The sequence below is a fragment of the Sinorhizobium kostiense genome, from assembly GCF_017874595.1.
Taxonomy (GTDB): domain Bacteria; phylum Pseudomonadota; class Alphaproteobacteria; order Rhizobiales; family Rhizobiaceae; genus Sinorhizobium; species Sinorhizobium kostiense.
In genome coordinates this window covers 339,457-397,127 of sequence record NZ_JAGILA010000005.1, presented here as the reverse complement: position 1 = coordinate 397,127, position 57,671 = coordinate 339,457, and the positions used below count along the sequence as shown (strand labels likewise).

General features: G+C 61.8%; 48 protein-coding genes and 1 pseudogene (2 of these 49 only partly in view). 27 read left to right on the top strand and 22 right to left on the bottom strand.

Features of this window, described 5'->3' with window-relative positions; genetic code table 11:
* A protein-coding gene (otsA, locus tag J2Z31_RS19685; RefSeq protein ID WP_209603667.1) for an alpha,alpha-trehalose-phosphate synthase (UDP-forming) crosses the window boundary here: on the top strand, positions 1-588 show its 3' portion. 804 nt of this gene lie to the left of the window's left edge; the window shows 588 of its 1,392 coding nt (coding positions 805-1,392); its start codon lies off the left edge, out of view; it ends in the stop codon at positions 586-588.
* On the opposite strand, the gene J2Z31_RS19680 is transcribed toward otsA, so the two are convergent.
* Together J2Z31_RS19680 and J2Z31_RS19675 are read right to left on the bottom strand one after the other, a co-directional pair.
* Complete coding sequence (locus J2Z31_RS19680) at positions 570-731, bottom strand: Thivi_2564 family membrane protein (RefSeq protein WP_209603665.1); 162 nt, start codon at positions 729-731, stop codon at positions 570-572. The genes otsA and J2Z31_RS19680 overlap by 19 nt on opposite strands.
* Positions 732-901: 170 nt before the next feature.
* Complete coding sequence (locus tag J2Z31_RS19675) at positions 902-3,463, bottom strand: GcvT family protein (protein WP_209603663.1); 2,562 nt, start codon at positions 3,461-3,463, stop codon at positions 902-904.
* Positions 3,464-3,912: 449 nt separating this feature from the next.
* Between J2Z31_RS19675 and J2Z31_RS19670 the strand changes: the two genes are divergently transcribed.
* Positions 3,913-4,686 (top strand): response regulator transcription factor, encoded by a 774-nt coding sequence (locus J2Z31_RS19670; RefSeq protein ID WP_209603661.1) that lies wholly within the window; start codon positions 3,913-3,915, stop codon positions 4,684-4,686.
* Here the strand turns inward: J2Z31_RS19670 and J2Z31_RS19665 are convergent.
* The 6 genes from J2Z31_RS19665 to J2Z31_RS19640 all read right to left on the bottom strand — a co-directional run bounded on the left by J2Z31_RS19665 (position 4,655) and on the right by J2Z31_RS19640 (position 11,355).
* Positions 4,655-4,924 (bottom strand): transposase, encoded by a 270-nt coding sequence (locus tag J2Z31_RS19665; protein ID WP_209603659.1) that lies wholly within the window; start codon positions 4,922-4,924, stop codon positions 4,655-4,657. The genes J2Z31_RS19670 and J2Z31_RS19665 overlap by 32 nt on opposite strands.
* Before the next feature lie 101 nt (positions 4,925-5,025).
* Positions 5,026-6,450, bottom strand: a complete 1,425-nt coding sequence (locus tag J2Z31_RS19660; protein ID WP_209603657.1) for an HlyD family type I secretion periplasmic adaptor subunit — start codon at positions 6,448-6,450, stop codon at positions 5,026-5,028.
* A 115-nt stretch (positions 6,451-6,565) separates the two neighbouring features.
* The gene (locus J2Z31_RS19655; protein WP_209603655.1) at positions 6,566-8,278 is read right to left on the bottom strand and encodes a type I secretion system permease/ATPase; all 1,713 of its coding nucleotides are present in this window, start codon (positions 8,276-8,278) and stop codon (positions 6,566-6,568) included.
* A 182-nt stretch (positions 8,279-8,460) separates the two neighbouring features.
* On the bottom strand, positions 8,461-9,057 hold the full coding sequence (locus tag J2Z31_RS19650) for a PE-PGRS family protein (RefSeq protein WP_209603653.1): 597 nt from the start codon (positions 9,055-9,057) through the stop codon (positions 8,461-8,463).
* 412 nt (positions 9,058-9,469) lie between these two features.
* Complete coding sequence (locus J2Z31_RS19645; protein WP_209603651.1) at positions 9,470-10,543, bottom strand: hypothetical protein; 1,074 nt, start codon at positions 10,541-10,543, stop codon at positions 9,470-9,472.
* A gap of 254 nt (positions 10,544-10,797) precedes the next feature.
* On the bottom strand, positions 10,798-11,355 hold the full coding sequence (locus J2Z31_RS19640; protein ID WP_209603648.1) for an A24 family peptidase: 558 nt from the start codon (positions 11,353-11,355) through the stop codon (positions 10,798-10,800).
* A 321-nt stretch (positions 11,356-11,676) separates the two neighbouring features.
* Between J2Z31_RS19640 and J2Z31_RS29385 the strand changes: the two genes are divergently transcribed.
* The 14 genes from J2Z31_RS29385 to J2Z31_RS19575 all read left to right on the top strand — a co-directional run bounded on the left by J2Z31_RS29385 (position 11,677) and on the right by J2Z31_RS19575 (position 25,246).
* The gene (locus J2Z31_RS29385; RefSeq protein ID WP_234939527.1) at positions 11,677-11,889 is read left to right on the top strand and encodes a Flp family type IVb pilin; all 213 of its coding nucleotides are present in this window, start codon (positions 11,677-11,679) and stop codon (positions 11,887-11,889) included.
* A 93-nt stretch (positions 11,890-11,982) separates the two neighbouring features.
* Positions 11,983-12,909 carry a Flp pilus assembly protein CpaB gene (gene cpaB / locus J2Z31_RS19635; RefSeq protein ID WP_209603646.1) on the top strand — a complete coding sequence of 309 codons (927 nt, stop codon included), beginning with the start codon at positions 11,983-11,985 and terminating at the stop codon, positions 12,907-12,909.
* Positions 12,910-12,964: 55 nt separating this feature from the next.
* A complete protein-coding gene (locus J2Z31_RS19630) occupies positions 12,965-14,458 on the top strand; it encodes a type II and III secretion system protein family protein (RefSeq protein WP_209603644.1) in 1,494 nt (497 codons plus the stop codon).
* Positions 14,424-14,756, top strand: coding sequence for a pilus assembly protein (locus tag J2Z31_RS19625; RefSeq protein ID WP_408022047.1), 333 nt, complete (start codon positions 14,424-14,426; stop codon positions 14,754-14,756). Before J2Z31_RS19630 ends, J2Z31_RS19625 begins: the two co-directional genes overlap by 35 nt.
* Positions 14,757-15,009: 253 nt before the next feature.
* Positions 15,010-16,602, top strand: coding sequence for a TadE/TadG family type IV pilus assembly protein (locus J2Z31_RS19620; protein WP_209603640.1), 1,593 nt, complete (start codon positions 15,010-15,012; stop codon positions 16,600-16,602).
* Positions 16,599-17,081: a TadE/TadG family type IV pilus assembly protein gene (locus tag J2Z31_RS19615; RefSeq protein ID WP_209603639.1), complete on the top strand. Its 483-nt coding sequence runs from the start codon at positions 16,599-16,601 to the stop codon at positions 17,079-17,081. The genes J2Z31_RS19620 and J2Z31_RS19615 overlap by 4 nt, the downstream gene beginning before the upstream one ends.
* 314 nt (positions 17,082-17,395) lie before the next feature.
* Positions 17,396-17,986: a TadE/TadG family type IV pilus assembly protein gene (locus J2Z31_RS19610; RefSeq protein WP_328243619.1), complete on the top strand. Its 591-nt coding sequence runs from the start codon at positions 17,396-17,398 to the stop codon at positions 17,984-17,986.
* Between the two features lie 27 nt (positions 17,987-18,013).
* Positions 18,014-19,156: a P-loop NTPase family protein gene (locus tag J2Z31_RS19605; protein WP_209603637.1), complete on the top strand. Its 1,143-nt coding sequence runs from the start codon at positions 18,014-18,016 to the stop codon at positions 19,154-19,156.
* Between the two features lie 8 nt (positions 19,157-19,164).
* Positions 19,165-19,740 (top strand): L,D-transpeptidase, encoded by a 576-nt coding sequence (locus J2Z31_RS19600; RefSeq protein ID WP_209603635.1) that lies wholly within the window; start codon positions 19,165-19,167, stop codon positions 19,738-19,740.
* Between the two features lie 68 nt (positions 19,741-19,808).
* Positions 19,809-21,257, top strand: coding sequence for a CpaF family protein (locus J2Z31_RS19595; protein WP_209603633.1), 1,449 nt, complete (start codon positions 19,809-19,811; stop codon positions 21,255-21,257).
* Positions 21,254-22,207, top strand: coding sequence for a type II secretion system F family protein (locus J2Z31_RS19590; RefSeq protein ID WP_209603631.1), 954 nt, complete (start codon positions 21,254-21,256; stop codon positions 22,205-22,207). Before J2Z31_RS19595 ends, J2Z31_RS19590 begins: the two co-directional genes overlap by 4 nt.
* A gap of 9 nt (positions 22,208-22,216) precedes the next feature.
* Complete coding sequence (locus tag J2Z31_RS19585; RefSeq protein ID WP_209603630.1) at positions 22,217-23,164, top strand: type II secretion system F family protein; 948 nt, start codon at positions 22,217-22,219, stop codon at positions 23,162-23,164.
* A 34-nt stretch (positions 23,165-23,198) separates the two neighbouring features.
* Positions 23,199-24,494, top strand: coding sequence for an ATP-binding protein (locus tag J2Z31_RS19580; RefSeq protein WP_209603628.1), 1,296 nt, complete (start codon positions 23,199-23,201; stop codon positions 24,492-24,494).
* Positions 24,495-24,688: 194 nt separating this feature from the next.
* Positions 24,689-25,246, top strand: a complete 558-nt coding sequence (locus J2Z31_RS19575) for a hypothetical protein (RefSeq protein WP_209603626.1) — start codon at positions 24,689-24,691, stop codon at positions 25,244-25,246.
* An 18-nt stretch (positions 25,247-25,264) separates the two neighbouring features.
* On the opposite strand, the gene J2Z31_RS19570 is transcribed toward J2Z31_RS19575, so the two are convergent.
* Positions 25,265-27,250, bottom strand: coding sequence for a putative bifunctional diguanylate cyclase/phosphodiesterase (locus J2Z31_RS19570; protein ID WP_209603624.1), 1,986 nt, complete (start codon positions 27,248-27,250; stop codon positions 25,265-25,267).
* A gap of 289 nt (positions 27,251-27,539) precedes the next feature.
* Between J2Z31_RS19570 and J2Z31_RS19565 the strand changes: the two genes are divergently transcribed.
* Positions 27,540-28,583, top strand: coding sequence for a class I SAM-dependent methyltransferase (locus tag J2Z31_RS19565; protein WP_209603622.1), 1,044 nt, complete (start codon positions 27,540-27,542; stop codon positions 28,581-28,583).
* 327 nt (positions 28,584-28,910) lie between these two features.
* Here the strand turns inward: J2Z31_RS19565 and J2Z31_RS19560 are convergent, their stop codons facing one another.
* A complete protein-coding gene (locus J2Z31_RS19560) occupies positions 28,911-29,435 on the bottom strand; it encodes a tetratricopeptide repeat protein (protein WP_209603620.1) in 525 nt (174 codons plus the stop codon).
* Between the two features lie 457 nt (positions 29,436-29,892).
* Between J2Z31_RS19560 and J2Z31_RS19555 the strand changes: the two genes are divergently transcribed.
* Entirely contained in the window at positions 29,893-30,393 is a 501-nt protein-coding gene (locus J2Z31_RS19555) for a hypothetical protein (protein ID WP_209603618.1), read from the top strand.
* Between the two features lie 104 nt (positions 30,394-30,497).
* Here J2Z31_RS19555 and J2Z31_RS19550 read toward each other — a convergent pair whose 3' ends face one another.
* The 5 genes from J2Z31_RS19550 to J2Z31_RS19530 form a co-directional block, all read right to left on the bottom strand.
* Entirely contained in the window at positions 30,498-31,742 is a 1,245-nt protein-coding gene (locus J2Z31_RS19550; RefSeq protein WP_209603616.1) for a tetratricopeptide repeat protein, read from the bottom strand.
* A gap of 236 nt (positions 31,743-31,978) precedes the next feature.
* Positions 31,979-33,316 carry an HlyD family type I secretion periplasmic adaptor subunit gene (locus J2Z31_RS19545; RefSeq protein WP_209603613.1) on the bottom strand — a complete coding sequence of 446 codons (1,338 nt, stop codon included), beginning with the start codon at positions 33,314-33,316 and terminating at the stop codon, positions 31,979-31,981.
* Positions 33,317-33,323: 7 nt separating this feature from the next.
* A complete protein-coding gene (locus J2Z31_RS19540) occupies positions 33,324-35,621 on the bottom strand; it encodes a type I secretion system permease/ATPase (RefSeq protein WP_209603611.1) in 2,298 nt (765 codons plus the stop codon).
* Positions 35,622-35,641: 20 nt separating this feature from the next.
* Positions 35,642-37,657, bottom strand: coding sequence for a type I secretion protein (locus J2Z31_RS19535; RefSeq protein ID WP_209603609.1), 2,016 nt, complete (start codon positions 37,655-37,657; stop codon positions 35,642-35,644).
* A 112-nt stretch (positions 37,658-37,769) separates the two neighbouring features.
* Positions 37,770-39,452 carry a hypothetical protein gene (locus tag J2Z31_RS19530; RefSeq protein ID WP_209603608.1) on the bottom strand — a complete coding sequence of 561 codons (1,683 nt, stop codon included), beginning with the start codon at positions 39,450-39,452 and terminating at the stop codon, positions 37,770-37,772.
* A gap of 548 nt (positions 39,453-40,000) precedes the next feature.
* On the opposite strand from J2Z31_RS19530, the gene J2Z31_RS19525 reads away from it, so the two are divergent.
* Together J2Z31_RS19525 and J2Z31_RS19520 are read left to right on the top strand one after the other, a co-directional pair.
* Positions 40,001-40,483, top strand: coding sequence for a hypothetical protein (locus J2Z31_RS19525; RefSeq protein WP_209603606.1), 483 nt, complete (start codon positions 40,001-40,003; stop codon positions 40,481-40,483).
* A 1,032-nt stretch (positions 40,484-41,515) separates the two neighbouring features.
* Positions 41,516-42,277 carry a helix-turn-helix transcriptional regulator gene (locus J2Z31_RS19520; protein WP_209603604.1) on the top strand — a complete coding sequence of 254 codons (762 nt, stop codon included), beginning with the start codon at positions 41,516-41,518 and terminating at the stop codon, positions 42,275-42,277.
* Between the two features lie 184 nt (positions 42,278-42,461).
* Here the strand turns inward: J2Z31_RS19520 and hppD are convergent, their stop codons facing one another.
* Positions 42,462-43,577 carry a 4-hydroxyphenylpyruvate dioxygenase gene (gene hppD / locus J2Z31_RS19515; protein ID WP_209603602.1) on the bottom strand — a complete coding sequence of 372 codons (1,116 nt, stop codon included), beginning with the start codon at positions 43,575-43,577 and terminating at the stop codon, positions 42,462-42,464.
* A gap of 131 nt (positions 43,578-43,708) precedes the next feature.
* Between hppD and J2Z31_RS19510 the strand changes: the two genes are divergently transcribed.
* The gene (locus J2Z31_RS19510; RefSeq protein WP_209603600.1) at positions 43,709-44,188 is read left to right on the top strand and encodes an Lrp/AsnC family transcriptional regulator; all 480 of its coding nucleotides are present in this window, start codon (positions 43,709-43,711) and stop codon (positions 44,186-44,188) included.
* 110 nt (positions 44,189-44,298) lie between these two features.
* Here the strand turns inward: J2Z31_RS19510 and J2Z31_RS19505 are convergent, their stop codons facing one another.
* The gene (locus J2Z31_RS19505) at positions 44,299-44,748 is read right to left on the bottom strand and encodes a MarR family winged helix-turn-helix transcriptional regulator (protein ID WP_209603599.1); all 450 of its coding nucleotides are present in this window, start codon (positions 44,746-44,748) and stop codon (positions 44,299-44,301) included.
* 78 nt (positions 44,749-44,826) lie between these two features.
* Between J2Z31_RS19505 and hmgA the strand changes: the two genes are divergently transcribed.
* From hmgA to J2Z31_RS19480, 5 genes are all read left to right on the top strand, one after another.
* Positions 44,827-46,185 (top strand): homogentisate 1,2-dioxygenase, encoded by a 1,359-nt coding sequence (gene hmgA / locus J2Z31_RS19500; protein ID WP_209603597.1) that lies wholly within the window; start codon positions 44,827-44,829, stop codon positions 46,183-46,185.
* Between the two features lie 83 nt (positions 46,186-46,268).
* A complete protein-coding gene (locus J2Z31_RS19495) occupies positions 46,269-47,282 on the top strand; it encodes a fumarylacetoacetate hydrolase family protein (RefSeq protein WP_209603595.1) in 1,014 nt (337 codons plus the stop codon).
* Between the two features lie 24 nt (positions 47,283-47,306).
* Positions 47,307-47,951: a maleylacetoacetate isomerase gene (gene maiA / locus J2Z31_RS19490; RefSeq protein ID WP_209603594.1), complete on the top strand. Its 645-nt coding sequence runs from the start codon at positions 47,307-47,309 to the stop codon at positions 47,949-47,951.
* Positions 47,952-48,097: 146 nt separating this feature from the next.
* The gene (gene purU, locus J2Z31_RS19485; RefSeq protein ID WP_209603592.1) at positions 48,098-48,982 is read left to right on the top strand and encodes a formyltetrahydrofolate deformylase; all 885 of its coding nucleotides are present in this window, start codon (positions 48,098-48,100) and stop codon (positions 48,980-48,982) included.
* A gap of 272 nt (positions 48,983-49,254) precedes the next feature.
* Complete coding sequence (locus tag J2Z31_RS19480) at positions 49,255-50,436, top strand: acetyl-CoA C-acyltransferase (protein WP_209603590.1); 1,182 nt, start codon at positions 49,255-49,257, stop codon at positions 50,434-50,436.
* Positions 50,437-50,668: 232 nt separating this feature from the next.
* On the opposite strand, the gene lpdA is transcribed toward J2Z31_RS19480, so the two are convergent.
* From lpdA to J2Z31_RS19455, 5 genes and pseudogenes are all read right to left on the bottom strand, one after another.
* A complete protein-coding gene (gene lpdA / locus J2Z31_RS19475; protein WP_209603588.1) occupies positions 50,669-52,063 on the bottom strand; it encodes a dihydrolipoyl dehydrogenase in 1,395 nt (464 codons plus the stop codon).
* 6 nt (positions 52,064-52,069) lie between these two features.
* Complete coding sequence (locus J2Z31_RS19470; RefSeq protein ID WP_209603586.1) at positions 52,070-53,353, bottom strand: dihydrolipoamide acetyltransferase family protein; 1,284 nt, start codon at positions 53,351-53,353, stop codon at positions 52,070-52,072.
* A 3-nt stretch (positions 53,354-53,356) separates the two neighbouring features.
* The gene (locus J2Z31_RS19465; protein ID WP_209603584.1) at positions 53,357-54,370 is read right to left on the bottom strand and encodes an alpha-ketoacid dehydrogenase subunit beta; all 1,014 of its coding nucleotides are present in this window, start codon (positions 54,368-54,370) and stop codon (positions 53,357-53,359) included.
* A 1-nt stretch (position 54,371) separates the two neighbouring features.
* Positions 54,372-55,604, bottom strand: coding sequence for a 3-methyl-2-oxobutanoate dehydrogenase (2-methylpropanoyl-transferring) subunit alpha (locus J2Z31_RS19460; RefSeq protein WP_209603583.1), 1,233 nt, complete (start codon positions 55,602-55,604; stop codon positions 54,372-54,374).
* A gap of 347 nt (positions 55,605-55,951) precedes the next feature.
* A pseudogene (locus J2Z31_RS19455) lies at positions 55,952-57,258 on the bottom strand (NAD(P)/FAD-dependent oxidoreductase).
* 220 nt (positions 57,259-57,478) lie between these two features.
* On the opposite strand from J2Z31_RS19455, the gene J2Z31_RS19450 reads away from it, so the two are divergent.
* Positions 57,479-57,671 carry the 5' portion of an SDR family oxidoreductase gene (locus J2Z31_RS19450; protein ID WP_209603581.1) on the top strand. Its footprint extends 545 nt past the window's final position, so the window shows 193 of its 738 coding nt (coding positions 1-193); the start codon lies at positions 57,479-57,481; its stop codon lies off the right edge, out of view.

Sequence of the window (57,671 nt, the reverse complement as noted above, 5' to 3'; positions counted from 1 at the left end):
GATTATTCCAAGGGCATCGACCAGCGCATCGTCGCCTTCCGCCGTTTCCTTCAGGCCAACGATCATCGCATCGGCAAGACGCTCTTGCTGCAGATCACCCCGAAGTCCCGCTCGGAAGTCCCGGAATATCTGGCGATGCAGAAGGACGTCGCGGAACTCGCGGGGCGCGTCAACGGGGATCTCGGAACCATCGACTGGGTGCCCGTGCACTACATCAACCAGTCCCTCGGCCGCCCGGAACTGGCCGGTCTCTATCGCATGGCGCGCGTCGGCCTGGTGACGCCGCTTCGCGACGGAATGAACCTGGTCGCGAAGGAATATGTCGCCGCGCAGAACCCGCATGATCCCGGCGTTCTCGTGCTCTCACGCTTTGCTGGCGCCGCCAGGGAACTTGAGGGAGCGGTCCTCGTCAATCCCTATGACCCGGAGTCGATGGCGCACGCGATCGAAAGGGCGCTCGTCATGCCCCAGGATGCGCGGATCGAGCGGTGGCGGGCGATGATGGCGAGGCTTCGCGAGCACGACGTCTATCGCTGGTGCGACGACTTTCTCTCATGCCTGCATCAGGCTCAAAACACCGCCAGATAGCGCAGCAGCGACAGGACGCCGATGATGATCACGATCGCCTGGACGATCTGCTTCGTGCGCCCATCCAACGGCAGGCGGTTCACAAGATAAAGCACGAGGATGACGACAAGAAAGGTGATCAGGATGCTGATCAGAATGGACATGCGATCTCCCCCGAATGAAAACCTTCGATAATTACCTATGGGAGGTTTTGCAGAAGAAAAGGCCTGCTACCGGTGATGGCGGCGATGGAACTGTCCCGGACGCGACCCGGATACAAAAAGGCGAGCCCGCCGGTTGAGCGGACTCGCCTGTGATCTGAACTTGGAAACCGTCAGGTCCGCGGCTTCAGGTTTTCCGGGTCGTAGAGCGGCTTATAGCCGATGCCGACCACCTCGACCGGATAGGTCTCGGCGAAATACTCGACATTGAGCCTGCGACCTTCCTGGCAATAGGCCCACGGCAGGTAGGCAAGCGCGATGTTCTTGCCGATCGTCGGGCCATAGGCGATGGAGGTGGTGTAGGAGCGACGGCCGAGCTCGTCGACCAGCACCTCGCCGGTCTCCGGATCCATGACCGGCAGGTTGCCGACCGGGTAGCGCTTCACGCCGTTCCTGTCGGTGTTCTCCGTCATGACGAGCGTGCAGAGCATGGCGGGCTGGTGCTCGCGCGCCTTGTACTCCAGATGCTTCGCCTTGCCGCGGAAGTCTGCTTCCTTGACCTTCGGACGGGCAAGGTCGGCCTCGATGAGGTTGTACTGGGTAAGAAGATCCGCGTTCTGCAGGCGCAGGCTCTTTTCCATGCGGCGCGAGTTGGCATAGGTCTCGACGCCGAAGGCCATGACGCCCGTGGCGCGCAGCGCATCCCAGACGGCCAGGCCGTCCTCGTACTTCATGTGCAGTTCCCAGCCCTGCTCGCCGACATAGGAGATACGGAAGGCGGAGACCGGCTTGCCGGCGATCTCGATCTGCTTGATCGCGGCAAAGGGGAAGTTCTCAGGATCGAGGCCGGCCGGATCGGCAACGACCTTCTTCAGCGTTTCACGGGCATTGGGCCCCCAGATGCCGATGGTGGTGAACTTTTCCGAGACGTCGGTGATGGTGACGTCGAGGCCGCGGTCTTCCGCGACACGGCGCATGTAATGGAAGTCGCGCGGGCCGGCATCGGCGCCGTTCACGAGGCGGCAGCGGTCGGCCATGCGGAAGACGGTGAAGTCGGCCCGAACCATGCCCTCGTCATCGAGGAAGTGGGTGTAGATGCCCTTGCCGATATTGCCGTCTCCGCCGATCTTGGCGGCGCAAAGCCACTCGAGAAGCTCGACGTGGTCCGGGCCCTCGATGTCGACCATGTGGAAGTGCGACAGGTTGACGATGCCGCAATCCTCGCTCATCGCCAGATGTTCGGCGTTGGAAACGCGCCAGAAGTGGCGGTTGTCCCACTCGTTCTCGCGCACCGGAACGCGGTTGCCGTATTTTTCGAGGAGATGCTCGTTGGCGGCATAGCCGTGCGCGCGCTCCCAGCCGCCGAGTTCCATGAAATAGCCGCCGAGCTCCACCTCGCGCTCGTAGAAGGGCGAGCGCTTGACGTTACGGCCGCCGGCATAAGGCTCGCGCGGATGCACGGCCGGGAAGTAGATCTTCTGCGCCGCCTCGAAGCAGCGCGCCTCGATGAACTTCTCTTCAAGCTGGTGGGGGTAGAAGCGGGCGTAGTCGATCGAGGCATGGTCGATTTCGGTGCGCCCGTCCGTCATCCAGTCGGCGATCAGCTTGCCGTAGCCGGGACCGTCCTTCACCCAGATGGCGACGCAGTACCAAAGGCCGCGCACCTTCTGGCTCTCGCCGCAGGAGGGGCCGCCGGCGGCCGAGACCTGCAAGAGGCCGTTGAAGGAGTGGCCTTCGTTATAGCCGAGCTCGCCGAGGATCGGTGTCAGTTCCATGGCGCGCTCGAGCGGCTCGATGATCTGCTCCATCTCGAGGTCGCGCTGCGAGGGCGACAGGCGTGCCTCGTGCTTTTCGAGAATGTCGCGGGGATGGCAGAGGCGCGGATTGGTGGCCTCGTAATAGCCCCACTCGATCTGGCCGCCCTCGGTGGTCTTCGGGTCGCCGGTGTCGCGCATATAGGCCGAGTTGCCCTGGTCGCGCAGCAGCGGGAAACCGATTTCCTTCCCTGTGCCTTCGAATTCGTTGTACGGGCCGAAGAAGGTGAGCGGATGGTCGACTGGCATGACCGGCAGGTCTTCGCCGACCATTTCGGCGATCAGGCGGCCCCAGATGCCGGCGCAGACGACGACATGATCGGCCATGATCGTGCCGCGATGCGTGACCACGCCTTTGATGCGACCGTTCTCGACGAGGAGCGAAGTCGCCGGCGTATTGCCGAAGACCTTGAGCTTGCCGGACTTTTCCGCCGCATCGACCAGCTTGCCGGCTACCGTCTGCGAGCGCGGGATGACGAGGCCGGCATCCGGGTCGAACATGCCGCCCATGACCTGATCTTCCTCGATCAGCGGGAACATCTTCTTGATTTCGGCCGGCGAGACATAGTGCGCGCGGGTGCCGAAGGCTTTGGCGGAGGAAAGCTTGCGCTTGATCTCCTCCATCCAGGTGTGATCACCGGTGCGGGCGACTTCCAGGCCGCCGATGCGGGCGTAGTGGCCCATCTTCTCGAAGAAGTCGATCGAGTATTGCGTCGTCCAGACCGAAAGGTAGTCATGGCTGGTCGTGTAGCAGAAGTCCGAGGCATGCGCCGTCGAGCCGATGTCGGTCGGAATGCCCGACTTGTCGATACCGACGATATCGTCCCATCCGCGCTCGATCAGGTGATGGGCGATCGACGCGCCGACGATGCCACCCAGACCTACGATTACGACTTTCGCCCTTTGTGGAAACTCTGCCATGGATTGCGACCCTAGTTGGTGTTTGGCCGGATATTAGAGCGTGCAGCGACGCGATTTGAGCCTGTCTACGACATTATCATCATGCTGCACGACCAGCGGCACGGGAGCCCGCGCGGGACGTTTCCGCGGGGCGGCGCGAGCGATGCAAGGTCGCTTGGCGAGACCCGCCGTTCTGGGGGCGGTTATCTCAAGCTCCCAGCCGACAAGGCTATGCGCCCCGACCCTGGATCGCGGCTTGCCAGATGCCGTGGGAGGGCTGACATATCTCCGCTCAATATATGTTACAAGAGCTGTTGCAGGATGATGTCGGGATGGTTTTTTCCGTTTGTTCGCAACGCTTTATCTATACTTACCCCGACGGGATTAATCCTGTTTATCTCATGACATGATACAAGAACGGGCATACTTTAGGCGACACTAATTGGTTGCACAATCCTGGGGGTTGACTCGTGTCCATCTATTCAGGAACGCCGCGCCACAACGGCGGCAGTGCGCCGACCGGGATCGTCATTCAGCATCACACGCTCGCACGTACGGTCATAGTGACCCTTCTCGAGCGCGAACTCGTCGGCTGGAACATCCTCGACATGGTTTCGACCGAGGGCCTCGACCGGGCCGTCGGGATGGACGTACGCCTGATCACGCTCGACCTGGCGGGAAGATGCGTGGGCAGCCGCAGCTTGCCTGCCGAGCTTGCGGAAATCCGGGAGCGATTTTCTGATGCGCCGGTGGCCGTGCTGGCGGACACGGACGACATGGCGACAGCCGCTGAAGTGCTCAAGATGGGGGTTCGCGGTTTTTTCACGCCATCGATCCGGATCGAGCTTGCGCTCGCCGGCTTGAGACTGGTTCTCGCCGGCGGCATCTTCTGTCCGGATCCGCTGCGAGCGATCAAGGATGGCGCTTGCGCCAATGACGACGATGGCCAAGAACCGCAATCGGTCGCGCGCGGAAGCGAATTCGCATTCGCCAACTTCACGCCGCGCGAGGTTGACGTGCTTGCCGAGCTCAGATGCGGTTCTTCGAACAAGGTCATCGCCGACAAGCTTCATCTCTCCGACCACACCGTGAAGATGCATCTGCAGCACATCATGCGCAAGCTCCAGGTGCAGAACCGGACGGAGGTTGTCGCGCTCCTGGGGGGACGTTCGGGCGGCGGTGGGAATGGCGGGAGCGCAGCCGGAAATGTGGTCAGTGCGGCGTCTTTTCGAGCATTTCGCTGAGCGTTGCCGCGGTCAGCATGGCCTCGGCGAGCAACGTCTTCAGCCTTTGATTCTCCTGCTCCAGCGCCTTGATACGCTTGGCGTAGATGTCCGAACCCTTAAGCTGCGACGACTGCCAGCGGTAGAAGGTCGGCGCGCTGATGCCGTGCCGATGGCAGACATCCAATACAGTCGCGCCGTCTCGATGCTCTTTGAGTATACCCATCACTTCTTCGTCGTTGAATTTTCGCTTGCCCATCTTCGTTTCCTTCGAGGCGCGACGTGACTCCCAACGCACACAAAGGCGGATCCTTCGCGGTCCACCCGCACCGCCAAAGCTCCGACCGACGCCCCAACTGCTCAGTTCTCCCGAAACGCCCTGTTGAAACTGTCGAGGAGTGGCTGCAATGCATAGATCGCCACGCTGCTCGTTCCGGTCATGATCATCGTCTGGACGGGCATTCCGGGGATCATCTTCACATCGGCCATTCTTTCCAGCCGCTCGTCCGTCACGCGGATGGTCGCCGCGTAATAGGAATGCCCGCTTTGCCGATCGACCAGATGATCCGCAGAGACATACTCGACCGTTCCCGTGAGGAGGGGGACCCGTCTCTGATCATAAGGGATGAGATGGACCTGGGCCTCGAGTCCCGGATGGACCTGATTGATGTCCTCCGGCTTTATCCGCGCCGCAACGACGAGCCGGGCGGCGCCCGGCACGAGGTCGGCCAAGGGCTCTCCGGCGCCGATGACGCCGCCCGCCGTATGGACGCGCAGGTCCATGATGATCCCGTCTTCGGGTGCCCGGACCTTGGTCCTCTCCAACTGGTGGTCGATCGCGAGCAGGCGTTCGCCCAACTGCAGCAGCTGGCTCTGCGTGTCGCGCAAGGTGAGAGCGACTTCGTTCGAACGATCGCTACGCAGCTTGACGAGATGGGCCTGAGCCTCGCTTATCACCTGATGGGCGCGCGAGATGCGGGCTCCAACTTCGCCGATCTGGCCGCCGATATCGGCTCTTTCTCGCTCCAGCATGAGGACCCGGCTTATTCTTTCCAGGCCCTTCGCCTTAAGCCCCGAGGCGGTCCTGAGCTCCCGGCGGGAGATATCGATTCTTTCCATCAAGGCGACCTTCTGGGCGCTGAGGCCCGCGATCTCCTCCAGGACCTGCTTGATCTTCTGCTGCGTGATCGCGGTTTCCGAACGCATGACCTGCCGCCGCGCGTCGAATATCTTCTGTTGCCCGGCCAGAATGTCCTCGACCGCCCGATACTTGGCCGCGAGTTCCACAAGGTCCGGCGGATAGGCGATGTGATCGGAGCCTTTCTGCTCGGCGGTCAGCCGTGCACGTCTTGCTTTCGCATCCCACAATTGCCAGCGCAGACCGTCGCGCTCGGTTCGCGGTTTGGTGTCGTCGAGCTCGATCAGAACCTCGCCGGCGGCGACGGCGTCGCCGTTCTTGACGAGAATCCGCCTGACGATGCCGCCCTCGAGATGCTGGATGATCTTGCGGTTGGTTTCCGCCTCGACGATGCCCGAAGCAATGGCCGCGCTGCTGAGCGGCGCATAGGTCGACCACGCGCCCAAGCCGATGACGAAAACACCGACCAGCAGATTTCCCGTCCAGACGACCCGGCGCAATCTCGACATCGGGGATGCGTCTGCAAGCGTCAATGGGGCGTTGGCAAAGGGGGAGGAGGCCGGTATGGCGGCCGCCTCGCAAAGCCGTCCGTCGATCTCCTGTCCACGGGGCCGGTCGAAGGAAGGTTCGATCCTCATGAGTTGCATGGGTCTGGCGCCTCCTTCGCGAGATTTTTTAAGCGAGCTGCAGCCGCCTGACGTCGCGCCAATCTGGCAAGAACAAGCATCTGGGGGCCCGAACGCATGTGAGCGCATCCCACTCTTAGGTGCCCGACCGGGCTGGAGATTGAAGATAAGTATCGAAGATCCAGTCGCTGTCGCCGAACGCCTCCATCGCGCCGTCGCGCATGATGGCGATCTTGTTCGTGACCGGGAGGATCCCCATGCGATGGGTGATGACGACGACCATCATCCGCATCGCTCGCATGCGGCTGATGGCGGCGAACAGCCTGCGCTCGCCTTCGTAGTCCAGGCTCGAATTCGGATCGTCGAGAACGACAAGCGCGGGATTGCCATAGACCGCCCTTGCCAGCCCAAGCTGCTGGCGTTGAGCACGCAACAGCGATGAGCCGCCTTCGCCGATATCGGTGTCGTATCCCTGCGGCAGCCGCATGATCGTGTCGTGCAACCCAACGAGCTTGGCCGCCTCGACGACCTTGCCGGCATCGGTGCCGTCCAGCCGGCCGATGACGTCCTTGACCGCGCCGCCGAACAGTTCGATGTCCTGCGGCAGGTAGCCGACAAGGCGCATGCCGCCGTAGAGCGGCAGGGCCGAGATATCGACGCCGCCGAGGAGCGCGCAGCCGAAAGTCGCCGGCTGCACGCCGGCGATGATCCTGCCGAGCGTCGATTTGCCGGACCCGGACGGTCCGATCAGCGCCAGGCAATCGCCGGGCACGAGCCGCATGCTGACGCCGTTCAATATCTGGCGATTGGCCGGAGCAAGCACATAGCCGACGCGGTCGAGCACGAGGCCGCTCCCCTCCGGCATCGGCACCGTCCTGACCCTGTTCTCGGCTACGACCGCGACCAGCATGCGGTTGACGCGATTGAAGGCGGCATAGGCAAAGGCGACGGCGCGCCACGCGCCGATGGCGCCCTCGATCGGCGCGAGCCCCCGGCCGAGCAACAGGCTCGAGACGAAGATAATGCCCGGGTTCCCGTTCTCCTCGAGGACGAGCCAGGTCGCAGCGCCCATCATCAGGATCTGCGCGAGCATGCGAACGGACTTGGATAGCCCGAGGATGATCTCGGCCCGCTGCATCGCGCCGTCCTGGGCATGTCTCGCCGTCTCCGCGTCGCGATAAACGAGCTGGGTGGCACCGTTCAGCATGTTCATGGCGCGGATGACCTGGATATACCGCAAGGCGTTTGCGAAACGCAGCTGGCTGCGCGCGAGTGCGGCGCTTGCCTGCGCCAGCGGCTGCCGCGTCGCCAATTCGGTGAGGACCGCCATGAGAAGCAGGGCAACCGCGGTCATCAGGCCGATGGCTCCGAGCACCGGGTGAACCAGAAACAGGAGAAGCAGGAACACCGGCGCCCATGGAATATCGAAGAGCAATGCGCTGGCCGGCGCATCGAGGAACTGGCGCAAGTTCGACAGGTCCTTGTAGCACTCGTTGGCGAGGCCCGCATCGGCGCGCGCTCCGCATTCGAAGCAGGCGGTGAGCACGACCGGCCGCAACCGGTGATCGAGCCAGCTGCCGATCCGCGTAAGGGCGGCCCGCCTGACGATGTCCAGGATAGATCCGACCACCACGGCCGCCGCGATGATCAGCGTCAGCATGATGAGCGTGTCGGCGCTGCGGCTCGAAAGGACGCGATCGTAGATCTGCAGGAGGTATATGGAGGGGGCGAGCAGGAAGAGGTTATAGCCGCAGCTATAGAGGAAAACGAGGCAGAAGGCCCCGGAGCAGGCCCTGAGGGCCGTGACCAGATGGGTGGGAGACTGCGATCCTTTAGAATTCGTCGTCATTGTCAGATCTCGGCATGTCGATCCTGACACGGTCGTCTTTTCTGCTGCGTGATTCCTTCTGTCGGAATCGGCCTTAAGTCACTGGGTGGTTCGAAAGTGTAAAGGGCCGAGCCTTGACCGCCTCACCGGGGGCGCGGCGAAGAAGAGGACCGCCGGCAATGGCCGGCGGTCCTCGTCAAGTATCAGATGCCGATGTCGGCGATGTTTCCGAATGTGTTGTTGATATCGTCGAGAATATTGGTGACCGCCGTGGTATTCGTCGTGGTCGTGGTTTCCGCGATCGGGTTCGAGTGAACGAGGGCAGCGGAAATATCGCCGCCAACGGCCGCATTGCCGGAGCCGCCCGCGCCGCCCACGCCCGCAAGGATCGTCGCATTTTGACCGGCGACGAGCGTGGTGTTCTGCGTTGCGGTCGTATCCGCGTCCACGGCCGCGACGTTGCCGCCGCTGTTGTTGGTCTGGCTGCCGTTCGAGTTGGCACCGCCGGCGGCGCCGCCGATGCCGGTATTGGTGAGAGTTGCCAGGACGGCGACCGGTATCTGGACGACGTCGCCACCATCGGCGGTGCCCGCGGTCCATCCGGCGGTCTGGCCGACGAGATCGCCGTTGAAGACCGTGGGGGCGGAGCCAATGACAGTCTGCGTATTGGCGACAAAGGCAGTCGGCGTGTAGTTGACATCACCATTATTGGTGCCGTCGCCGCCGTTGCCGGCATTCGCGTCGCCCGCGGTGGGATTGGTCAGGTTGATCGTGTCTGTCGAAAACTGCGCAATAGGCATGGCGTCGCTCCTTTGCTGTTTGCCCCGTTGATTTGAGCGGTTCGATGCCAGGGGACACCGCCCGCGGGCGGGGACACGACGAGGCTATGGTGCGCGTCATCTCGAAGAGCGGCCAGCCGGATATTCGGGGACGTTCCTTTGGCTAGGGTCTATTTCGGACGGATGTGGCGCCGCGGCCGAGCCGGCGCGCAAGGCGAAGCACCGCCCTCTGCCCTGCCGGGCATCTCCCCCACAAGGGGGGAGATCGGACAGAGGCGCAGCGCACCCAACATCAAGGGCGCAGGTGCCGAAGCACTTGATCGAGGCAATAGCTGAATTGGTAGAGCGCTGACGTCGCCGCTTGCCGATCTCCCCCCTTGTGGGGGAGATGCCCGGCAGGGCAGAGGGGGGTGTCTAGCTGATTGCTCCGCAATCAGGCGTTCACGTAATCCAGAACATCGCCGACGAGCGCCGAATTGGCATCCGCGACATTGCCTTCGCCGCCTGCGCCGCCGATGCCGCCGATCTGGGCCGTGTGCTGGTCGACGAGCACCTGGTTGAGCTGGTCTGCCTCGGCGGTGCCGCCCGCCGGGACGGCGATGCTGATCGGGTGGAAGTAACCGATATCGACGTCGACCATGCTGCCGTTCGAATAGCCGTTGCCGCCGCCGCCGCCATTGCCACTCGCGCCGCCGGTGAAGATCGTGTCGGAGGCGATGTTGAAACCGCCGCCGGCGCCGCCGATCCCGGCAACCTGCATGCCGCCCTGATCGAAGATCACGTTGTTGGTCTGGGTCGCCTGGGCGTCGCCGCCGGCCGCTCCGACGGCAATGTTGATCGGCGAGAAGACGGCAACATTGACGTCGACCATGCTGCCGATGAACGTGCCGTCGCCGCCATGGCCGGCATAGTTGTCGCCATTGAAGGTGAAGGTCGTGCCCTGGGACGGTGTGCCGCCTGCAACGTTGTGACTGCCGCCCGCGCCACCGACGCCGCCGACCTGGGTCGCGCCCTGGAGGATCGCCGCATTGTTCGTCTGGTCGGCCGTCGCCGACGCCCCCGGTCCGGCCGCAACCGCCGTGTTCACCGGAGCGAACACGGCGACATCGGTGCTCAGGAGGCTGCCGAGAAAGGTCCCGTTGCCGCCGTTGCCGGCGAGATTTGCGTTGCCTGTGTTGCCGATCGCGACATTGCCGCTTCCGCCGTCGCCGCCAAGCCCGGCCATTTCGGTAGCATGCTGGTTGATGAGCGCGTTGTTGCCTTGGTCGGCGCTGACATTCGTCTGCGGGCCTGCGATCGCCAAATTGGAGGGGGTGAACAAGGCGAACGTGTTGCTGCTGATCGTTCCGAGGCTCGTGCCGTCGCCGCCGTTTCCAGCAGCGTTTTGGCCGGAATTGTCCGCAACATCGAGCGGAAGCCATGTCGGAACCAGTGCGAGATGCCCGGCGGCGACGGTGCTTTGATCGGCACTTGCATCACCTGACAAGGGAGGACGAGATTCTGCCATCGTCGTATCTCCAACCGACCGCAACGGCGCGCAGCGGCCATTAGCGCTGACCCGCTATCTTGCCGCCACGCCTGGGAAAATGAGAGCCTGCAATTCGTCTACGCCCATTCGGGGAGCTTGACGGGGGGTGGGGGGTGAGGGGCGTCGGCATGAATCCTCGGGTCAAGTCTGGCTTGACCCGAGGATCCATGCACAACCCAGCAACCGAAGGGAAGTCGCCGGCCTTCCCGCTAGCTGGAATGTGCCGCAGGCGTTTATGCTCCAGCCGGCCGCAACGCCATCACTGCCAGCGCCGCTCCGACCATGATGACGCCGTAGGGGATCTTGCGGGTGGTGCGGATCTCCTCAAGGCGTATCACAACCGCATAGTGAGCGAATTGCAGCGGCAACGGCAGCTTCAAGGCCAGCATCGTGAGCACGCCGCCTATCAGGAGGAACATCGCGAAGGGCAGCATGGCGTACCAGCCGATGAAGAGGCCGATCGGCAGGAAGAGCTTGGCGTCGCCGGCGCCGAAGAGGCGGAAGCACCAGAGGGCGAAGCCCAGCGCAAAGAGCAGGAGGCCGGCGGCGAGGTCGCCGCCGATGCCGTTTAGGGAGAAGAGCGTGGCGCCGAGATCTTCCTCAGTCAGCAGTCCCAGGGCGCCGCCGGCCTGTTTCGCCGTCATGAGCCGCAGCGTGGCGTCGAGCGCGTAGACGACGATCAGCGCCAGCACGGTGCCATTCGGGATCTTCCAGAGTCTGAAATCGCTCCAGGCGGCATAAAGAAAAAGGAAGACCGAGGTGATGGTGATAATGTCGATGCTTGCAATCATGTTATTCGAGGCCCCTCGGGTACGGTCGAAATTGCTTATTTTCAAATCTTTTTTTGGTGGCTTCTAATCCGTTCGGGTTAGAAAGGCGTAAAGCCGCTAATCATGACGTAATAATTGTACGACTAATTCTAATCCGACGCGTATTATCTTAATGTTCTATTTTAACCATAAGATTGAGACGCCGTAAATGGCTACATCTTAGTGGTTGACGAAGTAGTAGTTAACGGTTTATTAATTCTACCCATCGACGAGGTGGTCTCGACGATGGCGCGGACCGGGGGAAATTGCGGTCACGCGAAGTATTTTTGAAAGGATTTCTCGATGAAAGCTGTAATGTCTACAGTACGCGCTTTCGCGCGGGAAGAAGATGGCGTCGCGCTGTCGGAATATCTGGTGCTCCTCGGTCTGCTTGTCGGTGGCGTTATCGCTGCTGTCACTACTGTGAGCGGCAACCTGGCATCTGCGTGGACCTCGTGGGGAACTTTCTTCACCAACGAGCTGAGCTGCACTCCCACTGCTACGACAACTTGCTAAACCGTTGCGTCAAAGGCGATGGAGGTAGCCTCCATCGCCTCAGTTTTTGTTTATTGTATTCTACTATTTCTTTAAAGTAGCGAGTATTGGCTCATGCGTCCCTCGACCCTCACTAGTCTTGCTGTTGCCATTTCACTTGCCGGCGTGGCGGTCTTCGCGACGCGCACCTATCTTGCCGATCAGCAGGCGCGGCTTGCGGCCTTAAATGTTCCCAAAGCTGAGGAGAGGACGCTTGTCGTCGCCGCCCAGCCCATGCGCTTTGGCGACCGAGTGCTGCCAGAAAATCTGAAGACTATTCCCTGGCCCTCTGCTCAGCGGCCTGACGGCTCGTTCCAGACTGTCGAGGCGGTCGTTGGCGACGAAACGAAGCCACGCTATGCCATGGAGGCGATCGACCCAGGCGAGCCGGTGTTGACCTCGAAAATTACCGGCGCCGGCGAGCGGGCAACGCTTTCGGCTGCGCTCGATCCGGGCATGAAGGCTATTTCCATCCGCGTCAACGACGTCCTCGGCGTTGCGGGTTTCGTGAGGCCGTCAGATCGTGTCGACGTGCTGCTCACGCGGGTGGTTCGGAACCAGGAGAAAAACAGCGACGAAACCTTTGTCGACGTGCTGCTCCAGGGCGTGAAGGTGTTGGCAGTGGACCAGACTGCGGACGAGCGGAAGGATGAGCCTTCTGTCGTCAAGACCGTCACCTTCGCGGTGAGCACAGCGGAGGCGCAACGGCTAACGCTCGGCGCCAGCATCGGCACGCTGTCACTGGCGTTGCGCAACATCGCTTCTGCCTCCGTCGAAGAGACGCGGCGCTTGACCATGGCCGATCTTGGCGGAGGCCCTGCCGCGAACGAGCTCGGCGGCCAGGTCATCGAGGACAAAATGAAACAACCTGTTAAAGAAAAGCAGTTACAAATTGTGGAACGTAAAGTAGAACCGGACTTGCCGATTCAGCCAAAATGGGCGACGGTCGGCGTCTGGAACACGACGCAGCGCGAGGAGCACCGAGTCGGTTTGATCCAGTGAGAGGATGATGCGGTTTGCCGCCATCTTGAGCGGCCGAACGAGGAGCGGAGCGGGGATGTTGAGCGGAATGAACTGGGGGGCGGCGCGAACCAAGGCCCTTGCGGCGACAGCTGCGGCAGCGATTGCCCTCGGTTGCTGGGGAAGCGGCTTCGTCGGCTCCGCCGATGCCCAGGAACAATATATCAACCTCACGGGGTCGGTTGAGCAGGTGACCTTGCCGCCGAACGACACCGTTACCATCAGAACGAGCAAGGCCTTTGGCGACCTGGTGATCGGCAGCGCGGAAATGATCGACGTAGTACCGCTTTCCGACGAGTCGCTCTTCATTCGCGGCAAGAATCTCGGCGCCACCAATATCTCGATTTATGACGACAACAAGCAGCTGATCGGCGTCATCGACGTCCGTGTGGCCAGCGATTTCAGCGAAGTGGCGGCCGCGGTCCGGGCCGCCGCACCCTCGGCCAAGATCCGTGTCTTCAATTCCAACAATCGCATCCGGCTCGCTGGCACGGTTCGCGACGCGGTCGAGTTGCAACGGGTCGTGGAAATAGCACAGGCCTATTCCGAAGTGCCGGTCATGAACCAGCTCCGTGTAGCCGAATCGCAGCAGGTGATGCTGGAGGTGCGAATCCTCGAGGCTTCGCGCCAGACCGGGCGGGACCTCGGCATCGGCTGGGCTGGCAGCAATCCGAACGGCAGCAAGGGTGCGATTTCCTCCCGCGTGGGATTGACTACGGACCGCGACGGTCAACTAGCCTTCAGCTTGGCTGACGGTGCGGGCGCCGCAACCGGCATGTTGCCTTTCGGGCAGGCTATCGCAAAGGTGCTGGAGATTTCCGGGACGCGAATCGATATCGTCATCAACGCGCTGGAGCAGAAGGGTCTTGCGCGCCGGCTGGCGCAGCCGAACCTGATCGCCATGAGCGGCGAGACCGCGAGCTTCCATGCGGGCGGAGAAGTGCCGATCCAGAGGACGGTGGCGAACGGCGCGACGGTTGCGACCGAGACGGACTACCGGCCCTTCGGCGTGCGGCTCAGCTTCACGCCGGTGGTGCTCGATGACGGCCTCATCAGCCTGAAGGTCCAGCCGGAAGTCTCCGAGATCAATCCCGCGATCACCGTCAACGGCAATCCAGGTTTCACCTCGCGCGCGGCGAGCACGACGGTGGCGCTACGCGACGGCCAGAGCTTCGCGATGGCCGGTCTCCTGCAGTCGGTCAATGCCAAGGACGTCGAACAATTGCCCTGGCTGGGACAGGTTCCGGTGATCGGGGCGCTGTTCCGCTCGACAAGCTTCCTGAAGCGCGAAACGGACCTCGTTATCGTCGTCACGCCTCATGTCGTACGGCCGGCGAGGCCGGGCGAGGATCTTTACAGCCCGCTCGAACAGACGCGGTCTTCGAACGACGCGGAGCTTTTCGCGCTCGGCATCCTGGAAGTGGACAAGGACATGTTGCGGCGCTTTCGCAATGGCGAAGGCGTGAAGGGGCCCTATGGCCACCGTCTCGATCTTGATGTGGGAGGCGAACTTGCCGTTGCAAAGAAGTAAGCGCGCATTCCTGGTTGTGGCGGCAATGGGCCTGCTTTCCGGCTGCGCCGATTATCTCAACCATCGCGACACGATCACCTTCGGACTCGGCAATGCGGTGGAAGCCAACAAGGGCATCCACATCAAGGAGCCTTTCCCGCGGGTGGCGCAGAACACGCACATTCCGAGCGACGGCAAGGTGATCAATAGGGTGATGCGCACCTATCAGGGTGGTGGACAGACGAGTGCGCCGCCTCCGTCGGCAGTGATACTGCCGGTGGCGACGCCGCCGAACGGAACAAACTCCGTCGCCCAATAAAGGACTGGGCGAGGAACTGAGCAGCGGCAATTAGAGCCGGGAGTGAATATTAGGCTCATCATGGTCTCGGGCTGAAACCGGGACCAGGTGATCCGGCAAGAGATTTTAAGAATTTGGACGCGGGCTGCGGGCGGATAACCGCTGATATTTTGAAGATTCCGCCCTTGTTTTAAGCATGTGGTCGTCCGGAGCGCTTCGCACCGGCGACAGACAAGCCGTGGCGGATGATCCGTCGCGTTCCGAGGGGCATGCCATGTTGAATAAGGCAATCAAACGCTTCCTGGATGATAACCGTGGCTACGTCATCGCCTTGACGCTGATTTCCATGCCGCTTCTGCTCGGCTTTTCGCTGATGGTCATCGATGTCGGTCGTACGGGCAATCTCCACACCGACCTGCAGAACGCCGCCGATGCCATGGCGCTTACCGGCGCCCGCGAGCTTGACGGCCGCGATGATGCGATCGACCGGGCCAATGCGGCGATCGAGGCACTTGCCAACAGCGCCGCCTTTGGTGGCGGCGGCACGGGCATGTCGCTCGGCTCGCATATTACCGTGACTTATGATGCCGGAAACGACGCCGGCAGCACGGTGACGGTCACCTATCTCAAGGAAATTCCGGCGAGCGATGATGATCCGATTCCTGCGTCGATGGAGACGACCGATCCCAACGAGGCGTCCTATGCCCGCGTCGTCGCCAAACCGCAGGCGATGACGACCATCTTCCCGGTACCGGTCGGCTTCAATCGAAATACGATCAACGTCGCCGCCGAGGCCGTGGCTGTCTATCGCGCCAGCGCTTGCGACGTGACGCCGATCTATATCTGCAATCCGTATGAAAACGCGTCAGGCACCAACAACGAAGAGGCGGCCGACCTGCTGCACACCAATTTTGCCGCGGGCAATCTCTATGGCGTGCAGATCGAGCTGCACAGCACGGCCTCCAGCTCGCCCGGCCCCGGCAATTTCGGATTTCTCTCGACCTACGGAAATGGCGCGAATGTCCTCGCCGAAGCGTTGGCGACCGGGTCGCCGGGCGTGTGCTACAAGCAGGACTCCCTGGAGACGAAAACGGGTGCCAATGCCGGTCCCGTGGAAGCCGGTCTGAACACCCGCTTCGGCTTCTACGGCGGCTCGTTCAAAAGCGCAAGCAATGATGGCCGCTACCGGCCGGCTCGCAACGTGCGCTCTGCGCAGACCCAGACGGGCGGCGCCAACAAGATCTGCGGCGACTATAATCCGGTCATGGCCGGAAGCACGGTCGGAGACGTGACCCAGGCCGTACCTCTCGGTTATGGTGCCACGATGAGCGCGCTCGCCGGCGGCAAGATCAGCACCGGCAACAATTGGAACTACGGGAGCTACTGGAACGTCGCGCACGGGACGGGTGCCCCTTCGACGACTACGATCCTCAGCAATCACTCCAGCTTTCCGTCGCCGACCGGCCCGCCGTCGCAGCCCTCGGCCTACGACGTCTATCGCTACGAACTCGACAATGCCACGTTGCTTGATAATGCCTCCGCCAATGGCGAGAAGGGAGCGCCCCTGACGGGTGGGCAGTGCTATGGCGGGCCGGACCTTTCGAACTACAGCGACGGCGAGTACGGCGACCGCCGGGAGATTTTTGCGGCCGTCGTCAATTGCAAGCACGAGTATAATTCGGGGCGCCTGACTGGGCACAGCACCGATACGAAAGCGATCGCCTTCGCCCGCATGTTCTTGACCAAGCCGGCAATCAAGGAGAGTAGCGAACGCTATCTTTCGCTCGAAATGATCGACATCACCGGCAAGGGCGGGCGCGGCACGCTCGACGAATTCCTGCGTGAGGAAGCGGAGCTCGTTCGATGACTGCGTTCAAGAAATTCCTTCATTTGCGGACGAAGCGCACCTTCTGGTGGAAGGAAGAGGGTGCTGTTCTTGCCGAAGCCTTGGTGGCGGTGCCCTTCGTGACGCTCTTTGCAGCCGGAATCCTCGAATTCGGCAACGTCATGTGGGAGCGGATGCAGATCGATGCGGGCCTGCGCGACGCCGGCCGCTATCTCTCCCGATGCCGGCCGACTTCGCCGACCTATACCGCGACCTGCTCGGAGGCGACCGCGAAAACCATTGCTTATTACGGGACGCAAACCCCGGCTGCAGGTGCGGCGCTGCGCGTTCTCGGCTGGGGCCCTGATCTCGCCGACATTACAGTGAATCCGGCCGGTGCTGACGGCACATTCACCATTTCCACGGCGCACCAGTATGTGGCCTCTCCGCTATTCGGCTGGCTCGGCATCGACGCCATAACCATCAGCGTCTCGCATGAAGAGAGGTACATGGGATGGTAACCGAACGGGCACAACAAAGACCGTTGCGTGATTGGATGGGGCGGGGCGCTGCGTTCGGCAATCACACACCCACCCCATTCCTGTGCTCGTCACAGGATTCCAGCAGCGCCGCGTCGGCGGCGCAGAAGGATCACTATTGGGGGCGAGCGAGCGTTCATTTCGGCACGTGGAAGGGAGTCCTTCACGGTGCGGACGCACCGTGGCTGGATCCCTGTGACGAGCACAGGGATGAGGGAGGTGCGGCCTGTGCCACGACACTCGGTGCATCGGCCCGCCCCACACGGAGGACCGGATTTCGCCAGGACGAAAGCGGCATAGCGCTTTCCGAGGCGCTGATCACCTTCCCGATCGTGCTCCTGGTCTTCGCCGCCCTCGTCGAGTTCGGCTATGCCATGTCGCAGTGGAATCAGACGGTGAAGGCACTCCAATATGGGGCTAGGCTCGCAGCGGTCTCAGATCCGTTGACCAGCAACTTCGCGACGGTCTTCCCAACCAGTGCCGCGAACCCGGTGAACAACGGTACAGCCACGCCCAACGATGCAACGGTCTCCTCTACCTGCGGCCCCAACTTGGCGAACTGCAATGTCGCCGCGCTGAACCGTATTGTCTATGGCTCTAGCGCAGCTACTGAGTGCCAATCCCTTGGGACTGCCGGCATCCGCCCTGCGATCTGCCATGCCAACCCGGAGATCGAGAGGGATAACATCGCGATCACCTACCAGCGCTCGGGGCTCGGGTACTGGGGACGGCCGGAGGGACCGGTGGTCACCATGCGGTTCGAGGTTCGCAACGTCACCTTCGACCTGCCGCTCCTGGGCGGGTTGCTGGGGCTCGATACTATCACGATACCGGCCCATCCGGTGACGATCACGACGGAAGACCTGAGAACATGCTCGACCTGCTAACCCTCTGATATTGTGTGGGGAAGAGAAATGACAGCGCATATGAACTTCGTAGCGACCACAAAGATCCTGCTCCTTTCCGATGACGCGGCTGCGGCGAGCTTCATGCTCGACACCTTCGGGTCGCTCTCGCGCTACGACGTCAGTCATATGTCGCTGAAAGCGCTCGGCGAAAAGGGGCGGCTCGATCCGAAGCAGTTCCACATGATCGTGCTCGACGTCGACAATGGCGACGTGCTGGCACAGGCGGAACTCTTCTCATTTCGCGCCAGTCATCGCAGCATCCCGCTCGTCGTCGTCTCCGAGGAGCTGCCGGCCGACCGGATGCGACTCATCTTCCGCCTCGCCGGCAATGACTGGCTGAAAAAGCCGCTGGAGCGGCGGGCGCTGATCGACATGATCTCGACGCATGCGCCGGCGGCGGGCGCGACCGGCAGCCGCGTCCATGCCGTTGTCTCCGCCGTCGGCGGGGCAGGTGCGAGCGTGATCGCCTCCTCGCTCGCCCATGTACTGGCGCGGCCGACGAAAAGCGGCACCGCGCGGGTCGATCTCTTCGATATGGATTTCTCGTCCGGGTCGCTCGGCTATTACCTCAACCTCGTCAATGATTATGACCTGCTGCCGGTCGTCGCCAATCCTTCTCGCGTCGACCTCGAATTCATCGATCTCGTGCGCAAGCGCCACGGGAGCGGCTTTTCGCTGCTGTCGTTCAAGCAGCCTTCTGTGCTCTGGTCGCCGAAGGGAGCGGAGCTGGTGCTGAGGATGCTTGATGTCGCGGCCTTCGAGAGCGACGAGACGGTGCTCGACATGCCCTATTACAGCACGCCCTGGAAAGATGACGTTTTGAGATCGGTCAACAGCGTCACGATCGTCACCGAGATGACGATACCGGCGCTTCACCAGGCGCGGGATCTTTTTCTGCATCTGGTTAGTCTTCGCGGCAGCCCGGCCTCCATCTTCGTCGTCGTCAACAAATACCGCACGCGGCTCTTCAGCCTGGGGGTCAGCCGCAAGCAGATCGACAAGATCTTCAAGGACACCCACGCCCATATCGTCGCCTATGATTGGGAGACGCTGCGCGAGGCGCTCGACCGCGGCGTGTTGCCGGTCGAGGTCAATGAGCGCTCGCGATTCTGCAGCGCCGTCGGCAAGCTCGGAGCGATGGTAAAATGAAGGCAGGCATGCACAGGAATGCAACACACGCGCGCGGATGGGGCCGGCTGGTCGGAGCGGCGCTGCTGGTGCTCCCGCTTGCCTTTCCTTCGGTCGCGGGAGCCGCGAGCGCGCGGGTGCCGCGGCATCTGGGGGTGACGACGGCTTCGGTGGTCGATGCTGCGCACAACTATCCCGCCGGCACGGTCGTCATTTCGAGCGGCAAGCGCACGCTCGACCTCGTGCTCTCCGGCAATCGCGCCCTGCGCTACCGGATCGGCGTCGGCCGCGACGGTTTCCGCTGGATGGGCGTCGTCAAGGTCGGCCGCAAGGCGGAATGGCCGGACTGGCGCCCGCCGGTCGAGATGAAGGCGCGCTCGCCGGAACTGCCGGACCTCGTGCCGGCCGGCCCGTTCAATCCGATGGGCGCGCGCGGGATCTATCTCTATCGGGGAGGCGCGGACACGCTCTACCGCATCCACGGAACCAACGAACAATCCACCGTCGGCGAATTCGCCTCTTCGGGCTGTTTCCGCATGAGCAACGCCGACGTCATCGATCTCTACAACCGGGTGAAGCTGGGGGCGACGGTGGTGGTGAAGTAAGTGTTTGGGGGTTGCTGCCTGGGAGGTGAACCGGGCGCGAAAAGGCTAGTGTGTAAGGAGTAAAGCTGATGGCGAATGGGTTCATAGGACGCTTTTACAAGCAGCCGCCACAGGAGAGGGCAGGGAGCAGTCCGGTCGTCGAATTTCCGTCAGGCGGGGCCGCTGCTGCGGCCGCGCCGGCGCTGGCAGTCGCCGAAGCGCCAGGCGAGGAGCAGGCGCCGCTCGGCCTGGATATGGTCTCCGAGAGGGTGAACCTTCATCGCCACCTGCTCGACCACATCAATCTCGGCATTCTCGACTCGCTCGACACCGAGGAGATCGCCGCGGAGATCCGGCCGCTGGTCAAGGATTATATTCGCCGCAACAATTCGCCGCTCAATGCCAAGGAGATCAACGATCTCGTCCGCGACATCACCGATGAGATGCTTGGCCTCGGCCCGATCGAGCCTCTGCTCTCGGACGAGAGCGTCGCCGACATCCTGATCAACGGCTACAAGAACGTCTATGTGGAGCGGAGAGGCATGCTCGAAAGCACGGCGGTACGCTTCAAGGACGAGGACCACCTGCTCCGGGTGATCAACAAGATCGTCTCGGCCGTCGGCCGCCGCGTCGACGAGTCGACGCCCATGGTCGACGCCCGCCTCAAGGACGGATCGCGCGTCAACGTCGCGATCCGGCCGATCTCGATCGACGGGCCGCTCGTCTCGATCCGCAAATTCACCCGCAAGCCGCTGACGATGGAGCGGCTCGTAGAATACGGCGCCATGGCGGAGGAGATGCGCATCCTGCTCAGCGCCGCGGTCAAAGGCCGGGTGTCGATGGTCATCTCCGGCGGTACCGGCTCGGGCAAGACGACGCTGCTCAATGCACTCTCCTCACAGATCTCGCCGAAGGAGCGGCTGATCACCATCGAGGATGCGGCGGAACTGCAATTGCAGCAGCCGCATGTCGGACGCATGGAGACCCGGCCGCCGACGCTCGACGGCCGCAACGAGATACGCCAGCGCGAGCTCCTGAAGAACGCGCTGCGCATGCGGCCGGACCGCATCATCGTCGGCGAGGTGCGCGGCGAGGAGGCCTTCGACATGCTGCAGGCGATGAACACCGGCCATGAAGGCTCGATGACGACGATCCATGCCAATACGCCGCGGGATGCGGTGAGCCGTCTCGAGCAGATGGTCGGCATGGCCGGCATGCCGATGTCGCAGCAGAGCGTGCGCTCGCAGATTGCCTCGGCCATCACCCTCATCGTCCAGGTGCAGCGCCTGAGCGACGGCAGCCGCAAGCTCGTCTCGGTCTCCGAGATTACCGGCATGGAAGGCGAGGTCGTGCAGATGCAGGAGATCATGCGCTTCAAGAAGACCGGCACCGACGAGAACGGCCGCATCATCGGCGAGTTCCGCGCCACTGGCTTGAGGCCGCGCTTCGTCGAGGAATTCGCCGAAGTCGGCGTCATCGTGCCGCAGTCCATCTTCGAGCCCGGAAGGCCATTGCAGACGGGGGCCAGAAAATCATGACGCTCCTGCTTCTCTACGGCGCCGTCTTCGTCGCAGCGCTGGTTTCCGCCGAAGCGCTGCTGCGCGGCTACTTCCGGACTTCCGAGCGCACCAGGGCGGTGAACCATCGCCTGAGTCTGCTCGCAGGCAACGAGAACCGCCGCGAGGTGTATCGCGAGATGCTGAAGGAGCGCGGCGTCGATGGGGAATGGCGATCGCTGCCGTTGATGCAGCGGCTCAGGCAATATTACGTGCAGTCCGGTATCAATTTCGACGGCAAGCGCATTGCTCTCTACGGGGTCGCCGGCGCGCTTGCCATCTGGCTGGTCGTGCAATACTTCGCGCCGACCAATCTCATTCGAATTCCGATCTTCCTCGCCGCCTGTCTGGCCATTCCGGTGCTCGTCGTCTGGCGGGTCCGGGCAAAGCGCGTGCAGAAATTCGCCGAGAAGCTGCCGGAGGCGCTCGACGTCGCCACCCGCAGCCTCGCGGCCGGGCATCCGCTGCCGGCGGCGATTGCGCTCGTGGCCCGTGAAATGCCCGACCCGATCGGCACGGAGTTCGGCCTCCTGACGGACGAGTTGACCTATGGCGTGACGCTCGATGACGCGCTGATGAACCTCAACCACCGGGTGGGGGTCGAGGACCTCAATCTCCTAGCCATCTCGCTCAGCGTCCAGGCCGGCACCGGCGGCAACCTTGTCGAGATCCTGCAGAATCTCTCCAAGACCCTGCGCGACCGCTTCATGCTGAAGGCAAAGGTGAAGTCGATCTCTGCGGAGGGGCGCATAACCGCGATCTTCATGTCGATCTATCCCTTCCTGCTCTATGGCCTGATCAGGGCGCTGTCGCCGGACTATTTCGATCCGGTCTGGAACAGCGGCTACGGCACGATCATCGTCACGAGCCTGCTGGTGGTGATGGCGATCGGCAACGTCATTCTCTACAAGATGGTCAACTTTGAGTATTGAGGCGCTGCCATGTGGAACGAGTACGGCATTTACCTCATCGTCTTCTTCTCGGTCCTGATCTTTGCCGGCGCCGCGTCGGAACTGCTCTTCAGGCGGCGTGAGGTCGCCGTCCGACTTTCCGAGGCGGGTGCGAAGGCACGCGGGGACGAGCTCCGTGTCGGCGACGCCGCGATCGACGAACTCGGCGAGGCGGAGAACCGGCTGATCCGCCGCTATTTCGAGATCACCCGACGCGACACCAACGTCAATTCCACGCAGAACCGGCTGATCCGTGCGGGGTATTTCAATGCGGGCTCGGTCACCACCTTCCAGACGGTCCGCGCCGTCATCTGTATCGCGGCATTCGTCTTGACCGTCTGGGCCTTCAACCGCTTCATTCCGGAAACGTCGCGGCTGATGACGCTCCTCGTCGCGATGTTCGCCGCCGGCGCGACCTTCATCCTGGTAAACATCTATATCGACCGGCGCGGCGACGCGAAGGAGCGCGAATATCGCCGCCTCTTTCCTGATTTCATGGACATGCTGATCGTCTGCCTCGATGCGGGCATGAGCCTCGAGGCGGCGGCAAACCGGGTGGCGCGGGAATTCGTCAGCAAGAGACAGGATTTCGGCCTGCATCTTTCTATCATGATGCTCGAGGTGCGTGGCGGACGGCGCCTACGCGATGCGCTCGCCAATCTCGCGGCGCGGCTCCGGATCGATGAGGCGCGGGCACTTGCGGTGCTCTTCCGCCAGTCCGAGGAGCTCGGCACGAGCGTCACCCAGACACTTCGGGTCTACAGCAAGGAAATGCGCGATCTCCGGATCGTGCGGGCAGAGGAAAAGGCCAACGCGCTGCCGATCAAGATGCTGCTGCCGCTCGGGGCCTTCCTGTTTCCGGTCAGTCTCGTCATCGTGCTTGTGCCTATCGTCATTCGCGTCGTCAGCCTGGTCGTCGGCCTGTCGCCTGGCGGTTAGCCCCGCTCCAGATTTGAAGAACAGAGGGATACCCATGCATTCGCTCGATCAAGCTCGTGAAGACCTCGCTGCAACGCTCGATCCTCGCATGCCCTTGGCACCGATGACTGTCGAGGAGACCGGGCTCGAATTGTCGTTCCTCCTGCGTTTGGCGGCCAAATGCGCGACCGAGCAGGACACCGTGACGCCATCGCATCTGGCGGAGCGCATGAAGCTTTCCAAGGTGGTCGTCAATCTCCTGATCAAGGAGCTCACCAAGCTTGCCTATTTAGAGGCGCGCGGGCTCGCAGGCGAGGACGTCAGGTCCGACATCCGCTACGCGCTCTCGGCGAAGGGCGCCGACTATGCACAGGCCGCCTTGCGGCAGTCGAGCTATGTGGGGCCGGCGCCGGTTTCGCTCGATGCGTTCTGCCGCCAGCTCGGATTGCAGACAATCCATCACGAGCGGGTGACGCCGGAGGCCCTTGCCAAGAGCCTCGAAGGGCTCGTTCTGTCGCCTTCGCTGGTTGCAAAGCTGGGGCCGGCGATGAATTCCGGCCAGTCGATCCTCCTTTACGGACCGCCCGGCAACGGCAAGACGAGCATCGCCGAGCGTTCGGCGCGCCTGTTCCGGCAGACGATCTTTGTGCCCTATGCCATCGAGGTCGGCGGCTACGTCATCTGCTTCTATGACGAGGCGGTGCATCAGCCCGCTGTGGGGACAGGGCCTCATCCGAAGGCCGACCGGCGCTGGGTCGAGTGCCGCCGGCCGGTGATCAAGACCGGCGGCGAGCTGACGCTCGACCTGCTCGACCTCACCTTGAGCGAGGGGGCGAATGTCTACGAGGCGCCGATTCACCTGAAGGCTTCCGGCGGTATCTTCATCATCGACGACTTCGGCCGGCAACAGGTCATGCCGCAGGCGCTGATCAACCGCTGGATCGTGCCGCTCGAGCGCGGTTACGACTTCCTGACGTTGCACACCGGCAAGAAATTCAAGGTGCCGTTCGACGAGCTCGTCGTGTTCTCCACCAATATGGCGCCGCGGGATCTTTCCGACGAGGCGGGCCTGCGGCGGCTTAAATACAAGATCTTCGTCAACACGCCCTCGCGGGAGGAATATATCCAGATATTCGAGGCCTACGCGCGCAGCGTCGATGTAGAGCTCTCGCCGCGCGACCTAGAATTGTTTTACGATCGTCGTTACAGTGGCGAATCGCTGGCGTCCTGTTACCATCCGAAGTACCTGCTGGACTTCATCGATTCCTATTGTGCGTTCAATGGAACCGGAAAGGTGGCCTCCCTGGCGATGCTGGAGCGGGCGTGGGAAGGGGTGTTTACGTCAGACTAGCGCATCGGCCCCAGAAAGCGGTGCCGGTTTTCGGGAAAGCACGATGCGCAGATGCAAAGTCTTGCAGCGTCCTTTATGCGTCTTGAAGCACGCTCAGCGCTGTAGGCGCGAATGGCGCCTCGTCCCGAATAGGTGCCCGGGACATCTTCTTGGTGGCTTCGGCCTGCTTGCGGCGGAGTAAGGTGATGGTCAGCATGGCGAATATCGAAGTCGAGCCGGACGAGGTGCGGCGCGAGCGAAAGGCAGACGAGCCGGCCCGCACGCGATTTGCGCCCTTCGTTGCCCTGGCGCTGGTGTTCCTGCCTTTGAACGCAGGCATTCTGCTCTATACCGCGAAGAACGCCGCGGACGTGCGCGAGAGCCGGGAGGCCCTCGCCGCAGTCAAGCGCTCGATTGACGGGCTGAAGCTGCAGCTCGAGAAGCAGGGGCGGCACATTACCCAAGGGGCCAAGGCCGACGAAGTCGCAATCATCCGCCAGCGCCTGGAAAGTCTCCACAAGGAAGTGGCCAAGATCGATGGCGGAACGCTCTTTGCTTCCCCGGCGGCCAGCGGCTCCGTGATCCTGAGCGCTCCGGGCAAGCAGGTCACGCAAAGACTCGAGCCTTCACTCTGGGCTCCTGCAGCGGACGTCGATGCGTCCGACGGTGCGCTGCCCGAGTCCGGCACCGATGGCAGTCCCGTGGCCGACTTGCCACGCTACGAAAGGTCGATCTCTCCCGAGGGCAAGCTCATACTCCGGAAGGTGCGGTAGGTCACCCACAGCGACCTTTCAGGCCCGCGTGGGACGCACCTTCACCGTCTTTGTCAGTCTGAGGCTCTCCGCCGGCGTCGGCCGACCCACATGAAATCCCTGGACCTGGTCGATGCGGAACTGCCGCATGAGCGCCATCTGTTCCTCGGTCTCGACGCCTTCGACCAGGATCTTGTGGCCGCGGTTTCGCACAAGTCCGATAATATCCCTGAGCATGGACTTGCCCTTCTGGGTGTCGCAATCATGCAGGAACGAGCGGTCTATCTTTACCGTGTCGAAGTCGATCAGCCGCAGCCATGACAGGCCGGCGAAGCCGGTGCCGAAGTCGTCGAGCCATATTCGGACACCCAGGGTCTTCAGGTCGCTGATGCAGCGCCGGACATCCGAATGCATCTCCATTTCGAGCCCCTCGGTAATCTCGAGGGCGAGCCTGCCTCCGGCGATCCCTGTTTCACCGAGAATAGCCGCGACGGAGGCTGCGAAGCCGGGTGATTTCAACTGGATCGGCGAGACGTTGACGCTGACGACAGGTACGCTTTCATCGGCCAGAATCTCACGGCAGACGGTCCTTATCGCCCAACGGCCGAGGTCCAGTATGGCGCCGGTACGTTCGGCGATGGGGATGAACAGGCTCGGGGGTACCGAGGTACCGTCGAGCATTCTCAGCCGCATCAGCGCCTCGACCGCGTCGATCTCGCCCGACGCGACATTCCGGATCGGCTGGTAGACCATCGAGACGAGTTTCTGGTCGACTGCGATCTTCAGCAAGGCCGCGATGTTCTCGCTCTCGTCGCTGGTGTGCGGATCGCTCGGGTCGAACAGGCGGGCACAATTGCGGCCGCTCGCCTTGGCACTGTAAAGCGCGCGATCGGCCTCGTGGATCAGCCTTTCGAGCTTGGAGCTCGTCTGGTTTCTGGTGAAGGCCGCGCCGACGCTGACGGTAACGATGGACACGCCATCCCGCCGCTGCTGATGCGGCAAGGCGAGTCTCTCGACATTGTCGCGGATCGCCTCCGCAAGCTCGGCCGCCTGTTCGCTCGCCTGCAAACGCGCAAGCACGATGAACTCTTCGCCGCCGTAGCGCCCGATGCAGCCGTTATACGGCTCTATCGAGTCCTTCAAAGCATTGGCGACGAGGACAAGGCAGCGGTCGCCTTCCTGATGGCCGTAGTAGTCGTTGTACTTCTTGAAGAAATCGACGTCGATGAGAATCGCTGCGAAGCTGGTGCCGCGCCTTTGCCAGTCGCTCCAGTGGTCGCGCAGCTTCTGGTCGACCGCCCGGCGGTTGTCGAGGCCGGTCAGCGAGTCGGTGTGCGACAGCCTCAGCAGAGCCTTGCCTCGCTCGGAGGCCTCCTTGTGCTGAATTCTCGCCTCGACGGCGTTGAGGAAGACCTTATAGCGCTCGCGGTTGAGTTTCCAGTTCACATAGGAGGTAAAGACGAAGCAGGAGAGATTGAACGTGCCGAAGGCGAGTCTGTAGGAAGCCTCTGCCGGGGGGAACGACAAAACCGCGGCGAAAAAGATCAGAAGTATCGTAATCGACGCAAAAAGCGACAATCGAAACTGGAAGCTGAAGAACAGATTGACGCTCATCATGAAGATGGCGCCGAAGACCATGTAATAGGAGATGCTTTCGGTATCCGCCGTCATCATCGCGGGATAGAGCCAACCGGCATAGGCGACGACGATCGCCGCCGCGGCGGTGCAATCGATCGAATCTGCAGTGGCATTCAGGCGAAACTGAAATTCCAGGAAGAAAAGCGCGACAACCGAAATCGCGAACCGGGCGGCTATCGTCAAGGCTGCCACGTCCGGCACCAGCAGGACATCCGTCACGGAAAACAGCAGATACACCGCTACCGCGGTCCAGAGCCCCTGTCTCGTGGCCTGCTTGCGCGCGCCTACGCCTTCTTCGCGGAAGAGCGTGCGCAATTCGGTCGATGCCGGTCTCGGCGGCTCATGATCGAGACCGATCTCAATTACGTCAGCCAACGTGTGCTTCATGCACGGATCCATCGCGTTGCGTCGCTTGCCCAGCACCCGCCATCCCTGGCGGTTTCATTTGCCGTCTGCATAGAAATTCAACGTACGGCAGGCAACATAATTCGGCACAATAGTGCAGGTCGATTAAGTTTTGCTGAATTCGCTGTAGATCAAATGTGAACACCGAAGTGTAGCGAAACAGACCAATATGGTTCTTCGTTAACCATATTATGTGAAAACTTTAACGACCACTGGCGTGCGCCGCAAACATGCGCATACTGTTAACAAACAGTTAACGGACGAGTTTTGCGTGACCCAATTTCAGATTCATTTCGACGGCGAAAGCCTGATCACCCCAGAGTCCATCACCACCGAACTTTCTCCCACCAGAACGGATTACCACGAAGAGCAGTTCGAAACCGGCAAGGCCGAGCTCGCCCTCGTGCTGTCGATTGCACGGCAGCAGATCGACCAGGGTCGGGATCCGGCGGCGATCATCCATCAAGTCATCGGGGCACTTCACGGCATGCGCCGCAAGTTCGACCCGAGCGTCTGGCAGGCCCTGGTGCCGCTCGTGCAGAACCACCCGATTTCGGCGTTCTTCCATGAGGATCCGTTCACCCGCTGGTCATTCGAAAAGCCGCGCGGTTATTCCGGCGACGCGCAATTGATCGACTTCATATACGGCCACCCGAGCACCGCGGATGCGATCGCGAATGCTTCGCCGCTGGGGCGCGCCCTTTACGACTACACCAGGGCGGCGCCGTCCTCGGTCGCCGTCCGGGAGCGACGCGATCTCTTGACCAGGCATGTGGACGAGGTCGCGGCAAAGCTGGGTGGCGAGACGGAGATCCTGACGATCGCGGCGGGGCATCTGCGCGAGGCCGACCGCTCGGTCGCCCTCAAGGAAGGCCGGATGAGACGCTGGGTGGCTCTCGATCAGGATCCGTTGAGCGTCGGATCCATTGCGCGCGATTTCAGAGGGACCTGCATCGAAGCCATCGACGGTTCCGTTCGCGGTCTCCTGACAAGGGGCTATGATCTCGGCAAGTTCGACTTCATCTACGCTGCCGGTCTCTACGACTACCTTGCCGACAAGGTGGCGGTGAAGCTGACCCAGAAATGCCTGGAAATGCTGAAGCCCAACGGCGTCTTTCTATTTGCCAATTTCGCCGACGACATTTACGACGACGGTTACATGGAGACGTTCATGAACTGGCAGCTGCTGCTGCGTTCGGAGGCGGACATGTGGAGGATCATCAACTCGAGCGTCGACCGCAATCTGGTCGATGCGCAATTGGAATTCGGTGAAAACCGCAACATCGTCTACGGCATTCTGCAAAAGCGCTCGTGACAGCGGAAGCTCACGTCCTACTGCATGCCCTCCCGACTCGATTTGGGCATGTAGTGAGCCAGAGTGTTACTGCGACGTTTTCCGCCTGATAAGCGGCGCGGCGCCGTAGGGCGCGAGCTTCGATGGTGCCTGCTGTAGATCACGATCTGATTCTACAATGTTGAGACATGAGGCCCGGAAAGCCGTTGCGCTTCCGGGCCACATCCGTCAGGTCCTGCCGCATTGAATACAGCGCCGCGCGTCTTTTCAGACGCGCAAAGGTCGCTGTACTCTTTGAATCTGCGCGTCGGGATTTCCGCAAACCGGTCCGATTTTCGGGCCGATGCGCTAACGTTGCGCGTATTTAACGCTGTTCTTCATAAGTTCGAGATTGCGCGCCGTGATCTCGTTGGCCGGATCCAGCTCGTAGGCCTTGAGGAAGTAGCGCCGGGCTTTCGGCAGATCGCCCCGCAGGAGATGGGAATAGCCGAGATTGTTGTAGTAGGTTGGCGTGTCGCCGATCATCCTGGCGAGCTGCACATAGGCCCTGTCCGCGGTATCGAACCGGCCGATCATGTCGGCCGAGGCGGCGAAGCCGAGCCAGGCAGCCGGATCCTGCGGAAACACTGCAATCGCGCGCTTGTAGATCGCGTAAGACTTGCCGTAGTTCTTTTCCTTGAACTGCAGTTTGCCCGTCTTGATCAACTCGTCGTTCTTGTAGAAAGCGACGGCGGAATCGTCCTCCAGCGTCTTGGCGCTGTCGCCGAAGGCTGCCACGTCGTCGAACGCCGCTGATTGGCACCCTGCCAAGACCATGCCTGCGACCAGCAGCGAAGTGATGCATGCGATTCGCGTTCCAACCTGCAATGCCATTCTTACCCCCAAATACACGGGTGCATGCTATCCAAGGCTGTGCCGCCACTCACCAAAAATCTTCCATGAGAAATGCTAATAAATGAAAAATGGCGAGCGTGCGTCGCATTAAAGCGACACATCTCGCCGTCCCGCACCGCCCTTTCAATAGAATTCCGGGGGGTCGATCTCCCGAATCAGCGCGACAGTGCCGTCGCGTCTGATCAGATGCTCCAAGTTCCCTGTGGCGCTCTGTCTTCGTCCTACAGCGCCGCGCGTCTTATCAGGCGCGCAAAGGTCGCTGTAGCACTTTGAATGCTGCATGTGTCCTTAAATCGAGGTCGATTTAAGGACACATGCAGTAAGTATGGAAGTCGATCCAAACAATGGAGCGTCCATGGTAAGCTCCGGTTAAGCACCAGAAACCATACTCCGCTCGATACCGCCCGCGCCTTTCAAGCGAAGAGGATGCACGCTGATGCAATCCACGGTTTTGAAAATTATTCGCCTTGCCCCATGCTGTGCCTATACGGTGGCCGCCATCCTTCTCGTCAGCATGGTCCTGCTGGCGCAATTTCCGTCGAATGCAGCGGTCTGGTCGCTGTACATGACGCTTCTGCCTGTCATACGCGAGCCGGTGTTCCTGCTTTTGGACGGGTTGGGATTTCACGCCACACTTGCGCTGCTGGTGCTCGCGGCAGGCTTGGGGATCCATATCGCTCACCGGCCGGACCACTATCCGCGAATCCGATTCATCCATGCGCATATCGCGCTGATTGCGATGATAGTCGGAGGGGTGCGGGCCATGAGCGCGCAGGCCGGACTCGCCAGCTTTTCCGTTCCGCGGCTGCTGCGCGGCGACTGGTCGCTGCTGCCGATGACGAATTCGCCACTTTGGATCGCACTATCTCTTCTCGTGGCAGCCGCCTGCCTGATGTCCCATGTCGGGATCGTCAGGCGCATTCGGTTCTCCGGTTGAAGCGCGTCGCGTCTACAGCGGCTTTGCTCATCTTATAAGACGTGCAAAAGGGGCGTAACGCAAAATCGCGGGGGCATTTCTGCGATATTGCAATCGATCGATGGCTAATGCTTCGACCTCGAGCCGATCCCGTCGAAAGGGGTGGGCCTAGCATGCAGATTTACCGATATTCCCTTGGGCATTGAAGGTTTAAGGAGTGGAGCGCGGCCAAATAGCCGCGCCGGGGGCGCGGCCGCACGGTCGCAGGACAGGCGAGCCTTGTCGCAGGGCATCGGCATTTGCGGCTTATCCGCATCGGCACGCAGTTCCTCCAAGACTGCCAACGTCTTCAGGTGCCATGCGGCTTCGCGCGATTTCAACTTGCAACGGATGTGATCCGCGTCGTCGGAGTCGATGTCCTCGAAGCTCAGGAATGTGGCGATCGCCGCCTCCCTGCGACCCGCGGCCAGGAGGCAAACGGCTAGTTTATAACGGATGACCGCTTGATGCGGATGGCTGTCAAGCAGGCTTTCGAAGGTTTCGCTCGCCTCCTGGTACATCCCCTGCGCCATCTGCGTGTCGCCCAGTCGATGCAGGATTCTGTCGTGCGGCGCGGTCGAAAGCAGGGCGCGATAGATATATTCCGCCTCTGCGAAGTCGCCTTTGTCGCAGCAGAGCTGCGCTAGTCCGTAGCGGGCATGGATATGCTGGGGCGCCGCCAGGACGATCTGCCGGTAGGCCGTCTCCGCCCGTTCGAGCGCACCCTGGGCATGCAGGTCTATGGCGCATTCGAAGACGAATTCGATGCTGCGGTGATTGATGCTGTTGCCCAGATTGTGGCCGCTGCGTGTTTTGAGGAGCAGACAATGGCTGCCACCCTCCCGGCCACCGAGGTCGTTCCGCAACCCGCCGCCATCCTCGCGGACGAAGCGTTCCACCGGAAAGGCATGCAGCAACCGCTCAAGCCGCGGAGAGCCGGGATCGAGAAACTCCACCTTCATACGCGCCCAGTTCTCCTTGAGCAGGAGGCCGGCGGATGCGTCCACCGCGTCGATCTCGAGGTCCGGCGTGCAGAGCAGCCCCGTGCGACCGGTGCCGCAATTGCCGATCATCGAGACTTCGTCGCAGAAGAGGCCGCTACCTTCATCCAGATACGTCGTCACTTCGATCGGTAGAAATGCGCAATAATGGGCGTCGGACCGTTCACGCTTCAGCGCGAGGAGGAACCATCGTCGCCGAGAGGATAGATATTCGTCCAGCCACTTCCAGGAAAGGCAAGGATGGGCCTCTGGGTCGGCCCCGTAAACTCCGTCCCAATCCTTGCGAATTTTTGTGAATTCATCAATGTCTTCGATAATATCGACGCGCATCGCCCAGCCCCGATAAAAATAAAATTCTTAAAATAAAAACACCATTATATCGTGGAAGTTCCGGCCGCGGATATTAGCCACTGGAGCGTGACTGCTACTGAAATCGAATATCGTTCGATCATGCGTAGGGCGTAGCTGAAATCTTTGGTGAAATACGGACGCCGGATTGATGGAGTGCTTCCTGGGCCAGGCCAGGTTCATGATTTTGTCTTAGTTCAAGCCAGCCTGCGCCTGGGTTACCGCTCCATGAAGGCGCGCGCCATGCTGTCACGGATCGGCTTCGTCAGATAATCGAAGAAGGTCCGCTCAGCGGTCTGAATGAGGATCTCGGCCGGCATTCCGGGCGTGGGTGCGAAACCGGGAACCCGCGAGAGCTCACGCACCGGGAGGTTGACCCTGGCGAGATAGACTTCACGCGCCCCTTCGTCTGCCGCATCCGGAAAGGAATCGGCAGAGACATAGAAGACCTCGCCGTCGAGCACCGGAGTGGTCCGCTGGTTGAGTGCGGTAAGCCGTACGGTTGCCTTCTGGCCAACCTTGACACTGTCGATCTGCGTGCGCAGGACCATTGCTTCGATGATCAAGGGTACATGCGACGGCAGGATTTCCAGGATGGGCTTGCCGCTTTCGATGACGCCGCCGGGCGTATGGTAGTAAAGCCGGACCACGGTGCCGGAAACCGGGGCATTGATCGTGGCGCGGCGCAGGACGCTGGCGGCACCTCTCAGCTGCTCGCGAACCGAGTCGAGCTCCGCTTCCGCATTCTGCAGCTCTGCGAGCGCCGCCTCGCGATAGTTTTCCTCCGTCTGCCGGACCTGCTGTTCCTGCTTGAGGATCTGCGCGCCCGTTTCCGAAATCTCGGCCATTAGCCTGCCGATCTGCCCCTCGGCGTCGGCGATCGCTCGCTGGATGGACTTGATCTCCGTCTTGCGAATGAGGTTCTTCGCAAGCAGTGTCTGTTTGCCGGCATGCTCCTCCTGGAGGAGAGCGTGCTGCCGACGAACCGCGCCGAGTTGCTGCGCGTAGCCTTCAGCACGGAACCGGAAACCCTCGATATTCTGTCGGAAAAGACCGATTTCCGCCTCGAGCTTGCTCTTCCAGGCGCTGAAATTCAGCTTCTGGCTGTTGATGATCGGGCCAATTTCGGCATCTTCGGCATTCTTTGCGAGGATCTCGGGCAGGGCAATCGCATCGAGGCCCTGGATCTGGGCCATCAGGCGGGCGACGATCGCCTCGAGTCGCGCCCGCCGCAGGAAGAGCTGGCGTTCATTGGCGAGTGCTGCCGTTTCGTCGAGCCGGACCAGCGGCTGGTCAGCTTCCACATGATCGCCCTCGCTCACCAGGATCTCCTCGATGATCCCGCCTTCAAGATGTTGGATGATCTTGTTCTGGCCGGTCGCGACGAAACTTCCCTGGGCAATGACGGCTGCAGCCAGCGGCGCAGTGAAGGCCCAGACGCCGAACCCGCCGAACGTGACCGCAAGAAGCACGAGCCCGGCCAAGGTCTGTCTCCAGATCGCCCGTGGGACTTCCGCATACCATTCGAGGTCATGAACTTTGACTGTGTCCGTCATGGTTCGCCTATGTCAGCTGGTTTTGGCTGAGCGGGGTGCCTTCGAGGCTCATGCCGCGGTTAGCAAGCGCCTTGAGCACGTCCTCGCGCATGCCGAAGAGGGCCACGGTGCCGTTCACGAGCAGCAACACTTTGTCCACGCTGCTGAGGAGTGCCGGTCTCTGGGTGATTGTGATGACGCTGATTTTCTGCTCCCTGGCATGCTTGAGCGCCCGGGTCAGCGCCGCCTCGCCGGCAGCATCGAGATTTGAATTCGGCTCGTCGAGAACGACCATGCGCGGATTGCCGAAGAAAGCGCGAGCCAGCGCCACGCGCTGTTTCTGGCCGCCGGATAGAGGCGAGCCGTCTGCTGCGACGAAGGTTTCGTATCCGTGCGGCAGCATGGCGATCATGTCGTGCACGTCGGCGAGCTTGGCTGCGGCATAAATCTCGGCGTCGCTCGCCTCCTCCCGCATGCGGGCGATGTTGGCCTTAATTGTGCCGGGGAAGAGTTGCACGTCCTGCGGCAGGTAACCGATGTTTTCGCCGAATTGACGCTGGTCCCAGTTCCTCAGATCCATGAGGTCGAGCCGGACATTACCGGATGTCGGCAGGATGGAACCGACGAGCATCTTGCCGAGCGTCGTCTTGCCCGCGCCGGAACTGCCGATCACCGCGAGCGAGTCGCCCGGATTGAGTGAGAAGGTTATGCCATTGAGGACGACGCGCTTGGTCCCCTGGGGTACGAAGAGCAGTCGTTCGACGTCGAGGCGCCCCTCGGGACGCGGCAGTTTCAGCCGCTCGAAGTTGAGGGGCGAGCTCTGGAGCAACGATGTGATGCGCCCATAGGCTGCGCGCGATTGCACGACCTGGTTCCAGCCCTCGATTGCTCCCTCGATCGGTCCGAGCGCCCGTCCGGCGATGATCGAGGCCGCAATCACCATGCCGCCGGTAAGATGACCTTCCAGGGCGAGATTGGCGCCCCAGCCGAGCATCATCACCTGGGTGAGGAGCCGCACCGCCTTGGAGATCGAGGCGAAGGCTATATTGCGGTCCTGCGCCAGCACCTGCGCCTTGAGCGAGCCGGCCATGTCCTTGCCCCAGATGCGAACGGCTTCCGGTATCATGGCGAGCGCATTGATGATCTGCGAATTGCGCGACATCGAGTCGAGGTGGAGGTTCGCCTTGGCCTGGAAATTGTTGGCTTCTCCGAAGGAGGCGGCCGTCGCCTTCTGGTTCAAAAGGGTAATGACGAGGAGAACCAGGGCCGAGGCGATTACGATCGAGCCGAGATGCGGGTGGATCAGGAAGACCGCAAGAAGGAAGAAGGGGGCGATCGGCGCATCGAGGAAGGAAAGCAGCGTGCCCGAAACCAGGAAGGAGCGAAGCTGCTGCAGGTCGCCAAGCGTCTGATATTCGCGCCCGTTGCTATGGAGCGAGGCCCGCGCGGCGGCGCTCAGGATCGGCGCGCCGAGCTGGGCGGCGACCTCCACCGCCGTCCGCATGAGGATCATGCGACGAACTCCGTCAAACACCGCCTGGAGGATAACCGCGCCGACGATCAGGGCCGTCAGCATGATCAGCGTGTCGACCGAACGGCTGGTCAGGACCCGGTCCGATATCTGGAACAGATAGATCGGTATCGCAAGCACCAAAATATTGGTGGCGATCGTGAAGATCATCACGATCATCAGGTTCTGTTTGATCGCTCTGAGCCCCGCCTTGAGGCTTGCCGAGAAGTCGACCGGCCCGAGCCTTTTATGAAAGACGCCGCCGCCATTGCCGCCACCGCCGCCGGAGCCACCCTTGTCGAGCGGCCGAGTCTCGGACTTGATGGGGCCGCGATCGCCATCGATCACGACCATTCCCGGAGTCGACGCTTTTTCAGTCTCGGCCTTGGATTCGGTTGGCGGCCGCTCAACCCGTTGCTCGGGCGCGTTCGCCTGCTGAACGGGCTGCTGCCTGGCGGAATCGCCGTCGCGCGGTCCGTGCCGGACTCCGGCATTGTACGGGGGAACTGCCTTCTCGGGCATTCGTACTCTTTGCCCACCTTCGGTGCTCGCTAGGGCCTCCGCCATTACGCTTTCTCCAATCGGCGATGCCGCAGGTATTTTACGCTCTTTGTTCGGGAGGGCAGCCGTCGTGCCGCGAAGCTGGCCGATCACCCCGTCGATCTTCCTGGAGGCGCGATCCAGCACATCTTCGCGGCTGTCGATCTCGCGGAGCAGCTTCTGCCCGGCAGCCTCAGCGTCCAGCTTTTGCGGCGGTCGCTCTGCCTCGCCACTGCTGGCAAATGCCTGCCGATGAAGGGCGCGGTTGTCGGTCATGATCTCCCCCCGCGTCCCAATCAGGCAAGCATGCTGTGCATAGGATCGGCATTGTTCGTTTCGATTGAAGGCGAGGCAGCCGGCCCGCTATCCAGCGGTTGGGGTCCGGACTCGGGCGCCATCATGTCATCGCCGAGGAAGGCCACCGCCTCATTGACCAGCGCGTCGGGATCCTGGCCTCCGAGATAAGGCTCGTTCTCAATCAATTCCGCCTGGATCAACACCTCGTCCGAATAGGCTTCCCCTCCGACATAAATCGTCTTGCCGGTGTCGACATCGACAATGCCGGCGTGATTGACGAGTGTGTTCGAGCCGGTCGATATAGTCCAATCCGCGTCGGAACCTTTTGCCAGCGCGTTTTTCGCCAACGCAACCTTGTCACTGTCCCCGAGGATGTTGGTCTGCTTGACGTAGTTGAGATTGATGAGGTCGCCCGATACATAAAGTACCTTCAATCCCTTCAGTCCGGCGAACACGTCGTCTCGCAGCACGTCGGCCGAGGCCGATTTCTTGCCGTCCGCCAGATCACTGAGTGCATCGAGATAGGATTGCGGCATGGGTTTGACGCATGTGGCGCCGCCGGCCTCGACGATGCCCGCATAATTCCAGAGCAGGTTGCCTCCAGCGGAAACGGATCCCTCGCCGCTCGTTCCGAAACCGTTGACGGCGCCGACGAGATCGTTGTCCAGCAGGATGTTCAACTGCTGGATGATGTTGGCATCATAGACGTTCCCGCCGATGAAGATTAGATCGTAGTGCGATCCCAGCTCCGCAAGCGAGACCTTGTTGATCGCCGTATTGCCGCCGGAGATGATGGAGGTAGTCGCACCGGAGCATGCCAGAACAGCTATGTCCTCGTCAGACATGAAGGTGAACTGCTCGAGCCAGTTCACGATCATCAGGTCTCCCTTGATCTCGGTGACGACCCAGCCTTTCGGGAAGTCGCCCGCTGCTGTCTGCGTGTTGTCGCCGGTCGACGGATCGAGGTGCTTGAACATCGCGATGTTGAAGGCCTGGGTCGGATTCCCCTGCGTCAGCGTCCAGTTGTTGAGAGATGCGCTCAAAAGATCGCTGTCGTGCCAGGAATTGATCTGGACGATCGCATTGAGCTCGACATGATCGCCGGCAACGGCGAGGACGTGCGATTGCAGCCAGTTGTTCGTCAGCACTACGGTATTGACCAGTGTGTTGCCGCCGGCTTCCAGTTCGACCGACGCTTCGATGGATACCGTCCCGCCGCCTGAGGCAAAAGCGCCGCTTGCCTCCGTGGAGTTAGCCCGCGAAGTCTCCGGAGGCTCCTCCTGCGCCGGGCGGTAATCTTCGAGGAGGGGGGCCTCATCCACCAGCTCTCCATTGACGTAAATGCCGTCGATCGCTCCGGATTTGGCGACGAAGACGCTTTCCTGACCGCCTTCTTCTGCAGCATATGCATCGAGTTCCTGGGATGCGGTGTGGATGAAGGTGACAAGCTCGCCGGCGGACCCCGGCTCATCCGCGCTGTCGAGCGGCAACGCTTGCTGCGCGCCTTGGATGAGTTCGGCCAACAGGACGCTGTCGTCCGTCCGCAGGCTGAACTCCAATCCATGGCCGCCAAGGCTGACGACGTCATTATCCGATAGCCATATATATTGGGAGTTGAATACTGCGACCGAGCCGGGTGGATCGATCTGCAGTTCCCCCGTGCGTGAAGCGGACGTCGACCAGTGCTGGGCGAGAGGGGCAGGCTTGGAAAATTCGGCTACCTGGCCAGAAGACGGAAGCTGCGGGGGGGAAAGAGAGACATATGACCACGGAGCCACTCCGACCAATTCCGGCGCGAGCGGCTGATAGAGAACCTCGGGGTTGAAGTCACCAAGTTCGTAAGGTGCCTTCACCACGACCGGCACGGATGGCAACTCCGGCGGTTCGGGCCGGGCCGCCTCAAGTGCCTTGAAGTCCTCGTAGGCATCACGCAGGCGCATCTCTTCGAACTTGATTTCGAAGAGGCCGATGAAATGGGCAATGGCCTCCGTCGCCCTGTCGAAATGCAGAGTCATTGTCAGCCCCTTTACCTGCATTACTTGCGGCGCTGTTGGACTGCGCGAGGCCAACTCGCGCAGTCCGGTTCAATGACCGATTCCGAAGTTGTGAACCGGTGTCGTGTCACATTCAGGCGTCGTCCTCGCCGATGACCGACGTGTTGTAGTTGCCGCCGACGATTGTCATGTCGACGGTGTTGCCCTGCAGGTTGGCGCCGAGGACGATCTGCTGGTTGAAGGCATTTGTGTCGATCACGGCATCGGCCGTTGCCGAGGAAATCCCTTCGACGAAGCCATCGTCACCATTGTGAGAGCCCCATACGCCGGCATTGCCGTTGCCGCCGTCTCCGGTCGTGGCAGTGCCTCCGCCGCCGCCGCCGCCGCCTGCGCCGCCGATGGCATCACCTACCGTGCCGCCCGTGGCCGAAGCGTCGCCGGCCCATGCACCGGAGAGAGCGAGGCCGCCGTCGCCTTCACCGCCGGTCGCCGTGCCCGTGCCGGTACCGGCTCCGCCGCCACCGGTCGTTCCGCCATCCGCGGAAGCATTGGCATTACCGCCGTCGCCACCAATGCCGGCTCCGAGGCCGACGCCCGTACCGGCGCCGAAACCGGCACCCAACGCATTGCCGCCATCGCCTGCATCGCCGGAGGTGCTGTTGGCATCGCCCGTTTCGCCGGCAGCGATGCTGTTGCCGCCATCATTACCGCCGGCGTTGCCGCCGTCATTGCCGATGTTCAGGATCGGGATCCCGAAGTCGGCATCGATGCCATCGCCACCTTCGCTTTCTGCTTCGGCATCGTCACTCTCGATATCGCCGGAGTCGGCATCGTCCGCTTCGCTGTTGCCGCCGTCACCTCCGGCTGCGGCACCGATGCCTAGGCCGACACCAAGCCCGAGCCCAACGCCTGTGCCCGCAGCGCCGGCACCGCCGGTGCCGCCGGTCGCGGTCCCGCCGTTCGCGTCACCGCTGTCGCCGCCGACGCCAACGCCGACGCCCAAGGCGATGCCGCCGAGGCCGTCGCCGCCATCCGCGTCGCTCTCGGCTTCGCTCTCGGCATCACCGCCACCTGCGAAGCCGCCGAAGGCGAGTCCGCCGTCGCCGCCGTCGCCGCCCTCGGCATCGGCATCGTCGCCGCCTCTGCCGCCGTCCGCTTCGGAATCGATGCCGTCGTCGGAGGTGGCAGTGCCGCCATTGGCATTGCCGCTCTGGGTCAACGTGCCGTCGTTGGAAACGTCATGCAGGTGATCGTCATCCGACATGATCGCGGACTGGCTGATGACGTTACCGACATCATTGCCGTCGCCGTTGAGCGCGTTGTTGAGGATGTCCTTGAAGCTCACGCTGGCCATGCCGTGGATGGTCGAATCGTCGACATCCACGAAATCGTCGTCCGACGGCTCATAGCCACTCAGATCGAGATCGACGTCCACATCCACGTCCACCTCGGTCTTGCTCTCAACGTCGACTTCCGTATCGGACTTGTTGAGATTGGCGTTGAGGTTGACGTTTCCGTTGCCGTTGTAGTTCCCGTTGCCGTTCTCGTTGCCGTTATAGGATTCGCTATACTGGCTCTGGGACTGACCTTGGCCTTGCCCTTGGCCTTGTCCCTGGCCTTGTCCCTGGCCTTGTCCCTGATCCTGGCCCTGGTCCTGACCCTGGCCCTGATCCTGGCCCTGATCCTGGCCCTGTCCCTGGGCCTGGAGCTCGAGCTGCGCCTGAAGCTCGGCCTGAGCTTGTCCCTGACCTTGTCCCTGATCCTGACTTTGAGACTGGTTGTCCCACGGCCACAAGAAATTATTCTTATTGCTCATAAAAATGTCCTCAGGTTGAGGCCGCGACAGCCGAGCCGCTGTCATCTCTCACGCGGATTTGAGCCGTGCGCGGACCGTTGAAGTTGAAATGCGAAATGGAAAAAACCGGATCGCTAAGCCAACAGAACGCGTGGCCGGAATCCGGCGTTCAAGTGTTGCTAGCATTACCTCCCTTGTTTATCGGGAGCAGTCATCCAGGGAATTTCGAGAGGGGCATTTGGCCCTGAAAACGCAGAACTGCTCAACGCACACCGAGGGTTTCCTGCTCTCATTATGCCGGGAAAGTCTGTTGCCAACCGGGATCAATTGTAAGCTGTAAGTTCGGGTTAGCCCTGGTAGGCTAGTTCCACGAAGGTTGATCACCCGAAAGAGAGGGTTGCAGAACTAGCACCCGTAGGAAACTCTTCCGGTGTCGGCCGCTACCGCCTCGGACGTAGTCTCGGCCAGTCTATTTCGAGCGCGAGACGTATGCTGGGGAGTCGGTGGTCGGAAATGCGCTACCTTATAAGAAGCGGTTCGGTGCGCCGCACCCAAGCTCATACGGCCCCATGAAGAAATTTCACGAGATCCTTCTCCTGGTAGGTCAACTGAACTACACGTGGACCAACACGGAGAGCCTGCTCATCTACTTGATTGCCGGCCTCGCCTACGTCGACAAGGAAACGGCGATCGTTATTTTCCTGACATTGAATACGACCCGCGCGCGCATCGAGCTCGTCGAACGGCTCGCCAAAATGCCGAAGACGCCGCCTGATCGCCGGCGGGAAATCCTGTCCGTAACGCAGCAGCTTGGTCGCCAGGCCAAACTCAGGAACAAATACAGCCACTGCATCTATTCCTTCGACGAGACCGGGCAGCAGGCGAGCACCCAATTGATGGCCATCTTCGACAGCAAGGATACGATTAAATACGGCAAGATAGAGCAGATCGACGACGCGGAGATTGCAAGGATCAACGAGGCGATCGAACAGATCATGAAGATCAACAGGGAGATCTGGGGGATTGTCGATCGTTATTCCTTCCCACGCTGAGCAGTGGTCGAGAAGGACAGCAGAAGGAGCCAGCACCGAAACCCCGTCATCTTTCTAGGATTCTTGGGCGCTGGCTCTCATCGTTCGAGATGAACTTTGCTTGTTCACCTACGGGAGTTTCGATCGTTCTTTTATTTACGCTAGTATTATTGCGTGAGCATGGAGTACATGCCCCAAAATTAGTACGTGTTGAAATCTATAGTCATACTATTTGTCATACGAACGCAATATAGATACTTCAGATCTTACGCGAGACTGGTCAGAAGACGCATAGAACTACATGCGACGGTTACAGTTTGGTCCGGAATGGGAGCAAGTGAAAGATACCAATTATGGTTAGTCCGGGCAGCCGGTCGAAGAATCATGCGTGGAGGGGGGCATGCCGTTATGAGCCGCGGCGGCGCAAGACCGTACGGCGTTCCGCAGTCTTTGGGGACAAGCCTTAGCACAATGTTAATATTGCGAATTCACGGCCGCCTGGGTTAGGGGATTGCAGTGAAAACGGAAGCTCAGCTCTCTGGTTGCTTCACCTCGCCGGTCGAAACGAGACCTTTGCTCCACCGGGGGAAAGGCCTTTGGGGCCGACGTTGAGCCGCTGCCCATCAAGATTGTCGGTGCAGCTGCTAGCCCATAGTGAGTAGGGAAGGGCGTGGAGCAGGCCCCGAATGGCGCGGGTTTGACCCGAATTCGAATGTCGTTCTCCGATTGATGGCAATGGGAGTGCAAGTGAGCAACCTGGCGTATCCCCTGAAAAGACAAGGGCACCGATTGACGCGAAGGCGCCGCAATGGTTAGCGTTCGACAGCGAACGTTCCGGCCTGATTCGCCCAAAATTGGTGCATTCTGGACCCATCTATGCGCGAGAGCGGCTCCAGTCTAACCCTTTTGGGCTGTTTCCCATCCCCCATATTTACGATACATTAGCCACCTCGACATTTTTCGTGACTATGTAAGTTCGCTTTTCATTCGAAAACATTTTTAGCAGGGCGCCTCATACCCCTTTAAAAACAGGGGGTGCCCAAGGAGGGGATAATGTACCGAACGGGCTCGGGTTTGAGCGATTTTGAAGACAACAGCAAGGTTTTAGCAAAGAAAAGCAAGATCGTGATGCTCGCCAGAGCGGATCTGTTGGCGGAGTGCCTGACTCAGGCTATCAGCACCCGCTTCCAGGGCCATGAGGTGGTGAGCCTCTCGGAGGCGGATAGCCTGCTCGACGGCAATCTCGACGATGTGGCGCTCGTCATGCTTTACCGCATACCGGCGACGACCTTCCCATCGGTCATACGGACGATCCATGAGTTTCACCCGCGGGCTTCGATCGGCCTCGTCGTCGAGAACGCGGACGAGGTCGATACGTCGATTGCGGGCTTCGTCGACGAAGGGCTGATCCATGGCGTGCTGCCGTTGAATCTTCATCTCGACGTCTGTCTAACCGCCATCGACCTTCTGATGAAGGGGGGCGAGCATTTTCCGGCCGCTCTGCTCAGGCGCTTGGCGCCGAAGAGCGCCGGTCTCCCGGCTCGCCAGGAGGCGAGCGTTGCAGCACTGCCTTCGGCCCAGAGGAGCGATATCGGCAATGGCGTGCTGACGACGCGCGAGATCCAAATTCTGGATCTTATCTGCATGGGCACCCAGAACAAGATCATCGCGGATCGCCTCGGCCTCTCCGAAAACACCGTCAAGGTCCACGTACGAAACATCTATAAGAAGATGAATGTGCGCAACCGGACTGAAGCAGCATCCCATTACTTCAGGCATGACGGAGATGCGAACCCGCCGCGTTGGCACAACTGACACCACCGGATACCCTTCGTGGGAGCGACAGGCATGCGGCGATTCCGAGCTACTTCGCCGTGCGTTTCATCAGGCGCACGGCGTTAGTTTTGCGCGACGCTTGCAGGCCTTCAATGAGGTGACCGATTCTTACGGAGTTGGCTCGGGGTACGGGTGGAAAACCGCCACACTTCCCGCACCCCCGCTATTCGGCCGCCTCGGGCTTCTTGAGGGCGCCGCGGCGGATCTGGTCGGCTTCGATCGATTCGAACAGCGCCCGGAAATTGCCTTCGCCGAAGCCCTCATCCCCCTTGCGCTGAATGAATTCGAAGAAAATCGGCCCGATCACCGTTCTCGAGAAGATCTGCAGCAGGATCTTCGTCATGCCGCCATCGACCACGCCCTCGCCGTCGATCAGGATGCCGTGCTTCTTCATTCGATCGATCGGCTCGTTATGACCGTGCACGCGCGCGTGCGACATCTCATAATAGGTGTCCGGCGGTCCAGGCATGAATTTCAGTCCGTTTTCCGCCAGCCGATCGACCGCGTCGTAGATCGCCTCGGTGCCGACGGCGATGTGCTGGATGCCTTCGCCCTTGTACTTCTTCAGATATTCCTCGATCTGGCTCGTCTCGTCCTTCGACTCGTTCAGAGGAATGCGGATCTTGCCGCAGGGTGAGGTGATCGCGCGGCTCAAGAGCCCGGTGATACGGCCGTCTATGTCGAAGAAGTGGATCTGCTTGAAGTTGAAGAGCTCGCGATAGAAGGCCCACCACTTGTCCATATTGCCGCGATAGACGTTATGGGTCAGGTGGTCGAGGTAGTAGAAGCCGACGCCTTCAGGTCTTGGATTGCGCTCGCCCAGCCATTCGAACTCGGCGTCATAGGCGGAGCCCTTCTCTCCATAGGCATCGACAAAATAGAGAAGCGAGCCGCCGATGCCGATGATCGCCGGAACATCGAGTGTCTTGTCCCTGCCGGCATAGGGCTCGGCTCCCTTGGAGACTGCGTGCTCGAAGGCATGTTTCGCGTCGACGACACGCCAGGCCATGGACGGAGCGCAGGGACCGTGCCGGTCGACGAAGCGCATCGCGTGCGAGCCGGCGTCCGCGTTCAGGACGTAGTTGATGTCGCCCTGGCGCCAGACGGTGATGTTCTTCGTCCTGTGCTTCGCGACTGGGGCGTAGCCCATGCGCCCAAAGAGCTCTTCGAGCCTTTCCGGCTCAGGATGGGCGAACTCGACGAATTCAAAACCGTCCGTGCCGGCGGGGTTTTTCGCCGAAATCGTGGCGGGCGGGGCTTCATGCGGGAATGGGCCCATCGCAGGTCTCCTTTCAATCCTCCAGACTTTGCTGGAGTATGACGCAGATTCGATGCATGATGCTTGTATTCTTGCGTGATTTGGTAGAAATTGCGCACAAACCATGCACTATTTTGCCGAAGGATGCGTGAATGGAGCAGCTTGACGGATTCGACCTCAAGATCCTCAGCGAGTTGCAGCGCGATGGTCATCTGACCAACATTGAATTGTCGGAGCGGATCGCGTTGTCACCCTCCCAATGTTCGCGGCGGCGATCACGGCTCGAGGCGGAGGGCTATATCACGGGTTACCAAGCGCAGATCGACCGGCAGAAACTAGGACTCGACCTGATGGTCGTCATTTCGGTGACGCTCGCCACCCATAACCGCGACAATGCCAAGCGTTTCGCCAAGCTCATCTCCGGGCTGCCGGAGGTTCTGGAAGCCTATGCGCTTACCGGCGAGATGGACTATCACCTGCGGGTCGTCACCCCCGACCTCGCCGGGCTTTCGCGCTTCGTCAACGACGTGCTCCTGCCGCATGATAGTGTCCAACACGTGAAGACGTCGATCGTGCTCGACACGCTGAAGAGCTTCGCAGGGTTGCCGATCCCGGAGCGGGTAAAGTTCTAGAGCACGGCACTTTAAAGCTCCGCCCCCGCTCTCACCGGCGGACGGAGCTGGGGAGGGTCTCGTCCGGGGCGCCCTTTCGCTCTGGCCTCACGCCTTTCGCACACAGTTCTTCATAACCCTTTCCACTTCTTCATAACCCTTTCCACTGCGCCAAGACCTGTGGAGAGCGCTTCCAAATTCTTGGCGCCAATCATCGAACACAACTCGGCCTGATAGCCGCTCGCAAGCTCCGTCAATTCGCTGTAGGCCTGCTGGCCTTGAGCTGTAAGCGCCAGGTGCTCGAAGCGACGGTCGCGACCATCCTCCCTTCGTTGCAGCCAGCGGCGCTGCTCGAGGCTGAAGACGGCGCGGCTCACTTTCGTCTTGTGCATTGAGGAGTGTGCACCGATTTCCGTCGCCGTCATGCTGCGGCCGGATGAACCGAGTGCCGCGAGCGTCCGCCATTCGGGACGGGTCAGCTGATAGCGCGCCTTGTATTGCGCGGCAAAGCGCAGCGCGACGAACTCTGCCGCCCGGTTCAGCCGATAGGGAAGGAAGCCTTCCAGGTCAAAGGTCTGCATGCGTCACCCGTTGATAGTTACAAAAACAATAGTTACGATCGCAACTAATATTACGGAGGCGAAGCGGAGGTGCAAGCCATGTTGGACCACTCGGAAAAGCGACGCGCGATGGATGCCGGCCAACAGGCGCCCGCTTACATGCCAGGCTTCGGCAATGACTTCGAGACCGAAAGCCTGCCCGGTGCGCTTCCCCAGGGGCAGAATAGCCCGCAGAAGTGTGAATACGGGCTCTATGCCGAGCAGCTTTCCGGGTCGCCCTTCACGGCACCGCGCGGTACGAACGAACGCTCCTGGCTCTACCGCATCCGGCCGAGCGTGCGGCATACCGGGCGCTTCAAGAAAATCGACTATCCGTGTTGGAAAACGGCACCGCATGTGGTCGAGCATTCGATGGCGCTCGGGCAACTACGCTGGGGCCCGTTGCCGGCACCTTCGGAGGAATTGAATTTTCTCGAGGGCATCCGAACCATGACCACTGCGGGCGACGCGCTGACGCAGGCCGGCATGGCTGCGCACGCGTACGCGTTCAATGTCGACATGGTTGACGACTACTTCTTCAATGCGGACGGAGAGCTGCTGATTGTGCCGGAAACCGGCGCCATCCGCGTGTTCACAGAGCTCGGGAAAATGGACGTGGCGCCGTCGGAAATCTGCCTCGTGCCGCGCGGCATGATGTTCAAGGTCATTCGCCTCGGCGAGGAGACGGTCTGGCGCGGTTATATCTGCGAGAATTACGGCGCCAAGTTCACACTGCCCGACCGAGGCCCGATCGGCGCCAATTGCCTCGCCAATCCGCGCGACTTCAAGACGCCGGTAGCCGCTTACGAGGACAAGGAGACGCCTTGCCGGGTGCAGGTGAAGTGGTGCGGCTCCTTCCATATGGTCGAGATCGGCCATTCGCCGCTCGACGTGGTCGCCTGGCACGGCAACTACGCGCCCTATAAATACGACCTCAAGACCTACTCGCCGGTTGGCGCCATCCTCTTCGATCATCCCGATCCGTCGATCTTCACGGTGCTGACGGCACCGTCTGGAGAGGAAGGGACGGCCAATGTCGACTTCGTCATCTTCCCGCCACGCTGGCTGGTGGCCGAGCACACCTTCCGCCCGCCCTGGTATCATCGAAACATCATGAGCGAGTTCATGGGGCTTATCTACGGTCGCTATGACGCGAAGGAGGAGGGTTTCGTGCCCGGTGGCATGAGCCTGCACAACATGATGCTGGCCCATGGCCCGGATTTCTCCGGTTTCGAGAAGGCCTCGAACGGCGAGCTGAAGCCGGTCAAGCTGGACAACACCATGGCATTCATGTTCGAGACCCGTTTCCCGCAACAACTGACGAGGTTTGCGGCGGAGCTCGAGACGCTCCAGGACGATTATATCGACTGCTGGTCCGGCCTGGACCGGAAATTCGACGGCACGCCCGGAATCAAGTGACTTCCAGCGGCACTCCATGACATGCTGTCGAGCCTGCAATCCGCGCCGTCCGGCGCGGATCAACACCACGATCGGGAAACACCATGAAACTCGCGACGCTGAAAGACTCCACCCGCGACGGCAAGCTCGTCGTGGTCTCGAAAGATCTCACCCGTTGCTCCGAGGTCGGGCATATCGCCCGCACGCTGCAGGCGGCGCTCGACGATTGGGCGCATGTGGGGTCGCGGCTGGCACGCGTTGCCGAGGGGATCGAAACCGGTTCGCAACCGACCATGCGTTTCCATGAACACGATGCCGCCTCGCCGCTGCCGCGGGCGTTCCAGTGGGCGGACGGTTCGGCCTATGTCAATCACGTGGAATTGGTACGAAAGGCGCGCCATGCCGAAATGCCGGCGAGCTTCTGGACGGACCCGTTGATCTATCAGGGCGGCTCCGACAGTTTCCTCGGGCCTCGCGATCCGATCCTGATGGCCGACGAGACTTGGGGGATCGACATGGAGGGAGAGGTCGCGGTGATCGTCGACGATGTACCAATGGGAGCGACGCTCGACGACGCACAGGAAGCAATCCGTCTCGTTCTGCTCGTCAACGACGTTTCGCTGCGCAGCCTTATCCCGGCCGAGCTCGCAAAGGGCTTCGGCTTTTACCAGTCGAAACCCTCTTCCGCCTTTTCGCCGGTTGCAGTGACGCCCGACGAACTGGGCGAAGCCTGGGATGGCGGCAAGTTGCATCTGCCGCTTCGCGTCGACCTCAACGGCAAACCCTTCGGCCGCGCCAATGCCGGTATCGACATGACCTTCGATTTCCGAGAGCTCATCGTCCATGCCGCCCGCACCAGACCGCTTTCGGCCGGCACGATCATCGGCTCGGGTACAGTCTCCAACAAGCTCGACGGTGGGCCGGGCAAGCCAGTCGCGGAAGGGGGTGTTGGCTACTCCTGCATTGCCGAACTGCGCATGATCGAGACGATCGAAAATGGTGCGCCGCAGACCTCCTTTCTCAAATTCGGCGACGTCGTGCGGATCGAGATGAAGGATCAGACCGGACACTCGATTTTCGGGGCGATCGAGCAAAAGGTGGAAAGATACGAGCACTGATGCGGCGGGGAGGGAGGCCAGGCAATGAACGAAGCCGTTCTCTACGATTATTGGCGCTCCTCGGCGAGTTATCGCGTGCGGATCGCGCTCAATCTGATCGATCAAGACTATCGCTCCGTTCCGGTTGATCTGCTCGCCCGTCAGCACCGGAGGGGAGAGCATCTCGCCCGCAATCCGCAGGGACTCGTGCCCGTGCTGGAGATCGACGGCGCGCGCTTCACGCAATCGCTCGCCATCGTCGAGTACCTTGCCGAAACGCGGCAAGGCACGGGCTTTCTGCCTGTGGACGCGGTTCACCGCCAGCGGGTGCGTGCGCTCTCCTATGCCATCGCCATGGATATCCATCCCATCTGCAATCTCGGGGTCGTCGCGCATGTGATGGCCTCCGCGGCCAATGGCGAGGCAGCGCGGCGAACCTGGATGCAGAAATTCATCGGCGAGGGGCTTGCTGCTTTCGAGCGCCTGCTCGATCACCCATCGAGCGGAACCTTCTGCCACGGCGACCAGCCGACGATGGCCGACATCTGCCTCGTGCCGCAGGTCTATAACGCCCGTCGCTGGGAGGTCGACCTCTCGGACTGCCCGCGGATCGTCGCCATCGACGCGCACTGTGCAGCAATCGACGCCTTCGCCCGCGCCCATCCCGATCGGGCAAAGCATGAGCCCTGATCTTTCATTCGAGATTTTTTCGTGACGACGGGCCGTGGCCGGTTCCGTCCAGCCGATGTCGCGAATGGATCGGCGGGCCAGAAAACGTCACGCTAATTTTTCGCGACTGCCCGAGAGGCCGGAAACTCCTGAATGAGAGACCATCGATGAAAAGCTATGTGCTGACCGTCAGCTGTAAATCCACCCGCGGCATCGTCGCCGCCGTTACCGGCTATCTTGCGGAAAAAGGCTGTTACATCAGCGACAGCTCGCAATTCGATGATCTCGAAACCGGTCTCTTCTTCATGCGGATCTCCTTCATCAGCCAGGAAGGGGCGAAGCTTGAGGAATTGCGGGAGGGCTTTCAGCCGGTCATCAAGCGCTTCGACATGGTGATGGAGATCCGCGATTCCGAGGAGCGCATGAAGGTGCTGCTGATGGTGTCTCGCTTTGGCCATTGCCTGAACGACCTGCTCTACCGCTGGAAGATCGGCGCGCTGCCGATCGACATCGTCGGCGTCGTCTCCAACCACTTCGATTACCAGAAGGTTGTCGTCAACCACGACATCCCCTTCTACTGCATCAAGGTGACGAAGGAGAACAAGCCGAAGGCGGAAGCGCAGCTGATGGAGCTCGTCGAGCAGACCGGCGCCGAACTCGTCGTGCTCGCCCGCTACATGCAGGTCCTCTCCGACCAGCTCTGCAAGAAGATGTCTGGCAAGATCATCAACATCCATCACTCCTTCCTGCCGTCGTTCAAGGGCGCCAATCCCTACAAGCAGGCCTATGAGCGCGGCGTCAAGCTGATCGGCGCGACGGCCCATTACGTCACCGCCGATCTTGACGAGGGCCCGATCATCGAGCAGGACATCGCCCGCATCACCCATGCCCAGTCGGCCGAGGATTACGTCTCGATCGGCCGCGACGTCGAAAGCCAGGTGCTGGCGCGGGCCATCCACGCCCATATCCACCACCGCACCTTCATCAACGGCAACCGCGTCGTCGTCTTCCCGCCGAGCCCGGGGTCCTACGCGTCCGAGCGGATGGGCTAATTCGCAACCGCCGCTCGACTTGAGGGCGTCCCACATTGCCTCGCCGGATCAGGCGGCTATATTCGCTATGGATCATGGGCGCGGAAACGAGATTCGCCCCTCACCCTAACCCTCTCCCCGCAGGCGGAGAGAGGGGACTTTGAGGCCGCGGCATATCCCTTCTCCACGCGCGCGTGGAGAAGGTCGCTGCAGCGGATGAGGGGCCGCTGAATACACTTTCTCGTCCCGCCTGAGGAAGGCCGATCGATCGTCGGCCGCGTGGGAGGACCAAGATGAGCAATCGCGATCCGGTCGTTATCGTGTCGGCGGCGCGCACGCCGATGGGTGCTTTCCAGGGCAGCCTCAAAGACATGACGGCGCCGGAACTCGGCGCCGCCGCGCTCAAAGCGTCGCTTGATTGCGCAAGCCTCGATGCCGTGGACGAAGTCCTGATGGGCAATGTGCTGCCAGCCGGCCTCGGCCAGAACCCGGCCCGGCAGGCGGCGCTCGGGGCCGGTCTTGGCCGGGAGACGCCGTCGACTACCGTTTCAAAGGTTTGCGGCTCCGGCATGAAGGCGCTGATGCTCGGCCATGACGCGCTCGTTTCAGGCAGCGCGTCGGTCGTTGCGGTCGGCGGCATGGAGTCGATGACCAATGCGCCGTATCTCTTGCCCAAGGCGCGCGGCGGCTTTCGGCTCGGCCACGGCGAGGTCAAGGACCATATGTTCCTGGACGGGCTGGAGGACGCCTATTCCGGACGGCTGATGGGCACCTATGCGGAGGATACGGCCCAGCATTACCAGTTCTCACGGACGGAACAGGACGCTTTCGCCCTGCGCTCCCTCCAACGGGCAAGGAAGGCGGCGGAGGACGGATCCTTTGCCGATGAAGTGGTCGCGATCGTCGATGGCGGCAAACGCGGTTCCGCCAATCTCGATCGCGACGAGCAGCCGATGAAGGCCGATCCGGCAAAGATACCGAAGCTGAAGCCCGCTTTCCGCGACGACGGCAGTGTCACCGCCGCCAACTCCTCGTCGATCTCGGACGGTGCGGCGGCGCTCATCCTGATGCGGGCAAGCGAGGCGGAGAAACGCGGGCTGACGCCGCTTGCGATTGTCGCCGGCCATGCCGGCCATGCGCAGGAGCCCGCGTGGTTCACCACGGCGCCGATCGGCGCGATCGACAAGCTCCTGGACAAAATCGGCTGGGAAAAGCACAGCGTCGGGCTCTATGAGATCAACGAGGCCTTCGCCGTCGTCGCCATGGCGGCGATCCGCGATCTCGGACTTTCCGGCGACATCGTCAACATTCATGGCGGCGCCTGCGCCCTCGGCCACCCGATAGGCGCCTCAGGCGCCCGCATCGTCGTGACGCTGCTCAATGCCATGCGCGCGAACGCGGTGAAGCGCGGCATTGCCTCACTTTGCATCGGCGGCGGCGAGGCGACGGCGGTGGGGCTGGAGTTGCTGGAGTAGCAAGGGTCTGTGGGAGTTTTGCCCCTCACCTAGCCCTCTCCCCGCTTGCGGGGAGAGGGGACGGGGCGTGCCTCGATCTGTCGTTTTGCCTGAACTGCGGTTCAATATTCCGAGCTGTGGCCGGGCTTCGAAAGAAGCGTGAGCTTGGATGAGCGGGCGCGGCATCGTCCCTTCGCCCCGCTTGCGGGGAGAAGGTGCCGGCAGGCGGATGAAGGGCAGCCCACCGTCCGTCTCAAATATGCAGCGCGTGCCCTAGGCCCTTGAACGCGGCCTCCTGCAAGGCCTCCGACTGGGTCGGATGCGCGTGGATGGTACCGGCGATGTCTTCGAGCCGCGCGCCCATCTCGATTGCCAAGGCGAATGTGGCCGAAAGCTCCGAAACGGCGTGTCCGACCGCATGGATGCCGAGGACAAGGTGGTTGTCGGCGCGGGCGACGACGCGGACGAAGCCTTCCTCGGAAAGCGTCGTCATGGCGCGACCGTTTGCCTGGAAGGGGAATTGCCCGATCCTGACTTCGATACCGGCAGCGCGCGCCTCTTCGGGTGAGAGGCCGGCGCTGACGATCTCGGGATCGGTGAAGCAGACCGCCGGGATGCAGCGCTTGTCCCAGCTTCGTTTGTGTCCAGCGACGATCTCGGCGACCATTTCCCCTTGGGCCATTGCGCGATGGGCGAGCATCGGTTCCCCAGTGACGTCGCCGATCGCGAAAATGCCACGCATCGAGGTGCGGCATTGGTCGTCGATGCGGATGAACCGGCCCGACCGGTCAAGGTCGATCTCTTCCAACCCCCAGCCTTCGGTCACTGGCCGGCGGCCGACGGTGACCAGAACCTTCTCCGCCGGCACCTCGAAGGGGCGGCCGTTCTCTTCGGCGAAAAGGCCGTGCCGGTCGGCCGAGAGCCGCTTGGCCACCGTGCGGGTGAAGACGTCGACGTCCAGCTCGCCGAGGCGCTTCATGACCGGCCTCGAGAGGTCGGCATCATATTGCGGCAGGATGCGGTCCAGCGCTTCGAGCACGGTCACTTTCGAGCCGAGTTTGGCGAAGGCGGTGCCGAGTTCGAGGCCGATATAGCCGCCGCCAATGACCGCGAGCGACGTAGGCACCTCTGTCATTGCCAGTGCCTCGGTCGAGGAGAGGATATTGCCGCCGAAGGGTAGGTCGGGGAGTTCGACGGGGGCCGAACCGGTGGCGATGACCACAGCTTCAGCGCGAATGCGCTGCAGGCCGGTTTCCGTTTCCACATCCACTGTCTTGCCATCGATGAACCGGCCTTCGCCGATGACGGCCTTGACACCGGCCTTCTTCAACAGTCCCGAGACGCCACCGACCAGCCGGCCGACGATGCCGTCTTTCCAGGCGACCGTCCGCTTAAGGTCGATCGCCGGGGAACTTGCGGCGAACCCGAGCGGACTCTTGCCCGAGGCTGCCGCCAGAATCTTATGGAACTCTTCGGCGGCATGGATCAGAGCCTTGGAAGGAATGCATCCGACAGTGAGGCAGGTGCCGCCGGGCTTGGCCTTTTCAACGATCACGGTATCGACGCCGAGCTGGCCGGCGCGAATGGCAGAGACATAGCCGCCGGGGCCAGCGCCGAGCACCAGGAGCTTGCAGGAGATTTCCTTCATGGTTCGTCACCCTTCAACGAAAATGAGCGCCGGCGTCTCGAGCAGCGTCTTCAGCCGTTGCACGAAGGTTGCGGCATCCCAGCCGTCGATGACGCGGTGGTCGAAGCTCGATGAGAGATTCATGATCTTGCGGGGTACGAATTGCGTTCCGTCCCAGACCGGGCGGACCGCCAGCTTGTTGACGCCGACGATCGCCACCTCCGGGTGGTTGATCACCGGCGTCGAGACGATGCCGCCGAGTGCGCCGAGGGAAGAGATCGTAATGGTCGAACCGGTCAGCTCGTCGCGCGTCGCAGTGCCGGTGCGGGCGGCCTCGGCCAGCCGGTTCAATTCCCCCGCGCAATCCCAGATCGAGCGTGCCTCGGCATGGCGCACTACCGGCACCGTCAGGCCGGCGGGCGTCTGAGTGGCAATGCCGATGTGGACGGCGGCATGGCGATGGATGATGCCGGCATGATCATCGAAAATGGCGTTGACGCCGGATAGTTCGGCAACCGCCTTGACGAGGGCCCGCATGAGGAAGGGCAGGATCGTCAGCTTCGGCTGTTCGCCCTTGCGGTCACGGTTCATCGTCGCCCGCAAATCCTCGAGCGCGGTCATGTCCACCTCTTCCACATAGGTGATATGGGGAATGCGCGAGGTCGAAAGTGACATCTTCTCGGCGATGCGGCGCCTGAGGCCGGTCACCTTGATCTCCTCCACCGCGGTCTTGCGCATGAGGCCGGTCTGCGGCGGCAGCGGCTCTCCCCCCCGGCTGATGACGAGGTCGAGATCGTCATGAGTGATCCGGCCGGCGGGTCCCCTACCGATTACCTGCCGGAGGTCGATGCCGCTTTCCTTGGCGCGCAGCCGCACTGCAGGGGAAGCGAGCGGCTTCGCCGACACATCTGGCATCTGGCGTGGTGCGAGTGCCGGTTTGGGCGCTGGACTTTGTGGCTTCGGTGGCGACGTCACCTTGGCCGGGGCGGGCGTGGCAGCCACGGGCTCCTCCAGCACGGCTTCGGCAAGCGCCTCGGGAACGCTGTCCGGGAGCGGTTCTCCCCCATCCCCGGCGGTTTCGATGCGGACGAGCGGCGCTTTCACGGCCACGGTGTCGCCGACTTCCGCTCCGAGCCACAGCACCTTGCCTGAGACCGGCGACGGAATCTCGACCGTTGCCTTGTCGGTCATGACGGCAGCCAGCACCATGTCTTCGCGCACCGGATCGCCAGGTTTCACGTGCCATTCGACGAGTTCGGCCTCGGCCACGCCTTCGCCGACATCGGGCATCTTGAGGACGAATTCACCCATGCCTCATGCCTCCATCGCTTCGGTGAGCGCGCGGCCGACGCGCGCCGGGCCGGGAAAATAGTCCCACTCCTGGGCATGGGGATAGGGCGTATCCCAACCGGTCACCCGGACAACCGGGGCTTCCAGGTGGTAAAAACAATGCTCCTGCACGAGCGCGACGAGTTCGGCGCCGAAGCCGGAGGTCAGGGTCGCCTCGTGGACGACGACGCAGCGGCCGGTCTTCGTCACCGACGCCACGATCGTTTCGAGATCGAGCGGCAGCAGGCTTCGAATGTCGATCACTTCCGCGTCGGTGCCGGTTTCCTCGGCTGCGGCAAGCGCGACATGCACCATCGTTCCATAGGCGAGCACCGTCACCGCCGATCCGTTGCGGCGGATTTCCGCCTTGCCGATCGGGATCGTGTAGTGTCCTTCGGGCACGTCGCCGAGTTCGTGCTTCGACCAGGGGATCACGGGGCGTTCGTGATGGCCGTCGAAGGGGCCGTTATAGAGCCGCTTCGGCTCCAGGAAGATGACCGGGTCCGGATCCTCGATCGCCGAGATCAACAGCCCCTTGGCGTCATAAGGGTTCGAGGGCACGATAACCTTCAAGCCGCAGACATGGGTGAACAGCGCTTCCGGGCTCTGGCTATGCGTCTGGCCGCCGAAGATCCCGCCGCCGGTCGGCATGCGTACGACGATCGGGCAAGTGAAGTCACCGTTAGAGCGGTAGCGGATGCGGGCCGCTTCCTGAGTCAGCTGGTCATAGGCCGGATACATGTAGTCCGCGAACTGGATCTCGACGCAAGGCTTTAGACCATAGGCCGCCATGCCGATGGCGGTGCCGACTATGCCGGATTCGCTGATCGGCGTGTCGAAGCAGCGCGTCCTGCCGTATTTTGCCTGAAGCCCTTGGGTACAGCGGAACACGCCGCCGAAATAGCCGACGTCCTCGCCGAAGACGACGACGTCCTCATCGCGCGCCATCGACACGTCCATGGCGCTGCGAACCGCTTCGATCATTGTCATCCTGGCCATGTCAGTACCCCGCCTTCTGCCGCTGTCGGCGAATATGCGGGGGCATTACGGAATAGACACCCTCGAAGATGTCGCGCACCGAAGGCCTGCCGCCCGCGTGCAGCGTGCCGTGGCGCTCCGCCTCCTTCTGCGCCTGGATGATAACGTCCATGATTTCGGCCTCGGCTTGGGCGTGCCGCTCTTCCGACCAGACACCGCGAACGATCAGGTGCTTCTTCAGGCGCAAGACCGGATCGCCGAGCGGCCAAGCCTCCGACTCCGTCTTCGGCCGATAGGCGCTCGGATCGTCGGAGGTCGAATGCGCGCCGACGCGGTAGGTGACATATTCGATCAGGGTCGGCCCGAGATTGCGGCGTGCCCGTTCGGCCGCCCAGCGCGCCACCGCATAGACAGCGAGATAATCATTGCCGTCGACGCGAAGCGCCGGGATGCCGAAGCCCAGGCCCCTGGCGGCAAAGGTCCCGGAGCCGCCGCGGGCGATCCCCTGGAAGGTCGAGATCGCCCACTGGTTGTTGACGATGTTGAGGATGACGGGTGCCTTGTAAGTGGAGGCGAAGACAAGGGCGGAGTGGAAATCCGACTCTGCCGTCGAGCCGTCGCCGATCCAGCCGGCGGCAATGCGGGTGTCGCTCTTGATGGCGGAGGCCATCGCCCAGCCCACGGCCTGGACAAATTGCGTGGCGAGATTGCCGGAAATGGTAAAGAAGCCATGCTCCTTCGATGTGTACATCACGGGCAATTGCCGGCCATGACAGGGATCGCTTTCGTTCGAGAAGATCTGGTTCATCATCTCGACCATGGGGTAGTCGTCGGCGATCAGGAGGCCTGCCTGGCGGTAGGTCGGGAAATTCATGTCGCCCTTGCGCAGCGCCTTGCGGAAGGCGCAACTCACCGCCTCCTCGCCCAGATGCTGCATGTAGAAGGACGTCTTGCCCTGCCGCTGCGCCATCAGCATGCGGGCGTCGAAGGCCCTGAGCATCATCATGTGCCTAAGGCCGGTCAGCAGTTCGTCGTCCGAGAGGAGGCCCGACCAGGGACCGACCGCTTCGCCCTCGCGGTTGAGGACGCGGATAATTGAAAAGGCGAGATCGCGGATCGTCTCGGGATCGACATCGATCTCCGGGCGCGGGACCGTGCCGGCCTTGGGTATCCTGACGTTGGAAAAATCGGGTTCGTCGCCGGGCCGAACGGCCGGCTCGGGGACATGCAGGCTCAATCGGCTGAATTCATCCATGCGGTTTCCGGCCTCCCTTCCGGATTGCGCATCGCACGCAAGTCAGTGCCGGGGGGAAGGATCGCGCGTGCCTTAGAACTGGCAACCGGCTTGACCGCTCCGTAGCGCGGCCGACGCGAACCCTCGTTCTCCCAAAGGGTTACGCTCCTACACTGCCACGAGTCAGGGGCGAGATGAAGGATTTTCGGCGTTGCGTCCGACGCCCATGCGAAGAAAGACAGATTAATGCCTGCGCCCACAGCGGCCGTTCGTGCGGCCGCCAAATGCCCCCGGTCGACGGCAATTTTCTTTCGCGGGTTTCAATTTTCTTTTGCCTGTTCTCCTGTGAAGCGGGGGGCTGAAGACCTTTAAACAGCCGGCGCGATCTCGATCGGCGTGCCGTCGGAAAACCGTGACAGGCGAAAGGCGGCCGGGTCGACGATCGGCGCGTCTCCCGTGACGAGATCGGCAGTGAGATGGCCGGCACCCGGGCCGATGCCGAAGCCATGCCCGGAGAAACCGGTGGCGATCACCAGGCCCGGCACCTGTTCCGCGTGCGAAATGACCGGCACGACGTCCGGCGTGACATCGATGAGGCCGGCCCAGATCTGCTCCGGCTCTACGCCGCGAAGGGCCGGAAGAGCCTCTTTTGCTTGCTCGAATGCCTGGAGTACGGCGGGCGGATCCGGATGCGGGTCGAGAATGCGATGCCGCTCGAAGGCGCCTGGCCGATCGAGTGGTTGGGGTGCGATCTCGAAGAGCTCTCGCCAACTCTGGGCACTGAGCCCCACCTGCACGGATTCGCTGTCGGCCCTTCGCGCCGGCCTGAAATCGCGGAAGAATGCGAAGGTGTCGGGGACGATCGGATGCAGGTTGACGCCAGCGGTCGCGATCGTATAGCCGCCGTCGAGGCGTTTTCGATAGGCATAGGTCGAGGTGGCTCCGGCGCCGTCCGGCCCTCCTCCAACCGGTCTGGTTCTCAGCACCGTGTTGCGCACCTTCAGTTGCGGAAGCCGCATGCCGAGCCCCTTGCAGAAGAGCCGCGACCAGGCGCCACCGGCAAGCACCGCCGTTGCCGTTACGATGCGGCCTTTCTCAGTGATCACGGCGCTGATCCGTCCGGCCGACCTCTCGACCCCGCGCACGGCGCAGCCGGTGACGATCACGGCGCCGGCGCGACGCGCCCCCGCCGCGATGGCAGGTACGGCCTTCTGTGGCTCGGCCCTGCCGTCGCTCGGCGTATAGAGGCCACCCTTGTAGCGGATTGCCGAGCCGGCCATCAGTGCCGCCGTTTCTTCAGCACCGATCTGTCGGCTGTCGACGCCGTGGGGACTGGCGAGCGCCAGCCAGGCGTCGCGATTGGCGACGTCCTCCTCCGTCTCGGAGATGTAAAGAATACCGCTGCGGCGGAATCCGGTTTCGCCGCCGATGCGCTTATCGAGCGTGTCCCAGATTCTCATCGACGCCATGGCGAGCGGGATTTCGCGGCGATCGCGCCCCATGACACGCACCCAGCCCCAGTTGCGGCTGGACTGCTCGCCGCCGAGGAGGCCCTTCTCGCATAGAACCACCTTCACGTGCTGACGCCGATGATGCCGCCGCCGATGACGACGACTTCGGCCGTCTGCGGTAGGGCATCGTCGGTGGCGACGGGGTCAAGGCTGGGACCGGGCATGAGGAGTCTCGCGAGAGGGTTGATAGTTGCTATCGCAGCACCCATCGCCGGTCGGGATCAAGCCCGCAAAGTGCTGTCGGTACCATGATGCACGAATCTTCCGTTCGGAACAGGAGCGGTTCTGTCTTTTTTCGATAAAGATACGATGGATTCGCTTGACAGGCCGGCAGGCTCCGATGTCTTTTGAGCCGACGAGACATTCGGAACGATGAGGCAGACCATGAGCGGACTTCTGGCAGGAAAGCGTGCGGTGATCACGGCCGCCGCACAGGGTATCGGTCGCGCGGCGGCCGATGCCTTCAGGCGGGAAGGGGCATCGGTCATCGCTACCGACATAAACGAGGAGAAGCTTGGCGATCTTGCCGTCAAGGGCATCGAGATCGCCAAGCTCGACGTGTTGAGCGAAGAGGCGA

Bases quoted from the DNA above. Each gene is read 5' to 3' on its own strand.
- J2Z31_RS19640 (WP_209603648.1), bottom strand. From the start codon at position 11,355: ATGATTGCAAGCATCGACATTATCACCATCACCTCGGTCTTCCTTTTT.
- J2Z31_RS19595 (WP_209603633.1), top strand. From the start codon at position 19,809: ATGGCGAATGGGTTCATAGGACGCTTTTACAAGCAGCCGCCACAGGAG.
- hppD (WP_209603602.1), bottom strand. From the start codon at position 43,577: ATGGGCCCATTCCCGCATGAAGCCCCGCCCGCCACGATTTCGGCGAAA.
- J2Z31_RS19625 (WP_408022047.1), top strand. From the start codon at position 14,424: ATGTGGGAGGCGAACTTGCCGTTGCAAAGAAGTAAGCGCGCATTCCTG.
- J2Z31_RS19540 (WP_209603611.1), bottom strand. From the start codon at position 35,621: ATGACCGACAACCGCGCCCTTCATCGGCAGGCATTTGCCAGCAGTGGC.
- J2Z31_RS19570 (WP_209603624.1), bottom strand. From the start codon at position 27,250: ATGAAGCACACGTTGGCTGACGTAATTGAGATCGGTCTCGATCATGAG.
- J2Z31_RS19650 (WP_209603653.1), bottom strand. From the start codon at position 9,057: ATGCCTATTGCGCAGTTTTCGACAGACACGATCAACCTGACCAATCCC.
- J2Z31_RS19590 (WP_209603631.1), top strand. From the start codon at position 21,254: ATGACGCTCCTGCTTCTCTACGGCGCCGTCTTCGTCGCAGCGCTGGTT.
- J2Z31_RS19465 (WP_209603584.1), bottom strand. From the start codon at position 54,370: ATGGCCAGGATGACAATGATCGAAGCGGTTCGCAGCGCCATGGACGTG.
- purU (WP_209603592.1), top strand. From the start codon at position 48,098: ATGAAAAGCTATGTGCTGACCGTCAGCTGTAAATCCACCCGCGGCATC.
- J2Z31_RS19555 (WP_209603618.1), top strand. From the start codon at position 29,893: ATGCAATCCACGGTTTTGAAAATTATTCGCCTTGCCCCATGCTGTGCC.
- J2Z31_RS19585 (WP_209603630.1), top strand. From the start codon at position 22,217: ATGTGGAACGAGTACGGCATTTACCTCATCGTCTTCTTCTCGGTCCTG.
- J2Z31_RS19665 (WP_209603659.1), bottom strand. From the start codon at position 4,924: ATGGGCAAGCGAAAATTCAACGACGAAGAAGTGATGGGTATACTCAAA.
- J2Z31_RS19620 (WP_209603640.1), top strand. From the start codon at position 15,010: ATGTTGAATAAGGCAATCAAACGCTTCCTGGATGATAACCGTGGCTAC.
- J2Z31_RS19480 (WP_209603590.1), top strand. From the start codon at position 49,255: ATGAGCAATCGCGATCCGGTCGTTATCGTGTCGGCGGCGCGCACGCCG.
- J2Z31_RS19605 (WP_209603637.1), top strand. From the start codon at position 18,014: ATGACAGCGCATATGAACTTCGTAGCGACCACAAAGATCCTGCTCCTT.
- J2Z31_RS19600 (WP_209603635.1), top strand. From the start codon at position 19,165: ATGCACAGGAATGCAACACACGCGCGCGGATGGGGCCGGCTGGTCGGA.
- J2Z31_RS19530 (WP_209603608.1), bottom strand. From the start codon at position 39,452: ATGAGCAATAAGAATAATTTCTTGTGGCCGTGGGACAACCAGTCTCAA.
- J2Z31_RS19470 (WP_209603586.1), bottom strand. From the start codon at position 53,353: ATGGGTGAATTCGTCCTCAAGATGCCCGATGTCGGCGAAGGCGTGGCC.
- J2Z31_RS19505 (WP_209603599.1), bottom strand. From the start codon at position 44,748: ATGCAGACCTTTGACCTGGAAGGCTTCCTTCCCTATCGGCTGAACCGG.
- J2Z31_RS19460 (WP_209603583.1), bottom strand. From the start codon at position 55,604: ATGGATGAATTCAGCCGATTGAGCCTGCATGTCCCCGAGCCGGCCGTT.
- J2Z31_RS29385 (WP_234939527.1), top strand. From the start codon at position 11,677: ATGAAAGCTGTAATGTCTACAGTACGCGCTTTCGCGCGGGAAGAAGAT.
- J2Z31_RS19545 (WP_209603613.1), bottom strand. From the start codon at position 33,316: ATGACGGACACAGTCAAAGTTCATGACCTCGAATGGTATGCGGAAGTC.
- cpaB (WP_209603646.1), top strand. From the start codon at position 11,983: ATGCGTCCCTCGACCCTCACTAGTCTTGCTGTTGCCATTTCACTTGCC.
- J2Z31_RS19510 (WP_209603600.1), top strand. From the start codon at position 43,709: ATGGAGCAGCTTGACGGATTCGACCTCAAGATCCTCAGCGAGTTGCAG.
- J2Z31_RS19615 (WP_209603639.1), top strand. From the start codon at position 16,599: ATGACTGCGTTCAAGAAATTCCTTCATTTGCGGACGAAGCGCACCTTC.
- J2Z31_RS19560 (WP_209603620.1), bottom strand. From the start codon at position 29,435: ATGGCATTGCAGGTTGGAACGCGAATCGCATGCATCACTTCGCTGCTG.
- J2Z31_RS19655 (WP_209603655.1), bottom strand. From the start codon at position 8,278: ATGACGACGAATTCTAAAGGATCGCAGTCTCCCACCCATCTGGTCACG.
- J2Z31_RS19680 (WP_209603665.1), bottom strand. From the start codon at position 731: ATGTCCATTCTGATCAGCATCCTGATCACCTTTCTTGTCGTCATCCTC.
- J2Z31_RS19660 (WP_209603657.1), bottom strand. From the start codon at position 6,450: ATGCAACTCATGAGGATCGAACCTTCCTTCGACCGGCCCCGTGGACAG.
- J2Z31_RS19495 (WP_209603595.1), top strand. From the start codon at position 46,269: ATGAAACTCGCGACGCTGAAAGACTCCACCCGCGACGGCAAGCTCGTC.
- J2Z31_RS19645 (WP_209603651.1), bottom strand. From the start codon at position 10,543: ATGGCAGAATCTCGTCCTCCCTTGTCAGGTGATGCAAGTGCCGATCAA.
- J2Z31_RS19520 (WP_209603604.1), top strand. From the start codon at position 41,516: ATGTACCGAACGGGCTCGGGTTTGAGCGATTTTGAAGACAACAGCAAG.
- lpdA (WP_209603588.1), bottom strand. From the start codon at position 52,063: ATGAAGGAAATCTCCTGCAAGCTCCTGGTGCTCGGCGCTGGCCCCGGC.
- J2Z31_RS19525 (WP_209603606.1), top strand. From the start codon at position 40,001: ATGAAGAAATTTCACGAGATCCTTCTCCTGGTAGGTCAACTGAACTAC.
- J2Z31_RS19580 (WP_209603628.1), top strand. From the start codon at position 23,199: ATGCATTCGCTCGATCAAGCTCGTGAAGACCTCGCTGCAACGCTCGAT.
- J2Z31_RS19535 (WP_209603609.1), bottom strand. From the start codon at position 37,657: ATGACTCTGCATTTCGACAGGGCGACGGAGGCCATTGCCCATTTCATC.
- J2Z31_RS19575 (WP_209603626.1), top strand. From the start codon at position 24,689: ATGGCGAATATCGAAGTCGAGCCGGACGAGGTGCGGCGCGAGCGAAAG.
- hmgA (WP_209603597.1), top strand. From the start codon at position 44,827: ATGTTGGACCACTCGGAAAAGCGACGCGCGATGGATGCCGGCCAACAG.
- J2Z31_RS19550 (WP_209603616.1), bottom strand. From the start codon at position 31,742: ATGCGCGTCGATATTATCGAAGACATTGATGAATTCACAAAAATTCGC.
- maiA (WP_209603594.1), top strand. From the start codon at position 47,307: ATGAACGAAGCCGTTCTCTACGATTATTGGCGCTCCTCGGCGAGTTAT.
- J2Z31_RS19630 (WP_209603644.1), top strand. From the start codon at position 12,965: ATGTTGAGCGGAATGAACTGGGGGGCGGCGCGAACCAAGGCCCTTGCG.
- J2Z31_RS19675 (WP_209603663.1), bottom strand. From the start codon at position 3,463: ATGGCAGAGTTTCCACAAAGGGCGAAAGTCGTAATCGTAGGTCTGGGT.